This is a genomic window from Ancylobacter defluvii (assembly GCF_018390605.1).
Taxonomy (GTDB): Bacteria; Pseudomonadota; Alphaproteobacteria; order Rhizobiales; family Xanthobacteraceae; genus Ancylobacter; species Ancylobacter defluvii.
Window position 1 is genome coordinate 679,388 of the sequence record NZ_JAHBGD010000024.1, and the last position, 56,490, is coordinate 735,877.

The 56,490-nt window shown below is 67.6% G+C and carries 51 protein-coding genes and 1 riboswitch (2 of these 52 only partly in view); of the genes, 32 read left to right on the top strand and 19 right to left on the bottom strand.

Annotated features, from left to right (window positions below; genetic code table 11):
- The 6 genes from KHC24_RS19375 to folD all read left to right on the top strand — a co-directional run.
- Positions 1 to 21, top strand: the 3' portion of a protein-coding gene (locus tag KHC24_RS19375) for a sarcosine oxidase subunit beta family protein (protein WP_213364934.1). The gene continues 1,230 nt to the left of window position 1, outside the view; 21 of the gene's 1,251 nt are visible here — the last part of the coding sequence; its start codon lies beyond the left edge, outside the window; the stop codon is at positions 19 to 21.
- Positions 21 to 284: a sarcosine oxidase subunit delta gene (locus KHC24_RS19380; protein ID WP_213364935.1), complete on the top strand. Its 264-nt coding sequence runs from the start codon at positions 21 to 23 to the stop codon at positions 282 to 284. Before KHC24_RS19375 ends, KHC24_RS19380 begins: the two co-directional genes overlap by 1 nt.
- Positions 281 to 3,253 (top strand): sarcosine oxidase subunit alpha family protein, encoded by a 2,973-nt coding sequence (locus tag KHC24_RS19385; RefSeq protein ID WP_213364936.1) that lies wholly within the window; start codon positions 281 to 283, stop codon positions 3,251 to 3,253. The genes KHC24_RS19380 and KHC24_RS19385 overlap by 4 nt, the downstream gene beginning before the upstream one ends.
- 51 nt (positions 3,254 to 3,304) lie before the next feature.
- A complete protein-coding gene (locus tag KHC24_RS19390) occupies positions 3,305 to 3,901 on the top strand; it encodes a sarcosine oxidase subunit gamma (protein ID WP_213364937.1) in 597 nt (198 codons plus the stop codon).
- A 124-nt stretch (positions 3,902 to 4,025) separates the two neighbouring features.
- Positions 4,026 to 4,901, top strand: coding sequence for a formyltetrahydrofolate deformylase (gene purU, locus KHC24_RS19395; RefSeq protein ID WP_213364938.1), 876 nt, complete (start codon positions 4,026 to 4,028; stop codon positions 4,899 to 4,901).
- 32 nt (positions 4,902 to 4,933) lie between these two features.
- Positions 4,934 to 5,806 carry a bifunctional methylenetetrahydrofolate dehydrogenase/methenyltetrahydrofolate cyclohydrolase FolD gene (gene folD, locus KHC24_RS19400; protein WP_213364939.1) on the top strand — a complete coding sequence of 291 codons (873 nt, stop codon included), beginning with the start codon at positions 4,934 to 4,936 and terminating at the stop codon, positions 5,804 to 5,806.
- A gap of 278 nt (positions 5,807 to 6,084) precedes the next feature.
- Here folD and KHC24_RS19405 read toward each other — a convergent pair whose 3' ends face one another.
- Positions 6,085 to 7,437 carry an MFS transporter gene (locus KHC24_RS19405; protein ID WP_213364940.1) on the bottom strand — a complete coding sequence of 451 codons (1,353 nt, stop codon included), beginning with the start codon at positions 7,435 to 7,437 and terminating at the stop codon, positions 6,085 to 6,087.
- Positions 7,438 to 7,658: 221 nt separating this feature from the next.
- Complete coding sequence (gene sthA / locus KHC24_RS19410) at positions 7,659 to 9,053, bottom strand: Si-specific NAD(P)(+) transhydrogenase (RefSeq protein WP_213364941.1); 1,395 nt, start codon at positions 9,051 to 9,053, stop codon at positions 7,659 to 7,661.
- Between the two features lie 134 nt (positions 9,054 to 9,187).
- On the opposite strand from sthA, the gene KHC24_RS19415 reads away from it, so the two are divergent.
- The 5 genes from KHC24_RS19415 to glnT all read left to right on the top strand — a co-directional run bounded on the left by KHC24_RS19415 (position 9,188) and on the right by glnT (position 14,366).
- A complete protein-coding gene (locus KHC24_RS19415; protein ID WP_373878582.1) occupies positions 9,188 to 9,874 on the top strand; it encodes a helix-turn-helix domain-containing protein in 687 nt (228 codons plus the stop codon).
- A gap of 132 nt (positions 9,875 to 10,006) precedes the next feature.
- Entirely contained in the window at positions 10,007 to 10,888 is an 882-nt protein-coding gene (locus KHC24_RS19420; RefSeq protein ID WP_213364942.1) for a class II glutamine amidotransferase, read from the top strand.
- The gene (locus KHC24_RS19425) at positions 10,885 to 11,613 is read left to right on the top strand and encodes a GltB/FmdC/FwdC-like GXGXG domain-containing protein (protein ID WP_213364943.1); all 729 of its coding nucleotides are present in this window, start codon (positions 10,885 to 10,887) and stop codon (positions 11,611 to 11,613) included. The genes KHC24_RS19420 and KHC24_RS19425 overlap by 4 nt, the downstream gene beginning before the upstream one ends.
- Before the next feature lie 9 nt (positions 11,614 to 11,622).
- A complete protein-coding gene (locus KHC24_RS19430) occupies positions 11,623 to 12,960 on the top strand; it encodes an FMN-binding glutamate synthase family protein (RefSeq protein WP_213364944.1) in 1,338 nt (445 codons plus the stop codon).
- A gap of 104 nt (positions 12,961 to 13,064) precedes the next feature.
- A complete protein-coding gene (gene glnT / locus KHC24_RS19435; protein ID WP_213364945.1) occupies positions 13,065 to 14,366 on the top strand; it encodes a type III glutamate--ammonia ligase in 1,302 nt (433 codons plus the stop codon).
- A 247-nt stretch (positions 14,367 to 14,613) separates the two neighbouring features.
- On the opposite strand, the gene KHC24_RS19440 is transcribed toward glnT, so the two are convergent.
- A complete protein-coding gene (locus tag KHC24_RS19440) occupies positions 14,614 to 16,053 on the bottom strand; it encodes a helix-turn-helix domain-containing protein (RefSeq protein ID WP_213364946.1) in 1,440 nt (479 codons plus the stop codon).
- Between the two features lie 325 nt (positions 16,054 to 16,378).
- On the opposite strand from KHC24_RS19440, the gene KHC24_RS19445 reads away from it, so the two are divergent.
- From KHC24_RS19445 to KHC24_RS19495, 11 genes are all read left to right on the top strand, one after another.
- Positions 16,379 to 17,911: an acyl-CoA carboxylase subunit beta gene (locus KHC24_RS19445; RefSeq protein ID WP_213364947.1), complete on the top strand. Its 1,533-nt coding sequence runs from the start codon at positions 16,379 to 16,381 to the stop codon at positions 17,909 to 17,911.
- Between the two features lie 9 nt (positions 17,912 to 17,920).
- A complete protein-coding gene (locus tag KHC24_RS19450) occupies positions 17,921 to 19,936 on the top strand; it encodes an acetyl-CoA carboxylase biotin carboxylase subunit (protein ID WP_213364948.1) in 2,016 nt (671 codons plus the stop codon).
- Positions 19,937 to 19,948: 12 nt separating this feature from the next.
- A complete protein-coding gene (locus tag KHC24_RS19455) occupies positions 19,949 to 21,820 on the top strand; it encodes a methylmalonyl-CoA mutase family protein (RefSeq protein ID WP_213364949.1) in 1,872 nt (623 codons plus the stop codon).
- Positions 21,821 to 21,880: 60 nt separating this feature from the next.
- Positions 21,881 to 22,264 (top strand): hypothetical protein, encoded by a 384-nt coding sequence (locus tag KHC24_RS19460; RefSeq protein WP_213364950.1) that lies wholly within the window; start codon positions 21,881 to 21,883, stop codon positions 22,262 to 22,264.
- A 49-nt stretch (positions 22,265 to 22,313) separates the two neighbouring features.
- On the top strand, positions 22,314 to 24,470 hold the full coding sequence (scpA, locus tag KHC24_RS19465) for a methylmalonyl-CoA mutase (protein ID WP_213364951.1): 2,157 nt from the start codon (positions 22,314 to 22,316) through the stop codon (positions 24,468 to 24,470).
- 217 nt (positions 24,471 to 24,687) lie between these two features.
- Complete coding sequence (locus tag KHC24_RS19470) at positions 24,688 to 25,443, top strand: GntR family transcriptional regulator (protein WP_213364952.1); 756 nt, start codon at positions 24,688 to 24,690, stop codon at positions 25,441 to 25,443.
- 3 nt (positions 25,444 to 25,446) lie between these two features.
- Complete coding sequence (locus KHC24_RS19475; RefSeq protein ID WP_213364953.1) at positions 25,447 to 26,244, top strand: transporter substrate-binding domain-containing protein; 798 nt, start codon at positions 25,447 to 25,449, stop codon at positions 26,242 to 26,244.
- 282 nt (positions 26,245 to 26,526) lie between these two features.
- Entirely contained in the window at positions 26,527 to 27,198 is a 672-nt protein-coding gene (locus KHC24_RS19480; protein ID WP_213364954.1) for an amino acid ABC transporter permease, read from the top strand.
- 10 nt (positions 27,199 to 27,208) lie between these two features.
- Entirely contained in the window at positions 27,209 to 27,868 is a 660-nt protein-coding gene (locus tag KHC24_RS19485; protein WP_213364955.1) for an amino acid ABC transporter permease, read from the top strand.
- Positions 27,846 to 28,574: an amino acid ABC transporter ATP-binding protein gene (locus KHC24_RS19490; protein WP_213364956.1), complete on the top strand. Its 729-nt coding sequence runs from the start codon at positions 27,846 to 27,848 to the stop codon at positions 28,572 to 28,574. Before KHC24_RS19485 ends, KHC24_RS19490 begins: the two co-directional genes overlap by 23 nt.
- A gap of 42 nt (positions 28,575 to 28,616) precedes the next feature.
- Positions 28,617 to 28,958: a (2Fe-2S) ferredoxin domain-containing protein gene (locus KHC24_RS19495; RefSeq protein WP_246547162.1), complete on the top strand. Its 342-nt coding sequence runs from the start codon at positions 28,617 to 28,619 to the stop codon at positions 28,956 to 28,958.
- 3 nt (positions 28,959 to 28,961) lie between these two features.
- Here the strand turns inward: KHC24_RS19495 and KHC24_RS19500 are convergent, their stop codons facing one another.
- From KHC24_RS19500 to KHC24_RS19525, 6 genes are all read right to left on the bottom strand, one after another.
- Entirely contained in the window at positions 28,962 to 29,951 is a 990-nt protein-coding gene (locus KHC24_RS19500) for an FUSC family protein (protein ID WP_213364957.1), read from the bottom strand.
- Positions 29,952 to 29,954: 3 nt separating this feature from the next.
- The gene (locus KHC24_RS19505; RefSeq protein ID WP_213364958.1) at positions 29,955 to 30,935 is read right to left on the bottom strand and encodes an HlyD family secretion protein; all 981 of its coding nucleotides are present in this window, start codon (positions 30,933 to 30,935) and stop codon (positions 29,955 to 29,957) included.
- A gap of 93 nt (positions 30,936 to 31,028) precedes the next feature.
- Entirely contained in the window at positions 31,029 to 32,762 is a 1,734-nt protein-coding gene (locus KHC24_RS19510) for a dipeptide ABC transporter ATP-binding protein (RefSeq protein ID WP_246547164.1), read from the bottom strand.
- 11 nt (positions 32,763 to 32,773) lie between these two features.
- A complete protein-coding gene (locus KHC24_RS19515; protein ID WP_213364959.1) occupies positions 32,774 to 33,649 on the bottom strand; it encodes an ABC transporter permease in 876 nt (291 codons plus the stop codon).
- 10 nt (positions 33,650 to 33,659) lie between these two features.
- Entirely contained in the window at positions 33,660 to 34,685 is a 1,026-nt protein-coding gene (locus KHC24_RS19520) for an ABC transporter permease (protein ID WP_373878583.1), read from the bottom strand.
- Positions 34,686 to 34,983: 298 nt separating this feature from the next.
- Positions 34,984 to 36,612, bottom strand: coding sequence for an ABC transporter substrate-binding protein (locus tag KHC24_RS19525; RefSeq protein WP_213364961.1), 1,629 nt, complete (start codon positions 36,610 to 36,612; stop codon positions 34,984 to 34,986).
- Between the two features lie 226 nt (positions 36,613 to 36,838).
- On the opposite strand from KHC24_RS19525, the gene KHC24_RS19530 reads away from it, so the two are divergent.
- Together KHC24_RS19530 and lhpI are read left to right on the top strand one after the other, a co-directional pair.
- Entirely contained in the window at positions 36,839 to 37,510 is a 672-nt protein-coding gene (locus KHC24_RS19530) for a GntR family transcriptional regulator (RefSeq protein WP_213364962.1), read from the top strand.
- 148 nt (positions 37,511 to 37,658) lie between these two features.
- Positions 37,659 to 38,591, top strand: a complete 933-nt coding sequence (lhpI, locus tag KHC24_RS19535) for a bifunctional Delta(1)-pyrroline-2-carboxylate/Delta(1)-piperideine-2-carboxylate reductase (protein WP_213364963.1) — start codon at positions 37,659 to 37,661, stop codon at positions 38,589 to 38,591.
- Between the two features lie 20 nt (positions 38,592 to 38,611).
- Here the strand turns inward: lhpI and KHC24_RS19540 are convergent, their stop codons facing one another.
- The 5 genes from KHC24_RS19540 to KHC24_RS19560 all read right to left on the bottom strand — a co-directional run bounded on the left by KHC24_RS19540 (position 38,612) and on the right by KHC24_RS19560 (position 43,314).
- Positions 38,612 to 38,833 (bottom strand): hypothetical protein, encoded by a 222-nt coding sequence (locus KHC24_RS19540; protein WP_213364964.1) that lies wholly within the window; start codon positions 38,831 to 38,833, stop codon positions 38,612 to 38,614.
- Positions 38,834 to 38,997: 164 nt separating this feature from the next.
- A complete protein-coding gene (locus tag KHC24_RS19545) occupies positions 38,998 to 39,828 on the bottom strand; it encodes an ABC transporter permease (RefSeq protein WP_213364965.1) in 831 nt (276 codons plus the stop codon).
- A gap of 20 nt (positions 39,829 to 39,848) precedes the next feature.
- Entirely contained in the window at positions 39,849 to 40,700 is an 852-nt protein-coding gene (locus tag KHC24_RS19550) for an ABC transporter permease (protein ID WP_213364966.1), read from the bottom strand.
- Between the two features lie 162 nt (positions 40,701 to 40,862).
- A complete protein-coding gene (locus KHC24_RS19555; protein ID WP_213364967.1) occupies positions 40,863 to 42,149 on the bottom strand; it encodes an ABC transporter substrate-binding protein in 1,287 nt (428 codons plus the stop codon).
- 70 nt (positions 42,150 to 42,219) lie between these two features.
- Positions 42,220 to 43,314, bottom strand: coding sequence for an ABC transporter ATP-binding protein (locus KHC24_RS19560; RefSeq protein ID WP_213364968.1), 1,095 nt, complete (start codon positions 43,312 to 43,314; stop codon positions 42,220 to 42,222).
- Positions 43,315 to 43,644: 330 nt separating this feature from the next.
- Here KHC24_RS19560 and KHC24_RS19565 point away from each other — a divergent pair, with 330 nt between their 5' ends.
- Entirely contained in the window at positions 43,645 to 44,661 is a 1,017-nt protein-coding gene (locus KHC24_RS19565; RefSeq protein ID WP_213364969.1) for a Bug family tripartite tricarboxylate transporter substrate binding protein, read from the top strand.
- A 354-nt stretch (positions 44,662 to 45,015) separates the two neighbouring features.
- Here the strand turns inward: KHC24_RS19565 and KHC24_RS19570 are convergent, their stop codons facing one another.
- From KHC24_RS19570 to KHC24_RS19580, 3 genes are all read right to left on the bottom strand, one after another.
- Positions 45,016 to 46,242 carry a URC4/urg3 family protein gene (locus tag KHC24_RS19570; protein WP_213364970.1) on the bottom strand — a complete coding sequence of 409 codons (1,227 nt, stop codon included), beginning with the start codon at positions 46,240 to 46,242 and terminating at the stop codon, positions 45,016 to 45,018.
- 28 nt (positions 46,243 to 46,270) lie between these two features.
- Complete coding sequence (locus tag KHC24_RS19575) at positions 46,271 to 46,570, bottom strand: alkylphosphonate utilization protein (RefSeq protein ID WP_213364971.1); 300 nt, start codon at positions 46,568 to 46,570, stop codon at positions 46,271 to 46,273.
- Positions 46,571 to 46,643: 73 nt separating this feature from the next.
- Positions 46,644 to 47,912: a GTP cyclohydrolase II gene (locus tag KHC24_RS19580; RefSeq protein ID WP_213364972.1), complete on the bottom strand. Its 1,269-nt coding sequence runs from the start codon at positions 47,910 to 47,912 to the stop codon at positions 46,644 to 46,646.
- 220 nt (positions 47,913 to 48,132) lie between these two features.
- On the opposite strand from KHC24_RS19580, the gene upp reads away from it, so the two are divergent.
- From upp to hemA, 6 genes are all read left to right on the top strand, one after another.
- Positions 48,133 to 48,795 (top strand): uracil phosphoribosyltransferase, encoded by a 663-nt coding sequence (upp, locus tag KHC24_RS19585; protein ID WP_213364973.1) that lies wholly within the window; start codon positions 48,133 to 48,135, stop codon positions 48,793 to 48,795.
- A 21-nt stretch (positions 48,796 to 48,816) separates the two neighbouring features.
- Positions 48,817 to 49,290, top strand: a complete 474-nt coding sequence (gene nikR, locus KHC24_RS19590) for a nickel-responsive transcriptional regulator NikR (RefSeq protein ID WP_213364974.1) — start codon at positions 48,817 to 48,819, stop codon at positions 49,288 to 49,290.
- 134 nt (positions 49,291 to 49,424) lie between these two features.
- The gene (locus KHC24_RS19595; protein WP_213364975.1) at positions 49,425 to 50,039 is read left to right on the top strand and encodes a HupE/UreJ family protein; all 615 of its coding nucleotides are present in this window, start codon (positions 49,425 to 49,427) and stop codon (positions 50,037 to 50,039) included.
- Positions 50,040 to 50,124: 85 nt separating this feature from the next.
- A riboswitch (guanidine-I (ykkC/yxkD leader) is annotated at positions 50,125 to 50,259 on the top strand.
- A gap of 92 nt (positions 50,260 to 50,351) precedes the next feature.
- The gene (locus KHC24_RS19600) at positions 50,352 to 51,557 is read left to right on the top strand and encodes an agmatinase family protein (RefSeq protein WP_213364976.1); all 1,206 of its coding nucleotides are present in this window, start codon (positions 50,352 to 50,354) and stop codon (positions 51,555 to 51,557) included.
- A 179-nt stretch (positions 51,558 to 51,736) separates the two neighbouring features.
- The gene (locus tag KHC24_RS19605; RefSeq protein WP_213364977.1) at positions 51,737 to 52,234 is read left to right on the top strand and encodes a hypothetical protein; all 498 of its coding nucleotides are present in this window, start codon (positions 51,737 to 51,739) and stop codon (positions 52,232 to 52,234) included.
- Positions 52,235 to 52,429: 195 nt separating this feature from the next.
- Positions 52,430 to 53,656 (top strand): 5-aminolevulinate synthase, encoded by a 1,227-nt coding sequence (gene hemA, locus KHC24_RS19610; protein ID WP_213364978.1) that lies wholly within the window; start codon positions 52,430 to 52,432, stop codon positions 53,654 to 53,656.
- A gap of 27 nt (positions 53,657 to 53,683) precedes the next feature.
- Here hemA and KHC24_RS19615 read toward each other — a convergent pair whose 3' ends face one another.
- Complete coding sequence (locus KHC24_RS19615) at positions 53,684 to 54,799, bottom strand: AbrB family transcriptional regulator (protein WP_213364979.1); 1,116 nt, start codon at positions 54,797 to 54,799, stop codon at positions 53,684 to 53,686.
- A 63-nt stretch (positions 54,800 to 54,862) separates the two neighbouring features.
- Here KHC24_RS19615 and hemN point away from each other — a divergent pair, with 63 nt between their 5' ends.
- The gene (gene hemN, locus KHC24_RS19620) at positions 54,863 to 56,182 is read left to right on the top strand and encodes an oxygen-independent coproporphyrinogen III oxidase (protein WP_213364980.1); all 1,320 of its coding nucleotides are present in this window, start codon (positions 54,863 to 54,865) and stop codon (positions 56,180 to 56,182) included.
- 191 nt (positions 56,183 to 56,373) lie between these two features.
- Here the strand turns inward: hemN and KHC24_RS19625 are convergent, their stop codons facing one another.
- Positions 56,374 to 56,490, bottom strand: partial view of a Crp/Fnr family transcriptional regulator gene (locus KHC24_RS19625; protein WP_213364981.1) — the end only. Its footprint extends 564 nt past the window's final position; the window shows 117 of its 681 coding nt (coding positions 565-681); its start codon lies beyond the right edge, outside the window; its stop codon occupies positions 56,374 to 56,376.

The window sequence follows — 56,490 nt, forward strand, 5'->3', positions numbered from 1 at the left end:
GCCCAGCCGAACCTGCACTGATGCGCATCCCCTGCCCCTATTGCGGCGCGCGCGACGCCAGCGAGTTCGCCTATCTCGGCGACGCCACGCTCACCCGCCCCGATCCCGCCGCGCCGGACGCTGCCGACGCCTTTCACGATTACGTCTATCTGCGCGACAACCCGGCCGGCGCGCATTCGGAATGGTGGTACCACTCGGGCGGCTGCCGCCGCTGGCTGAAGGTGACGCGCGACACCACCAGCCACGCCATCGCCGGTGCCGAACTGGCGGGAGGCGCGAAATGAGCCGCCTCCCCTCCTCGGGTCTCGTCGACCGCACCCGCCCGCTGAATTTCAGCTTCGACGGCAAGAACTACCGGGGCTTTGCCGGCGATACCCTCGCCTCGGCGCTGCTCGCCAACCAGGTGCGCCTCGTCGGCCGCTCGTTCAAATATCACCGACCGCGCGGCATCCTCACCGCCGGGCCGGAAGAGCCGAACGCGCTGGTCGAGCTGCGCTCCGGCGCCCGCCGCGAACCCAACACCCGCGCCACCGTCGCCGAACTCTATGACGGGCTCGACGCCACCAGCCAGAACCGCTGGCCGTCGCTGGCGCTCGACGCGCTGAGCCTCAACGGCCTCGTGGCGCCGTTCCTCGGCGCCGGCTTCTACTACAAGACCTTCATGTGGCCGGCGAGCTTCTGGGAGAAGCTGTACGAGCCCGTAATCCGCCGCGCCGCCGGCCTCGGCCGCGCCGCCGAGGGCGAGGATCCCGACCATTACGAGAAGGCCAACGCCTTCTGCGACGTGCTCGTCATCGGCGCCGGCCCGGCCGGGCTGATGGCGGCGCTGGCCGCCGGCCGCGCCGGGGCCCGCGTCATTCTCGCCGACGAGGACTTCCTGGCCGGCGGCCGTCTCAATTCGGACGTCGCCCGCATTGGCGACGAGCCCGGTCCTGCTTTCGCGGCGCGGACGGTGGCCGAGCTTGCGAGCCTGCCCAATGTGCGGATCATGACCCGCACCAGCGTGTTCGGCGTCTATGATGGCGAATATGGTGCGGTGGAGCGGGTGTCGGACCACCTGGCTACTCCGGCGCCGTTCCAGCCGCGCCAGCTGCTGTGGAAGATCACCGCCAAGCGCGCCATCCTCTGTGCCGGCGCCACCGAGCGGCCGATCGTGTTCGGCGGTAATGACCGGCCGGGCGTGATGCTCGCCGGCGCCGCCCGCAGCTATGCCAACCGCTACGGCGTCGCCGTCGGCAAGAGCGTCGCTTTTTTTGCCAATAACGATTCCGCCTGGACCTCGGCCTTCGACCTGAAGGCGGCCGGCGTCAACGTCACCACGCTGATCGACATCCGCCGCGAGGTCGCCCCGGTTCTGGCCGCGCGGGCGAAGGCGCTCGGCATCGACGCGCGGACCGACACGCAGGTGACGGGCACCACCGGCCAGCCGATCGGCGGGGGGCTGACCGGCCTCGCCATCCGCACGGCCGGGCACGGCGGGCGCATTGCCGCCGACACGCTCGCCATGTCCGGCGGCTGGTCGCCGAGCGTGCACCTCACCTGCCATCACGGCGGCAAGCCGGTGTGGCGGGACGACATCGCCGCCTTCGTGCCGGGCGGCATCCCGCCGGGGATGACGGTGGCCGGCGCGGCGCGCGGCACCTACGGGCTCGGCGACATCCTCGCGGAGGGCGCGCGCCAGGGTGGCGAGGCGGCAGGCGATCTCGGCTTCGCGGCCTCCCTCCCCGCTTTGCCGCCCACCGAGGAGACCCCGGCCGGCATCACCGCCTTCTGGCATGTGCAGGGCTCGAAGGGGCCGGCCTTCGTCGACCAGCAGAACGACGTCACCGCCAAGGATCTCGGCATCGCCTTCAAGGAAGGCTTCCGCGCGGTGGAGCTGATGAAGCGCTACACCACGCTCGGCATGGCGACCGACCAGGGCCGCACCTCCAACGTCAACGGCCTCGCCATCATGGCCGAGCTGACGGGTGCCAGCATCATGGAGACCGGCACCACCATCTTCCGCCCGCCCTATACGCCGGTGTCGCTCGGCGTGCTCGGCGGCCACCACCGCGGCAAGGACTTCCGCCCGACCCGCCTTACCCCGACCCATGCCTGGGCGGCGGAACGGGGCGCGGTGTTCATCGAGACCGGACCGTGGCTGCGGGCGCAGTATTTCCCCAAGGCCGGCGAGGCCGACTGGCTGACCACCGTCAACCGTGAGGTGAAGGCGGTGCGCGCCTCGGTCGGGCTGATCGACGTCTCCACCTTCGGCAAGATCGACCTGCAGGGACCGGATGTCGGCGCCTTCCTCGACCGGGTCTACATCAACACCTTCTCGACGCTGGCGGTGGGCAAGGCGCGCTACGGGGTAATGCTGCGCGAGGACGGCATCGTCATGGACGACGGTACTACCGCGCGCCTCGGGCCTGAGCACTATGTGATGACCACCACCACGGCGAATGCTGCCAAGGTCTATCAGCATCTCGAATTCTGCCTGCAGGTGCTATGGCCGGAGCTCGACGTGACGCTGGCCTCGGTGTCCGAGCAATGGGCGCAGATCGCCATTGCCGGGCCGCGTTCGCGCGAGGTGCTGGCGCGGGTAGTGGATGCCGGCGTCGATGTCTCGAACGAGGGCCTGCCCTTCATGGGCGCCGTCGAGCGCACGGTGATGGGCGGGGTGAAGGCGCGGCTGTTCCGCCTCTCCTTCTCCGGCGAGCTCGGCTATGAGATCGCGGTGCCGGCACGCCAGGGCGAGGCGCTCGCCCGCGCGCTGATGGCGGCGGGCGAGGAATTCGGCATCACGCCCTATGGCATCGAGGCACTGGGCGTGATGCGCATCGAGAAGGGGCACGTGTCGGGCAACGAGCTTTCGGGCCAGACCAGCGCCGGCGATCTCGGCTTCGGCAAGATGGCCTCGACCAAGAAGGACTATATCGGCCGAGTCCTCGCCGCCCGGCCGGGCATCGCCGATCCCGAGCGCCCGTGCCTCATCGGCTTCAAGCCGGTGGATCCGTCGCAGCGGCTGCGAGCCGGCGCGCACTTCCTGAAGCTCGGCGCGCCGGCCGACATGGCGCATGACGAGGGCTACATGACCTCGGTCGCCCATTCGCCGCATCTCGGCCACTGGATCGGCCTCGGGCTTTTGAAGAACGGGCCGCAGCGCATCGGCGAGCGGGTGCGCGCCTATGACCCGGTGCGCGGCAACGACTTCGAGGTCGAGGTGTGCTCGCCCGGCTTCATCGATCCGAACGGGGAGCGGCTGCGTGGCTGACCTCACCTTCCTCCCGCCCGCCGACTTCCTGCCCGTCCGGAGGCCCTGTCCATGACATCCGCGCTCGACGCTCTCCCGGTCACGCAGATGCCGCCGGACGGCCATTACGGCCCGGCCGGCAAGCATGGCGTGACCGCCCGGATCTTCGATCCGCCGGCGCTCGCCACACTCGCCGCCCGCCACGGTGCCGGCGCGGCGCTCAGCGCGGCGGCGCGGGTGGAACTCGGCCTCGACCTTGCCGACGCGCCACGCCTGTCCCGCGCCAATGGCCTCACCGCCATCGGCACCGGCCCGGGTCGCTGGTTCCTCCTCGCCGAGGCACCGGAGGACCTGCCGGCCCACCTCGCCGCGCTCGCCCCGCATGCGGCGATCACCGAGCAGACCGATGCCATGGTCGGCTTCGAGCTTTCCGGCCCGCATGTGCGCGACCTGCTCGCCAAGGGCGTGACGGTAGATCTCGACCCATCGGTGTTTCCACCCGGCGCGGCGGCGACCAGCAATGTCGCGCATATCAACACCAGCTTCTGGCGCGAGCCGGGCGACGAGCGCTTCGTCTTTCTCGCTGGACGCAGCTACGCCGTGGCCTTTGCACGCTTCCTTGTCGCCTCCGGCGCCGCATTCGGGCTCGAACTCGTCCATCGAGGTTGAGGGCGGCGCGAAGCGCGCTTCCCTCCCGACCGCATCTCCCCTAAAACCCGCGCCGAAACGCCTTCGCCCGAGCCGCCGATACCCGCGGCGCCGGGCGCAGAGCGGCGAGCCGACGAGAACCGCCATGACCGACGCTACCGCTACCGAGAGCTACATCCTCACCCTCTCCTGCCCGGACCGCCCCGGCATCGTCGCCGGCGTCGCCAATTTCCTGTTCGAACATGGCTGCAACATCCTCGAGGCGCAGCAGTTCGACGACACCGAGAGCGGCCGCTTCTTCATGCGCGTCTCCTTCGAACGCGTCGCGGGCGAGAGCACGCTGGACAGCCTGAAGACGGATTTCGCTGCGGTGGCCGACACGTTCAGCCTGAGCTGGCGGCTGCGCCTGCGCTCGCAGAAGCAGAAGGTGATGCTGCTGGTCTCGAAATTCGACCATTGCCTCGCTGACCTGCTCTATCGCTGGCGCATCGGCGAGATCCCGATGGAGATCACCGCCATCGCCGCCAACTACCCGCGCGAGACCTACGCCCATCTCGATTTCGACGGCATCCCGTTCCATTACCTACCGATCACCAAGTCGACCAAGATGGAGCAGGAGGCGCAGCTCTGGGAGCTGTTCCAGAAGACCGGCTCGGAAGTCGCGGTGCTCGCCCGCTACATGCAGGTGCTCTCCGACGGGCTGTCGGCCAAGCTGTCGGGGCGCTGCATCAACATCCACCACTCCTTCCTGCCCGGCTTCAAGGGCGCCAAGCCCTATCACCAGGCGCATGCGCGGGGGGTCAAGCTCATCGGCGCCACCGCACATTACGTGACCTCCGACCTCGACGAGGGCCCGATCATCGAGCAGGACGTCGAGCGCATCACCCATCAGGATTCCGCCGAGGCGCTGGTACGCAAGGGCCGCGACATCGAGCGCCGCGTGCTCGCCCGCGCGCTCGCCTGGCATCTCGACGACCGGGTACTCACCAACGGCCACAAGACCGTGGTCTTCCGCGACTGATCTTTGCGCGACTGACGCTTTACGAGGACGACATGGTCGAGACCCGCATCATCGACGGCAAGGGCTTCGCGGAGGAGCTGCGCAAACGGATCGCCGGCGAGGTCGCCGACTTCAGGGCGGCGACCGGCGTCACACCCGGCCTTGCGGTGGTGCTGGTGGGCGAGGACCCGGCGAGCGCGGTCTATGTCCGCAACAAGGGCAAGCAGACGCTTGAGGCCGGCATGGCGTCCATCGAGCACAAGCTGCCGGAAACGGTCGCCGAGGCGGAACTGCTGGCGCTGGTCAATGCGCTGAACACCGATCCGGCGGTGCACGGCATCCTCGTGCAGTTGCCGCTGCCCGGCCATATCGATGCGCAGAAGGTGCTCGCCACCATCGATCCGGCCAAGGATGTCGACGGCTTCCATGTGGTGAATGCCGGCCGCCTCGCGGTGGGGCTCGACGCGCTGGTGCCCTGCACCCCGCTTGGCTGCGTGATGCTGCTGAAGCACCATCTCGGCAGCCTCGCCGGCGCGCGGGCGGTGGTGGTGGGGCGCTCGAACATCGTGGGGAAACCCCTGGCGCAGCTGCTGCTTCGCGAGGACGCAACCGTCACCATCGCCCATTCGCGCACCCGCGACCTGCCGGAGGAGTGCCGGCGCGCCGATATATTGATCGGCGCGGTCGGGCGGCCGGAGATGATCCGCGGCGCCTGGATCAAGCCGGGCGCGACGGTGATCGATGTCGGCATCAACCGGGTGGAGAAGGCCGGCGGCGGTACGCGGCTGGTCGGCGACGTCGCCTTCGACGAGGCGCAGGGCATTGCCGGGCTGATCACCCCGGTGCCGGGCGGCGTCGGTCCGATGACCATCGCCTGCCTGCTGCAGAACACGCTGACTGCTGCGAAGCGGCTGGTGGCGGGCTGAGGGGAGCAGGGCGGAACGTGCCACTGCCTCTTCCCGTCTGAACCACCTGACCCAGTTGGCAGCTCCCTCTCCCCGTGGGGGAGAGGGGTGGGGTGAGGGGCGGACCGCTCTCATGCTCCGCAGCAGCCCTCACCCTCACCGACCCGCTGCGCGGGCCACCTCTCCCCACCGGGGAGAGGAAATTGAAGAGGTCCATGTCGCGAACCCTTCACTGCAAAACATGGAAACGCCCGCGACGGTCTCCCGTCGCGGGCGTTTTGCTTTCGGGATCGATCCGCTCAACGCTCGATGTCGACGTCCTTGGTCTCCGGGCCGAGCAGCAGCGCGACCAGCGTGATGCAGGCCATCGACGAGAGATAAACGCCAACCCAGAAGGGCGAGCCGCCACCATAGCGCCACAGCATCACCGCGATGAACGGCGCCACCGCCGCGCCGAGGATCGACGACACGTTGTAGGAGATGCCCGAGCCGGTGTAGCGCACATTGGCCGGGAACAGTTCCGGCAGCAGCGCGCCCATCGGGCCGAAGGTCATGCCCATCAGCGTGAAGCCGAGGATCAGCCACGCCATAACCCCGACCGGGCCGGCGGCGAGCATCGGCACCCACAGGAAGCCGAAGGCGATGATGCCGAGCGTGATCCAGATCAGCGTGCGACGGCGGCCCCAGCGGTCGGCCCACGGGCCGGAGAGCAGGGTGAAGATGCCGAAGAACACCACGCCGCCGATCATCATCAGCACAAAGGTGGTGTAGTCATAGCCGAGGCCCGGCACCGGCCCGCCGGGGGCGGCGCGGCCGAAGCTGAGCGAGAAGGTGGTCATCAGATAGAACAGCACATAGGTCGCCAGCATATAGAAGGTGCCGAGCACGATCTCGCGGAAGTGGTTCTTGAAGGCGCTGGCAAGCGGCAGACGGGTGACCTTGCCCTTCTGCACGGTCTTCTCGAAGGCGGCGCTCTCGACGAGGTTGAGCCGCACCCACAGACCGACGATCACCATGACGATCGAGAACAGGAAGGGGATGCGCCAGCCCCATTCCAGGAAGGCCTGCGAGGGCCGCGAGGGATCGTCGGAGGGGAGCAGCGCCGCGATGATCAGGAACAGCCCGTTGGCGACGATGAAGCCGATCGGCGCGCCGAGCTGCGGGAAGGTGCCATAGACGGCGCGCTTGCCGGGCGGGGCGTTCTCGGTGGCGACCAGCGCCGCACCGCTCCATTCGCCACCGAGCGCGAAGCCTTGGGCAAGACGCATGACGACCAGCAGTGCCGGGGCGATCCAGCCGGCCATCTCATAGGTCGGCAGCGCGCCGATGAGGAAGGTGGCAATGCCCATGGTCAGCAGGGCGCCGACCAGCGTCGCCTTGCGGCCGCGCTTGTCGCCGAGATGGCCGAAGAAGATCGCACCGAGCGGACGCGCGACCATCGCCGCGCCGAAGATGCCGAGGGAGGCGAGCAGCGCTGCGGTGTCGTCGCCGGCCGGGAAGAACAGATGCGGGAACACCAGCACCGCCGCGGTGGCGTAGACGTAGAAATCGTAGAACTCGATCGTGGTGCCGATCAGGCTGGCGAGAATGACGCGGGAGCGCGGATTGGCGACGGCCGGATCGGCCCGCTCCGCGGTAGCTGCTAGGGACATGGTCGAAAAGGCTCCGTAGGTGACGCCGCCCATCGGGAGGCACGGCGCCAGACGAAAGCGGGGCGGGACAGACGTCGATCCACGCCCAACGCGATTGACGCCCGTCATATACCCAGCCGCCGGCGGAATGAACCTCCGACACGGCTACACTTATAATTCTATGGTCGCATATGCCGAACGGCACGACATATTCTTGCGCCGGCGCGATGCACCGGCGGCGATCACGCCCGCGACATGCGGTTCCAGGCGTCGAGGCCGGCAATCTTGTAGGCCTCGGCCAGGGTCGGATAGTTGAAGGTGTTCTCGATGAAGTAGTCGATGGTGCCCTTGAGGTTCAGCACCGCCTGGCCGATGTGGATCAGCTCGGTGGCGCCCTCGCCGACAATGTGCACACCGAGCAGCCGGCGGGTCTTCACCGAGAAGATCATCTTCATCATGCCGGTGTTGAGGCCCATGATGTGGCCGCGCGAGGTCTCGCGGAAGCGGGCGATGCCGCATTCATAGGGGATCTCGCGCCGGCGCACCTCTTCCTCGCTCATGCCGACGGTGGACATTTCCGGCACCGAATAGATGCCATAGGGGAAGAATTCCGGCGGCGGCGGCGGCTCCAGCCCGAAGGCGTGGCAGGCGGCGACGCGGCCCTGCTCCATCGAGGTGGAGGCCAGGCTGGGAAAGCCGATGACATCCCCGGCGGCGTAGATGTGCGGCACCGAGGTCTGCAAGGTCTTCGGATCGACCTGGAGCCGGCCGCGATGGTCGACATCGAGCCCCGCGGCACCGAGATTGAGCGTATCGGTGGCGCCGACGCGGCCGGCGGCGAACAGCAGCATCTCGGTGGTGACGGTGCGCCCGTCGCTCAGCCGGCAGATCGGGCGACCATCATTGCCGAGCTCGATGGCGGCGACCTTCGAGCCGAGCCGCAGCGCGACGTTGCGGTCGCGCAACTCGTGGGTGAACTCCTCGATCAGTTCCTTGTCGATGAAGTCGAGGAAGCTGTTGCGCGGCTCGATCAGCGTCACCTGCACGTCGAGCGCGCTGAAGATGGTGGCGTATTCGACGCCGATCACTCCGGCGCCAATCACCGCGAGACTGCGCGGCAGGCGCGGCAATTCGACGATCTCGTCGCTGTCGAAGACGTTGACGCCGTCGAACGGCACGTAATCCGGCCGGAACGGGCGCGTTCCGACGGCGATAAGGAAATTCCCGCCGGAGACGGTGGTATGCTCGCCGGTCTCGCTGGTGATCTCGATATCATAGGGGGACACGAAGCGCGCCGCACCACGCGCGGTCTTCACGCCGTTGCGGCTGAACTGATGTTCCAGCACGTCGACCTCGTGATCGAGGGTCTTGTGCAGCCGGGCCAGCAGGTCGGACGCGCCGATGTCCTGCTTCACCCGGTAGGAGCGGCCATAGAAGCCGCGCTCGCGCCAGCCGGACAGGTTGAGCACGGTCTCGCGCAGCGTCTTGGAGGGGATAGTGCCGGTATGCACCGAGACGCCGCCGACCCGGCGTCCCTTCTCGACCACCAGCACCGATTTGCCCAGCTTGGCAGCCTGCACCGCGGCACGGCGGCCGGAAGGACCGCTGCCGATGACGATCATCTCATAGTCATGCATGGGTCGCCGTCGCTCCTGCAGGCCTCGCCTCTGCCCAATGCACGATGAATGCCAAGCCGGTATGACGTTCCGCGTTTTCGCCCCGACATTTCCCGGCTAGAAACAAGGCAGGACGAGCGTGAGGGAGACGGGCCTTGGCGGGACAGCGGCGGCAGGCGGAAGGCGACGGCACCAAGGAGGCCGCCGGAGCGGAAATCGCCGGCGGGGAGGACCTGCGCACCGGATCGGGGGCGCCGGCCACCAATGAGCGCACGCTGGAACAGGCGCTCGGCTTGCAGGTGCGCGCGATCCGCCGCGAGCTGGACCTCACCGTCTCCGACCTCGCCAGTGCCGCCGGCATCTCGGTCGGCATGCTCTCCAAGATCGAGAACGGTCTGATCTCGCCCTCGCTCGGCACGTTGCAGGCGATTTCCTCGGTGCTGAACGTGCCGATCTCCAGCCTGTTCTCCGGCTTCGAGGAGAAGCGCGACTGCTCCTTCGTGCCCGCCGGACAGGGGGTGCATATCGAGCGGCGCGGCACCAAGGTCGGCCATCAATACGAGCTGCTGGGCCACGCGCTCGGCGGCGAGGTGGCGGTGGAGCCGTATCTCATCACGCTCAGCGAGGAGGCGGTGCCCTATACCGGCTTCCGCCATGCCGGGGTGGAGTTCATCCACATGCTCAGCGGCGAGGTGAACTATCGCCACGGCGACCGCACCTATCACCTGCGGCCAGGCGATTCGCTGATGTTCGACAGCGCCGCCACCCATGGGCCGGAGGAACTGCTGGTGCGGCCGATGACCTATCTGTCGATCATCATCTACCCGCGCGATCCACTCTGAAAGCCGGCACCGGCCCTCCACACCGACATTTCCTCACAGGAAAATTTTATTCTCGATCCATTGACGCCCATCCGACTTCTTCGTACATCTCCGCCACGAACAACCGAGATGGTTTGCGGGGAGACGCGCTTCATGTGCGGGATTGTCGGCCTCTTCATCAAGGATCCGAAGCTGGAGCCGCAGCTTGGCGCCATGCTGGCGGAAATGCTGGACGTCATGTGCGATCGCGGGCCGGATTCGGCCGGTTTCGCCGTCTATGGATCGGGCTCGGACGGCACGGTGAAGCTCACCCTGCGTGGCCCGGCCGGCACCGATTTCGCCGCCATCGGCGCGGCGCTCGGCCATGCGGTGACGGCGCGCGATACTCATGCGGTGCTCACCGTGCCGGCGGCGGACGAGGCCGCGACCCGCGCCGCCATCGCCGGGCGCTTCCCGGAGATCAGCGTGGTCGGCGCCGGCAGCCGGATGGAGCTCTACAAGGAGGTCGGCCTGCCCGCCGATGTCGCCCGGCGCTTCAAGCTGGAGACGATGAGCGGCACCCACGCCATCGGCCACACCCGCATGGCGACCGAAAGCGCGGTGACCACCGACGGCGCCCACCCCTTCTCCACCGGCCCCGACCAGTGCCTGGTGCATAACGGCTCGCTGTCGAACCATGCCGGCCTGCGCCGCCGGCTGGAGCGTGAGGGTCTGACGCTGACCACCGAGAACGACAGCGAAGTGGCCGCCGCCTATCTCACCTACCGCATGCGGCAGGGCGATACGCTCGGGCAGGCGCTGGAGCATTCGCTCGGCGATCTCGACGGCTTCTACACCTTCGTGGTCGGCACCGAGAGCGGCTTCGGCGTGCTGCGCGACCCGATCGCCTGCAAGCCGGCCGTCATGGCCGAGACTGACGAATATGTCGCCTTCGGCTCGGAATACCGCGCGCTCGCCGGCCTGCCCGGCATCGAGAATGCCCGCGTGTGGGAGCCGGAGCCGGCTAAAGTCTATTTCTGGGACCGCGCAGCATGAACCTTTCCCTGAAGCAGGCCGGTGACGTCGCCGGCACCAAGCTGGTCGACCTGTCGACCTCCAGCGTGCGCGAGCTGAACGCCGCGCTGCATGCCCTCGCCGCCGACACCAACGAGACCTTCTGGAAGGTGGCGCATCCCAACGGACGCCACGCCATCGCCGCCGGCCTCGATGCCGCCATCGACATCGAGATCGACGGGCCGGTCGGCTATTACTGCGCCGGCATGAACAAGCGCGGCCGCGTCATAGTGAACGGCAATGCCGGCGTCGGCGTCGGCGAGAACATGATGAGCGGCTTTATCCATGTGAAGGGCGATGCCAGCCAGTCGGCCGGCGCCACCGCGCATGGCGGGCTGCTGGTGATCGACGGCAACGCCTCGGCGCGCTGCGGCATCTCGATGAAAGGCATCGACATCGTGGTGAAGGGCTCGGTCGGCCACCTCTCGGCCTTCATGGGCCAGGCCGGCACCCTCACCGTGCTGGGCGACGCCGGCGAGGCGCTGGGCGACAGCCTCTATGAGGCGAAGCTGTTCGTGCGCGGCAGCGTCGCCGGCCTTGGCGCCGACTGCATCGAGAAAGAGATGCGCGACGAGCACAAGGCGCTGCTGGCGTCGAAGCTCGAAGCCGCCGGCATTCTCGGCGAGGTCGATATAGGCGAGTTCCGCCGCTACGGCTCGGCCCGCACGCTCTACCATTTCCACGTCGACAACGTGTCGAGCTACTGAGGGCGCGCGATGACCGACCACAGCAACACCCCGCGCACCACCCCCCGCGCCTCGGCCACCTTCGACGAATACACCCTGTCGGAGATCCGCCGCGCCGCCGCCACCGGCATTTACGACATCCGTGGCGCCGGGGCGAAGCGCAAGCTGCCGCATTTCGACGACCTGCTGTTCCTCGGCGCCTCAATGTCGCGCTACCCGCTTGAGGGTTACCGCGAGAAGTGCTCGACCGAGGTGCTGCTCGGCACCCGCTTCGCCAAGAAGCCGATTGAGCTGAAGATCCCGATCACCATTGCCGGCATGAGCTTCGGCTCGCTTTCGGCCAACGCTAAGGAAGCGCTCGGGCGCGGCGCCTCGGCGATGGGCACCTCGACCACCACCGGCGACGGCGGCATGACCAATGAGGAGCGCGGGCATTCCACCCAGCTCGTCTACCAGTACCTGCCCTCGCGCTACGGCATGAACCCGGACGATCTCAAGCGCGCCGACGCCATCGAGGTGGTGGTCGGCCAGGGCGCCAAGCCCGGCGGCGGCGGCATGCTGCTCGGCCAGAAGATCACCGAGCGCGTCGCCGGCATGCGCACCCTGCCCGTCGGCATCGACCAGCGCTCGGCCTGCCGCCATCCGGACTGGACCGGGCCGGACGACCTCGAGATCAAGATCGAGGAACTGCGCGAGATCACCGACTGGGAGAAGCCGATCTATGTGAAGGTCGGCGCCGCACGTCCCTATTACGACACCGCGCTCGCCGTGAAGTCGGGCGCCGACGTGGTGGTGGTCGACGGCATGCAGGGCGGCACCGCCGCCACGCAGGAGATCTTCATCGAGCATGTTGGCATCCCGACGCTGGCGGCGGTGCGGCAGGCGGTGAAGGCGTTGCAGGATCTCGGCATGCACCGCAAGGTGCAGCTCGTCGTCTCCGGCGGCATCCGCAACGGCGCCGACGTGGCCAAGGCGCTGGCGCTCGGCGCCGACGCAGTGGCGATCGGCACGGCGGCGCTGGTGGCGCTCGGCGACAACGACCCGCACTGGCAGGGCGAGTACGAGAAGCTCGGCACCCATGCCGGCGCCTATGACGACTGGCACGAGGGCCGTGACCCGGCCGGCATCACCACCCAGGACCCCGAGCTGATGAAGCGGCTCGACCCGGTCGCCGCCGGCCGCCGGCTCGCCAACTACCTCGCGGTGCTGACGCTGGAGTGCCAGACCATCGCCCGCGCCTGCGGCAAGAGCCACGTGCACAACCTCGAGCCGGAGGACCTCGTCGCGCTCACCATCGAGGCCGCCGCCATGGCGAACGTGCCGCTGGCCGGCACCAACTGGATCCCCGGCAGCAACGGGACTTTCTGATCGGATGCCGCGCTTCGGCGCGGCATTTGCATTTTCATCGCTTCAACGAGCCTTCAACGGGCCGGGGAACAGCACGAACACCGATTGCAGCAGGACCGCGACATATGGCCAACGATCTCGCTCACGCCGCCAAAGAACTCGGCATCAAGTATTTCCTGATCTCCTATGTCGACCTGTTCGGGGCGCTGCGCGCCAAGCTGGTGCCGGCACAGGCGATAGGCGGGATGCAGAAGGCCGGCGCGGGCTTTGCCGGCTTCGCCACCTGGCTCGACATGAGCCCGGCCGATGCCGATCTGTTCGCGGTGCCGGATGCCGGCAGCCTGATCCAGCTGCCCTGGAAGCCGGAAGTCGGCTGGCTGGCCTCCGATCTGGTGATGAACGACGAGCTGGTGGCGCAGGCCCCGCGCAACGTGCTGAAGAGCACCATGCTCGGCGCCGAATCCATCGGCTACCAGATGAAGACCGGCGTCGAGTGCGAGTTCTTCCTCACCACGCCGGACGGCGCGAAGATCTCCGACGCTTCCGACAACGCCACCAAGCCCTGCTACGACCAGTCCGCCCTGATGCGCCGCTACGAGGTGATAAAGGAAATCTGCGACTGCATGCTCACCCTCGGCTGGGGGCCATACCAGAACGACCACGAGGACGCCAACGGCCAGTTCGAGATGAACTGGGACTTCGACGACGCCCTCGTCACCGCCGACCGGCACGTGTTCTTCAAGTACATGGCGCGCTCCATCGCCGAGAAGCACGGGCTGCGCGCCACCTTCATGCCCAAGCCGTTCATCGACCTCACCGGCTCAGGCTGCCACATGCACACCTCGCTGTGGCAGGGCGACACCAATTTGTTCGAGGACGAGGATGGCGAGCTCGGCGTCTCCGACCTCTGCTACAATTTCATCGGCGGGTTGATCCACTCGGCCGACGCCATGTGCGCCTTCACCAACCCGACGGTGAACTCCTACAAGCGTATCAACGCGCCGCGCACCGTCTCCGGCGCTACCTGGGCGCCTAACACCGTCACCTATACCGGCAACAACCGCACCCACATGATCCGCATCCCCGATGCGGGCCGGCTGGAATTGCGGCTGCCGGACGGCGCGGCCAACCCCTATCTGGCGCCCGCCGCCATGCTGGCCGCCGGCCTTGACGGCATCCAGAACCAGCGTGATCCGGGCAAGCGCCTCGACATCAACATGTACACCGACGGCCACAAGGTGCGCGGCGCCAAGAAGCTGCCGCTCAACCTGCTTGACGCCCTGCGGGCGCTGGAGAAGTCGAACGTGCTGCGCAACGCGCTGGGCGCGCCGGTGGTCGACGGCTTCCTCAAGCTGAAGCACGAGGAATGGAACGCCTATTCGCGCCACCTCACCCAGTGGGAGCGCGACAACACGCTGGATATCTGAGGCGGGGTCGCCTTTATCGGAACGGCATCATGCCCGGCCTCGTGCCGGGCATTTTGTTTTGGGTAGTAGCAGCCAAGCTATCCCTCTCCCCGTCGGGGAGAGTTGGCCCGCGAAGCGGGTCGGCGAGGGGGGACGACATCGGGAAGCGTTGAGACCCCTCACCCCAGTCCTCTCCCCCACGGGGAGAGGGAAGCTCCTCACCTCCCCATCACGTCCCTCAGGGACGGAGGCTCTGCCCCCCACCCGCTCACTCCCCTACCTCGAACGGCACCACGCCGCGCCGATCCGGGTCGAGCACGATTTCGCGATCGAGCGGCGGGAAGGCCCGGTCCGGGCATTGGGTGCGCGGGCAGATGCGGCAATTGACGCCCAGCGGCGCGATGCCGGCGGCCTTCAGGTCTATCCCGTCGGCATAGACGATCTCCCCGGCATAGGAGAGCTCGCAGCCGATGCCGAGCGCGTAGCGCCGCTCGCGCTGGCCGAAGCGCTGGGCCGGCTTGGCCGTTCCCCGCGCCAGGCAGAGATAGCGCACCCCATCCGGCATCTCGCCGAGCTGCGCCAGCAGCTTCGAGGGTTGCTCGAAGGCCTCGTGCACGTTCCACACCGGGCAGGCTCCGCCATAGCGGGCGAACTGGAAGCGGGTGGCACTGTGACGCTTGATGACGTTGCCGGCGCGATCGACCTTGAGGAAATAGAACGGCACCCCCTTCTCGCCCGGCCGTTGCAGGGTCGAGAGCCGATGACAGACCTGCTCGAGGCTGGCACCGGTGATGGCCGCGAGAAGATCGAGATCGTGCCGCTTCTCGCGCGCCAGCCGAGCGAAGCGGCGATAGGGCAGGATCAGCGCCCCGGCATAATAGTTCTGCAAGGACAGCCGGCACACCTCGCGGGCGGCGGTGCTGCGGAAGCCCGCCTCCGTCACGTGAGCGTCGATCAGCTCGCCCTGTTCGAAGCGGGCGATCAGCGTGGCGAGACGGAAGAGCCGGCTGGCGGGATCGAGCCCGCGCGCGAGCGTCGCCACCCGGCGGTGACGGTCGAAGCGCAAAAGCGGCGCGTCGACCGCATCGGGCGGCGCGGTCTCGACGCCGATATCGTGGCGCTCGCGCAAATGCCGCTCCAGCACCGCACCGGCATCCGGACGGGCGAACAGGTCGAGCGCCGCGCTCATTTCCTCCGCCGCCCGGTCGAGGCCGTCGACATAGTTGTCGATGTAGTGGAAATGGTCGCGCACCTCCTCATAGGGCGCGAGGTTGCGCGCCTCGCCCTCCGCCTCGCCGCCGGCGGCCGCCAAGGTGACCGCATCGTCGAGCGCGGCGCGCCGCTCCACCAGCCGCCGCATCGCGCCGTGCAGGCGCAGGAAGGCGTGGGCGAAGGCCGGGGCGTGGGTGGTGGCGTTCTTCAGATCCTGCAGGCTCGGCTCCAGCCCGCGGAACACCGGATCGGCCAGCGCCTCGCGCAGATCGGCGACGATGCGGTCGAGGTCGTCGGCGCCGAAGCGGGTGATGTCGAGATCGAAGATGCGACCGATGGCGAGCAGCACCGCCGCGGTGAGCGGGCGCTGGTTGCTCTCGATCTGGTTGATGTAGCTCGGCGACAGCGAAAGCCGCCGGGCGAAATCCATCTGGGTAAGGCCGAGCCTTTCGCGCAGATTGCGCACCGCATGGCCGGCGAATACCTTCTTTGACATCGGCGTCTCCCGAGGTGGGCGCCCTGATACAACCTCATCCGGAGGTGCGAGCGCAGCGAGCCTCGAAGGATGCTCGTCCAGGCGCACCCGGTGGACCATCCTTCGAAGCCCGGCCGATGGCCGGGCACCTCAGGATGAGGTTCATCGGGAAATGACGGAGTGCGACTTCGCCTCGCCGCTACCCATCGTCGATCTTGTGAAATTTTTACAAATTTACGATCCGCATTTTCACAGCTTATCGTGCGGGTCACAAGGGCTTAGAAGAAGTGCAACGACCGGGCGCCCATCCGACTTTCCAGTTGGCGCCCCCGAGAAGGTGCCTGCCATGAAGCATATCCTCGACGAACTCGACCAGCGCCGCGCCGATGCCCGCCTGGGGGGCGGCGAGAAGCGCATCGCCGCCCAGCACAAGCGTGGCAAGCTCACCGCCCGCGAGCGCATCGAGCTCCTGCTCGACAGCGGCTCCTTCGAGGAGTTCGACACCTTCGTCGAGCATCGCTGCACCGATTTCGGCATGGAGAAGGTGAAGACCCCCGGCGACGGCGTGGTCACCGGCTGGGGCACGGTCAATGGCCGGCAGGTCTTCGTGTTCGCCAAGGACTTCACGGTGTTCGGCGGCTCGCTATCGGAGGCTCATGCCGCCAAGATCACCAAGATCCAGGACATGGCGCTCAAGACCCGCTCGCCGATCATCGGCCTGTTCGATGCCGGCGGGGCGCGCATCCAGGAAGGCGTCGCCGCGCTCGGCGGCTATGGCGAGGTGTTCAAGCGCAACGTCGTCGCCTCCGGCGTCATCCCGCAGATCTCGGTGATCATGGGTCCGTGCGCCGGCGGCGACGTCTATTCGCCGGCGATGACCGACTTCATCTTCATGGTGCGCGACACCTCCTACATGTTCGTCACCGGCCCGGATGTGGTGAAGACCGTCACCAATGAGACCGTCACCGCCGAGGAGTTGGGCGGCGCCAAGGTGCACACGTCCAAGTCCTCGGTCGCCGATGGTGCCTTCGACAATGATGTCGAATGCCTCCTCCAGATGCGCCGGCTGATCGACTTCCTGCCGGCCAACAACCAGTCCGGCGTGCCGCAATGGCCGAGTTTCGACGATGGCGAGCGGCTCGACGCCTCGCTCGACACGCTGGTGCCGGATAATCCGAACAAGCCCTACGACATCAAGGAGCTGATCGGAAAAGTCGTCGACGAGGGCGACTTCTTCGAGATCCAGGCCACGTTCGCCGGCAACATCGTCACCGGCTTCGGCCGCGTCGAGGGCCGCACGGTCGGCATCGTCGCCAACCAGCCGATGGTGCTGGCCGGCGTGCTCGACTCGGATGCCTCGCGCAAGGCGGCGCGCTTCGTGCGCTTCTGCGACGCCTTCGAGATCCCGATCCTCACCTTCGTCGACGTGCCGGGATTTTTGCCCGGCACGGCGCAGGAATATGGCGGGCTGATCAAGCATGGCGCCAAGCTCTTGTTCGCCTATTCGCAGGCCACCGTGCCGCTGATCACCGTGATTACCCGCAAGGCCTTCGGCGGCGCTTATGACGTGATGGCCTCCAAGCATGTCGGCGGCGACGTCAACTATGCCTGGCCGACGGCGCAGATCGCGGTGATGGGCGCCAAGGGGGCGGTGGAGATCATCTTCCGCGCCGACATCGACGATCCCGCCAAGATCGCCGCGCGCACCAAGGAATATGAGCAGCGTTTCCTCTCGCCCTTCGTGGCGGCCGAGCGCGGCTATATCGACGAGGTGATCGCGCCACGCACCACCCGCAAGCGCATCGCCCGCGCGCTCGCCATGCTGCGCTCCAAGCATGTCGAGGCGCCCATGAAGAAGCACGACAACCTGCCGCTGTGAGGCTCCGTAATGTTCAGTAAGATCCTCATCGCGAACCGTGGCGAGATCGCCTGCCGCGTCATCAAGACCGCCCGCCGCATGGGCATCAAAACCGTCGCGGTCTATTCCGATGCCGACAAGGATGCGCTGCACGTCTCCATGGCGGATGAAGCGGTGCATATCGGCGCCGCGCCGGCCGCGCAGTCCTATCTCTTGATCGACCGCATCATCGCCGCCTGCAAACAGACCGGCGCCGAGGCGGTGCATCCCGGCTACGGCTTCCTGTCCGAGCGCGCTGCCTTCCCGGAAGCGCTCGCGAAGGAAGGCATCGTCTTCATCGGCCCCAACCCCGGCGCCATCGAGGCGATGGGCGACAAGATCGAATCCAAGAAGGCCGCCGCCGCCGCGAATGTCTCCACCGTCCCCGGCTATCTCGGCGTGATCGAGGATGCCACGCAGGCGGCGACCATCGCCGACGAGATCGGCTATCCGGTGATGATCAAGGCTTCGGCCGGCGGTGGCGGCAAGGGCATGCGCATCGCCCATTCCCGCGACGAGGTGCAGGACGGCTTCGACCGTGCCCGCTCGGAGGCCAAGTCCTCCTTCGGCGACGACCGGGTGTTCGTCGAGAAATTCATCGTCGACCCGCGCCACATCGAGATCCAGGTGCTCGGCGACAAGCACGGCAACGTCGTCTATCTCGGCGAGCGCGAATGCTCGATCCAGCGCCGCAACCAGAAGGTCATCGAGGAAGCCCCCTCGCCGCTGCTCGACGAGGCGACTCGCCGGAGGATGGGCGAGCAGGCCGTCGCGCTGGCGAAAGCGGTGAACTATGACAGCGCCGGCACGGTGGAGTTCGTCGCCGGGCAGGACAAGTCGTTTTACTTCCTTGAGATGAACACCCGCCTGCAGGTGGAGCATCCGGTCACCGAACTCATCACCGGCATCGATCTGGTCGAGCAGATGATCCGCGTCGCCGCAGGCGAGCCCCTCGCTTTCACCCAGGCCGATGTGAAGCTGAAGGGCTGGGCGGTGGAGAGCCGCGTCTATGCCGAGGATCCCTATCGCAATTTCCTGCCCTCGATCGGCCGCCTTACCCGCTATCGTCCCCCAGTCGAGGGAGTGAAGGAGGGCGTCACGGTACGCAACGATACCGGCGTCTATGAGGGCGGCGAGATCTCGCTCTATTACGACCCGATGATCGCCAAGCTGATCACCCACGCGCCGACGCGGGCGCAGGCGATCGAGGCGCAGGCTGACGCGCTCGATGCTTTCGCCATTGACGGCATCCAGCACAACATCCCCTTCCTCTCGGCGCTGATGGACCATCCGCGCTGGCGCGAGGGACAGCTGTCCACCGGCTTCATCGCCGAGGAATACAGGGGCGGTTTCGCCGGCGCGGGGCTGACGCCTGCCCTCACCCGCCGCCTCGCCGCGGTGGCGGCGGTGATCGACAATATCGGCAATGCCCGCAAGCGGGCGATCTCCCAGCAATTGCCGGGACGCGTCGTGGAGTTCCAGCATCGCCGGGTGGTGCGGCTGGGCGAAGTGTCGCTGTGCTGCGAAGTCGACCGCGCGGCCGGCGGTTTCATCGTCACCGTCCTCGATCCGCAAGGGCGCCCGGCCGGCACGCATGAGCTGCGCTCGGGCTGGAAGCCGGGAGAGCCGGTCTGGCAGGGGACATTCGACGATGACCGGATCAGCGTGCAGGTGCGCCCGCGGCTGAACGGCGTCGCGCTTGGCCATCGCGGCGTGGCGGTGGCGGCGGTCGTCTATACCGAGCGCGAGGCCGAGCTGGCCGCCCTGATGCCCGAGAAGCTGGAGCCCGGCAGCGGCAAGCAACTGCTCTGCCCGATGCCGGGGCTGGTGGTTTCCATCGCCGTCTCCGAAGGGCAGGAGGTGAAGGCCGGCGAGGCGCTCGCCGTCGTCGAGGCGATGAAGATGGAGAACGTGCTGCGCGCCGAGCGCGACGCCACGGTGAAGAAGGTGCTCGCCAAGGCCGGCGACAGCCTCGCCGTCGATGCCGTCATCCTCGAATTCGCCTGAGGAGCCGGAACCATGGAGCGCGCCCTCGATCTCGACCTCGCCTCGTTTCCGGCCACCACCCGCGAGGATTGGCTGAAGCTGGTCGAGGGCGTGCTGAAGGGCGCGCCGTACGACCGGCGCATGGTGACGCATACTTATGACGGGCTCGCGCTCGATGCGCTGCCGGCGCGAAGGGCCGACACCCAGCTCATTGCCACACGGGCGGGAACGCCGTGGAAGCTGCTCACCCGCATCGACCACACCGATCCGGCCGCCGCCAACGCGCAGGCGCTGGACGACCTCGCCGGCGGCGCCGACGGGCTGTCCCTCGTCTTCGCCGGTGCCCCGGCCGCCTATGGCTTCGGCTTGCCGGTAACGCGAGAGGCCATCGCCGCGACGCTGGAAGGCGTCATGGCCGATCTCGTCACGCTGCGCGTCGAGGCCGGGCGTTTCCAGGGTCGCGACGTGGCGCTGGCGCTGGCCGCGCTTCTGGAAAACCGCGACCCGCATTCGCTCGACCTCCGGTTCGGGCTGGATCCCCTCGGCGACCTCGCCGCCCTCGGCGCGGCGCCGATCGAGTGGCAAGCGCTGAGTGCCCGCCTCGGCCAGACCGTCGCGGCGCTGCGGCTGCGCGGCTTCTCCGCGCCGATGGTGCGCGCCGATGGCCGCCTCCACCACGCGGCCGGTGCCACCGAGGTGCAGGAGCTCGCGGCAGTGCTGGCCACCGCCCTCGCCTATCTGCGGGCGCTGGAGGCTTCCGGCCTGAGCCTCGAGGACTCCGCGCCGCTGATCGAGGTGACGCTCGCCGCCGATGTCGACCAGTTCCTGACACTGTCCAAGCCACGGGCGCTGCGCCTGATCTGGGCGGCGGCGCTGGAAGCCTGCGGCGTCGCGAGCCCGCCGCCGCTCGCCATCCACATGGAGACCGCCTGGCGCAGCCTGACCCGGCTCGACCCGCACACCAATCTGCTGCGCGGCACCCTCGCCGCCTTCGCCGCCGGGGTCGGCGGCGCGGACAGCCTGACCGTGCTGCCCTTCACCCAGGCGCTCGGCCTGCCGGACGGCTTCGCTCGGCGGCTGGCGCGCAACACCCAGCTGATCCTGATCGAGGAATCCAACATTCATCGCGTCGCCGACCCGGCCGCCGGCGCCGGCGCGGTGGAAGAGCGCACCGAGAAACTGGCCGCCGCGGCGTGGGCGCTGTTCCGCGACATCGAGAAGGAAGGCGGCCTGGTCGAGGCGCTGCAATCGGGCAGCTGGCAGCGGCGGATCGGCGAGGCCCGCACCGCCCGCGCCAGGAACATCGCCACCCGCAGAACGCCGATCACAGGCACCTCGGAGTTCCCGCTGCTCGGTGCCGCCACGCCCTCGGTGCTGGCGCCGCTGCCGCGCATGCACACCCCCGCCCCCGCCGAGGGTGCGCTGCTGGTCGAGCCGCTCGCCCCGCACCGTCTCGCCGAGCCGTTCGAGGCGCTGCGCGCCATCGCCGAACGCGCCGAACCGCGCCCGGCAGTGTTCCTGGCCAGTCTCGGCACGCCGGCCGACTTCACCGTCCGGGCCGGCTTCGCCCGGAACCTGTTCGAGGCCGGCGGCATCGCCGCGCCCGGCCATGACGGCTTCAACGATGAGGCTGACCTCGTGGCCGGCTTCCGCGCCTCCGGTGCCCGGCTCGCCTGCCTGTGCAGCTCGGATGCGCTGTATCTGGAGCGCGCGGAGGTCGCCGCGCAGGCGCTCAAGCAGGCCGGTGCGGCGGCGGTTTATCTCGCCGGACGCCTCCCCGAACAGGAAGCCGCGCTACGCGCCGCCGGGGTCGCCGGCTTCGCCTTCGCCGGCGGCGATGCGCTGGAACTGCTGCGCTCGGCACATGCGGCGCTCGGGCTCGCGCCACGCGCGGAGGAACCATGATGCGCGCAATCCATTTCCCTATCGGCGGCCAGCGAGCCGTCGCAACAAAGGGAAAAGGCCATGAGGACGTTGAGGCACGTCCCGGCCGTCGCCGCGATCTGCATGGCGTTCGCGGTGCCGCCGGCCACGGCGCAGAGCGGCAGTGCACCGGATGCGACGATGCACGACGGCATCTGGCGGGTGGCGACCGAGCCGGTCACCGGCCCTTGCTCGAAGCGGATGGAATTCAAGCTCGCGGTCGAGGACGGCCAGATCAGCTATGCCGGGATCTGGCCGGTGGATGCCAGCGGCACGGTCAATCCGGTCGGGCTGATCACCATCCGCCTGGTGCGCGGCGAGGAGACGGTCTCCGCCAAGGGGCTGGTGCGCGGCGACACCGCTTCCGGCGACTGGGTATCGCCGGCCAAGAATTGCACCGGATCCTGGATCGCCCGCAGGGCCTGATCCCCGCGACGGTCGCGGCGGGACGTGTCGCTCGTGAGGAGGCCGCCCGATGAGCCGGATCCCGAATTTCGCCGGCCTCGACTGGCGCACGCCCGGCCTGCCGGGCGTCGCGGCGGACGCGCAGCCTTGGATGACGCCGGAAGGTATCGCGGTGAAGAGCGCCTACGGCCCGGCCGACATCGACGGGCTCGCCTTCGTCGACAGCTATCCCGGCACGGCGCCATTCCTGCGCGGGCCGTACCCGACCATGTACGCCACCCAGCCCTGGACGATCCGGCAATATGCCGGCTTCTCCACGGCGGAGGATTCCAACGCCTTCTATCGGCGCAACCTCGCGGCCGGGCAGAAGGGACTGTCGGTCGCCTTCGACCTCGCCACCCATCGCGGCTATGACAGCGACCACCCGCGCGTCGCCGGCGATGTCGGCATGGCGGGGGTCGCCATCGATTCCATCCTCGACATGCGCACACTGTTCTCGGGCATCCCGCTCGACCAGATGAGCGTATCGATGACCATGAACGGCGCGGTGATCCCGGTGCTGGCGCTCTATGTGGTGGCGGCGGAGGAGCAGGGAGTGAAGCCGGCCCAGCTCTCCGGCACCATCCAGAACGACATCCTCAAGGAGTTTATGGTCCGCAACACCTATATCTACCCGCCCGGCCCCTCAATGCGGATCATTTCCGACATCTTCGCCTTTACGTCCAAGGAGATGCCGCGCTTCAACTCGATCTCGATCTCCGGCTACCACATGCAGGAAGCGGGAGCGACGCAGGACCTCGAACTCGCCTATACGCTGGCGGATGGCCTCGAATATGCGCGGGCGGGCGTGAAGGCCGGGCTGCCGATCGACGCTTTCGCGCCGCGGCTGTCGTTCTTCTGGGCGATCGGCATGAACTTCTTCATGGAGGTCGCCAAGCTACGCGCCGCCCGGCTGATCTGGGCGAAGCTGATGGCCGATCTCGGCGCCTCGAGCCCGAAGTCGCTGCCACTGCGCACCCATTCGCAGACCTCCGGCTGGAGCCTGACCGCACAGGACGTGTTCAACAACGTCATGCGCACCATGATCGAGGCGATGGCGGCGACGCAGGGACACACCCAATCGCTGCACACCAATGCGCTCGACGAGGCGCTGGCACTGCCCACCGACTTCTCCGCCCGCATCGCCCGCAACACCCAGATCCTGCTGCAGCAGGAGAGCGGCACCATCCGCGCCATCGATCCGTGGGGCGGCTCCTACTATGTCGAGCGGCTCACCGCCGATCTCGCGGCGCGGGCGAGCGCGCACATCGCCGAGGTCGAGGCGTTGGGCGGCATGGCCAAGGCGATCGAGGCCGGCATCCCCAAGCTGCGCATCGAGGAAGCGGCGGCGACCACGCAGGCGCATATCGATGCCGGCGCGCAGATCGTGGTCGGCGTCAACAAATACAAGCCCGACCGCGAGACGCCGATCGACGTGCTCAAGGTCGACAATTCGGCGGTGCGCGCGGCACAGCTCGAAAAGCTGACGCGCCTCAAGGCCGAGCGCGACCCGCAGGCGCTCGACGCAGCGCTCGCCGCGCTGCGCAACGGTGCCGCCGGCAACGGCAACCTGCTGGCGCTCGCCATCGACGCCGCGCGGGCGCGGGCGACGGTGGGCGAGATTTCCGATACGCTGGAAAACGTCTTCGGCCGGCACCGGGCGGATATCCGTGCCGTGTCGGGCATTTATCGGCGGGAGGCCGGTGCCATGGGCGACAGGGTCGCAGCGGTGCGCAGAAGGGTCGAAGCCTTCGAGACCGAGGAAGGCCGGCGCCCGCGCATCCTGGTCGCCAAGCTCGGGCAGGACGGCCACGACCGCGGCCAGAAGGTGATTGCCTCCGCCTTCGCCGATCTCGGCTTCGACGTTGATATCGGCCCCCTGTTCGCGACGCCGGAAGAGGCGGCGCGGCAGGCGGTGGAGAACGATGTGCACGTGATCGGCATCTCCTCGCTGGCCGCCGGGCATCTCACCCTGGTGCCGCAGGTGAAGGCGGCGCTGGCCGCGGAAGGCCGGGGCGACATCATGATCGTGGTTGGCGGCGTGGTGCCGCCGCAGGACTACGAGGCGGTGCGCGCCGCCGGGGCCGAGGCGATCTACCCGCCCGGCACGGTGATCGCCGAGGCGGCGGAGCAATTGGTCGAGGCAATCGCCCGCAGGCTCGGCCATGGGCGGGCGGCGGCCGAATAGGCGGCGGCCGGGCGCCTCACGACGCCCATCCCCTCGCCATGATGGTCGCAAAAGCGGCAGCCTCCTCTCGCTTGAGCGAAAACCGAGCGCGTGAGTTCATCCTTTAGCGGCCGATTCCGACGAGTTCGCCTGTAGCGCGGCACCGGCGCCGGCGCGGCCGGTGCTTGGCACAGCGCTTGCTTGACAGTCTTGTATACAAGATTGTGAGCCCAGCGTGATGAACCCGTCCACCGCCAATATCGAGGAAGCCATTCTCTCGGCCATCCTTGCCGGCCGCATCCCGCCCGGCACGCGGCTCGGCGAGCAGAAGCTCGCCGACCTGTTCGGCGTCTCCCGCACCCGCGTGCGCGAGGCGATGATGCGGCTGGAGACGCGCGGCATCGTGCAGGTGAGCGCCCGGCGCGGCTGGTTCGTGGTCGAGCCCTCCGCGGAGGAAGCGCGTGAGGCCTTCCAGACCCGCCGCGTCATCGAGACCGGGCTGCTGCAGACCGTGCGCGAGGTGCCCCCGGAGGTGCTTGCTAGCCTCAAGGAGCATGTCGCCATCGAGCGGCAGGCGATCGAGACCGGCGACGTCTCCTCTCGCGCCTGCCTGCTCGGCGATTTTCACATCCATCTTGCCGACGCGCTCGGCAATCGGCTGCTCACCGAGATCATCCGCGACCTCACGGCCCGCACGACGCTGATCTCCATGCTCTACCAGCCGACCGAGAAGGCGGAAGAGTCGAGCCACGATCATGAGGACATCGTCGCGGCGATGGCGGCGGGCGATCTCGCCGCCGCCGCCCGGCTGATGGACGAGCATATCGGCAAGGTAGAGGCCGGGCTCGACCTCTCATCCAAACCCGATCCGCTCGCCAGCCTGCGCGAACTGCTCGTGCCCTCCACCTTCACCGACGTCGCCCCCTCCATGCCGCATCCTCACGGAACCGCGGCCCCGCATGCGCATCATCACCCATCGACGAAAGAGGACTGACCGATGAACCGCCGCACCCTGCTCGCCCTCCTGACCGGCGCCGTGGTCGCCGCGCAGACGCTGCCCGCCGCCATCCAGCCTGCCCATGCCGATGCGCTCGCCACCATCGAGGCGGGCAAGCTCATCCGCATTGCGGTGCCGCAGGACTTTCCGCCGTTCGGCAGCGTCGGCGCCGACATGGCGCCGAAAGGCTATGACGTCGACGTGGCGAAGCTGATCGCCGACAAGCTCGGCGTGAAGCTGGAACTGGTGCCGGTGACCAGCGCCAACCGCATCCCCTACCTCCAGACCAACAAGGTCGATCTCGTCATCTCCTCGCTCGGCAAGAATCCGGAGCGGGAAAAGGTGATCGACTTCTCCGTCGCCTATGCACCGTTCTTCAACGGCGTGTTCGGGCCGGCCGACATCGCGGTGAAGGATGCCAAGGACCTCTCCGGCAAGACCATCGGCGTCACCCGCGGCGCGGTGGAGGACCTCGAGCTGACGAAGATCGCGCCGGCGGACGCCTCGATCAAGCGCTACGAGGACAATAACGGCACCATCTCCTCCTTCCTCTCCGGCCAGGTGGACGTCATCGCCACCGGCAACGTGGTCGCCGCCGCCATTCTCGCGCGCAACCCGCCGAAGAAGCCGGAGATCAAGTTCCTGATCAAGAACTCGCCCTGCTTCATCGGCCTCAACAAGAACGAGCCGGCGCTGCTGGCGAAGGTGGACGCCATCATCACCGAGGCGAAGAAGGGCGGCGCGCTGGACGCCATTTCCGAGAAGTGGCTGGGCACCAAGCTGCCCGCCGATCTCTGAGCGGTTTCGGCGGCACGCCCGGTTCCCTCGCTTTTCTTCCCTCTCCCCGCCGAACCCGGCTGTTGCCGGGTTCGGTTCCGGCAAAGCCGAAACCGGAAACATCCGGCTTCGGTGGAGAGGTGGCCCGCGAAGCGGGTCGGTGAGGGGGGCGACACCATTGCGGAGCGTCGAAGCCCCCTCGCCCCATCCCTCTCCCCATCGGGGAGAGGGAGCATCCCGTCTCTGGGGCCGAGCGGGAAACATCTCCTTCCACCCATCACCTCACCTGCGGGAGTTCATCGCATGAACTACGCGTTCGATTTCGGATGGCTGGCCGATTATTGGCCGGTCCTCCTCAAGGGCATCGGAATTACCGTCGAATTGACGCTGGTGGGCGGCGTGCTCGGGGTCAGCCTCGGCATCGCCTGCGCCTGGGCACGAGCGCTCGGGCCGGCGTGGCTCAAGCCGGTAGTGGCGGCCTATGTGGAGATGATCCGCAACACGCCTTTCCTTATCCAGCTGTTCTTCGTCTTCTTCGGCCTGCCGGCGCTTGGGCTGCGCATGGGCGAACTTCAGGCCGCCAATCTCGCCATGGTGATCAATCTCGGCGCCTATGGCTGCGAGATCATCCGCGCCGGCATCCAGGCGACGCCGAAGGGCCAGTTCGAGGCCGGCGCCAGCCTCGGCATGAGCCGCATCCAGACCTTCTGGTACGTGGTGCTGATCCCGGCGCTGCAACGCATCTGGCCGGCGCTGTCGTCGCAGATCGTCATCGTCATGCTCGGCTCGGCGGCGGTGTCGCAGATCGCGGCGGAGGACCTCACCTTCGCGGCGAACTTCATCCAGTCGCGCACCTTCCGCGCCTTCGAGACCTATTTCGCGGCGACGCTGATCTATCTGGCGCTGGCCATCGTGCTGCGCCAGCTGCTGCGCGGGCTTGGATGGACGATCTTCCCCAAGCGCGCGGCACGGTGAGGAAGGCCCCATGAACGATTTCACCACCTGGGACATCCTGCGCAACCTGCTGCTGGCGGCGCGCTGGACCGTGCTGCTCTCCCTCGTCTCCTTCGTCGGCGGCAGCCTTGCCGGCCTGGCGCTCCTGTTCGCCCGCATCGGCAAGGGGCGGCTAGGGCCGGCCTTCGCCAAGACCTATATCGAGCTGTTCCAGGGCACGCCGCTGCTGATGCAGCTGTTCCTGGCCTTTTTCGGCCTCGGCCTGTTCGGCATCGACGTGCCGGCCTGGCTCGCCGCCGGGCTGGCGCTGATCCTGTGGACCGCCGCCTTCCTCGCCGAAATCTGGCGCGGCTGCGTCGAATCCGTCGCCAAGGGCCAGTGGGAGGCGTCCTCCAGCCTCGGCATGGGCTATTTGCAGCAGATGCGCTGGGTAATCCTGCCGCAGGCGCTGCGGGTCGCGGTGCCGCCCACCGTCGGCTTCTCGGTGCAGGTGGTGAAGGGCACGGCGCTGACCTCGATCATCGGCTTCGTGGAGCTTTCCAAGGCCGGAACCATGGTGACCAACGCCACCTTCGAGCCCTTCACCGTCTACGGCTTCGTGGCGCTGATCTATTTCTGCCTGTGCTGGCCGCTGTCCAAGTCTTCCCAGATCCTCGAGAGGAAGCTCAATGTCGCTCATCGAAATCACTGAGGTGAAGAAGCGCTTCGGCGACAACGAAGTGCTGAAAGGCATCAATATCGACGTCGAGCCCGGCGAGGTGATCGCCATCATCGGCAAGTCGGGTTCCGGCAAGTCGACGCTGCTGCGCTGCATCAACGGGCTGGAGACCATCGACGAGGGTTCGATCTCGGTGGCCGGTGCCCAGTTGCTGCCGGACGAGCTGCACCTCAAGGCGCTGCGCCTCAAGGTCGGGATGATCTTCCAGGGGTTCAACCTGTTCCCGCACCTCACCGCCGGCCGCAACGTCATGCTCTCGCAGATGGTGGTGCGCAAGACGCCGAAGGCCGAGGCCGAGGCGATGGCGAAGAAGATGCTGGAGCGCGTCGGCCTCGGCCACAAGTTCGATGCCTACCCGGACCAGCTCTCCGGCGGCCAGCAGCAGCGCGTCGCCATCGCCCGCGCGCTGGCCATGCAGCCAATCGCCCTGCTGTGCGACGAAATCACCTCCGCCCTCGACCCGGAACTGGTCAACGAGGTGCTGGCGGTGGTGAAGGAGCTGGCCTCGGAAGGCATGACGCTGCTCATGGTCACCCACGAGATGCGCTTCGCCCGCGATGTCTGCTCGCGCGTGGTGTTCATGCATCAGGGCCGGGTGCATGAGATCGGGCCGCCCGGCGAGGTGTTCGCCAATCCGAAGACAGCGGAGCTCAAGCAGTTCCTCGGCGTGGTGCACTGACAGGCGCTTCCCATCCGGCGTCGGTCATGGCAGATCGGCGCGATGAAACCGATGAAGCCGATCGCCTCCGACTGGACCGACGTCGTGCTGGTCTGCCGCAAATGCGCGAAGAAGCTCAAAGGCGGCTTCGGCGAGGACGGCGGCGATCGGCTCGCTCCGGCACTGCGCGGTGCGATCGCCCGGCGCGAAGGCGGCAAGCCGATGCGCAAACCGAAGCGGCGGGGCGCCGGCGTCGCGGTGGTCGAGGTCGATTGCCTCGGCGTCTGTCCCAAGGGCGCGGCGGTGGTGATCCCGGCGGGCGCACCGGAACGCTGGCGGCTGGTGCGGCGCGGCGAGGACCTCGCCGTGCTGCTCAACGAGATCGCTCCCCCGCGCGGGGCGTGACGCTCAGTTCCCGGCCAGCTGCTCGGGCGGCGCCTTCACGTTCAGCGCCCAGACCAGCACCGTCATGATGCTGACGCCGATGATGATCCCCACCAGCCGCTCCACCGGCGGGTCCAGCGTCGTCGGCGGCCCGGTGCCCACCATGGTGACCAGATAGGCAATCGCCGACTGGGTGCCGATATAGGACTGCGCCGACTTGTTGAGGTGGATGCGCGCGAAGGCGAACACGCCGAGAAACAGCGACACCGTCCACCACCATTGCTCGGTGGCGTTGAACGCGATCACCGCCAGCCCCGCCGAGCCGCCGATGATGCAGCCGAAGATGCGCTGGGCACCGCGATGGCGGCTGGCGGCCGGATCGGCGTCGATGATGATCAAGCTGGAGATCAGCACCTGCGGCAGCTGCGGCAGATCGAAGGTCGTCCAGGCGAGGATGATCACCAGCGTGCCGAGCGCGGCGATATAGGACTGCTTCAGCGCGCTTTCCGGTGTGGTGGCGGTAGGCGTCGGGACGATATGGCCGAGGGCTCCCGTCCGCGGGCCGAACGCCCAATTGGCCAGCGTCCCGCACACCACGCCGATGACGATCTCGTAGCAGCGATAGCGGGCGAAGGAATAGAGGTCCTGCGGCTGCACCATCGTGTAGAGCATCACCAGCGCGAAGGTGAGCGCGCCGTAGAACCAGGCATAGCCATAGGCGCTGCGCTGGCGGCCATAGGTGCCGATGCCAGCGGCGATCATCACCAGCGCCGCCTGCGGCAGTTGCAGCCCTTCCATCCACTGGCCGACATTGTAGCCCAGCGCGACGCCGGCGAAGGTGCCGGCGATCCGCAGCACCCCCTTGGTAAACAGCGCGTCGCGGTCGACATTGGCGATGATCATCACCGACAGCGCCGCCCAATAGGGATCGGCCAACCCCATGGCGAGCGAGATGTAGACCGCGGCAAGGACACCCGAGGCGGTGGCGAGGGCCTGTCGGGTGACGTCGTCCATCGCTCAGAACCAGATGAGGGCGCGCGCATCGGCGCCGTTGAACAGGCCGAGGCCGGCCGGCCAGTCATCGAGGGTGATCTCGATGGGAAAACGCCGCGGCAACCTTACCCAATCGGTGGTCGGCTCGACATAGGGCACCACCTGCGGGTTGTCCGGCGAGCGCGACACGCCGGCGGCAATCCCGCTCACCCGGCCGTAATGAACCACCCATGGATCGGAGCCGAGCGTGAGCCACACGCGCTGGCCGCTGCGGATGCGGGCAAGGTGGCGCTCGGGAATGTTCGCCACCACCCGTGGCCGACGATCCGTTACCACCGCCAGCACCTCGGTGCCCGGGCGTAGATAATCACCCTGGCGAATGGTGAAGGGCGCGATGCGGCCGGGCTCGGGCGCCGCCACCGTGGTCTTGGAGAAATCGTACTGCGCCTTGGCGAGATCGGCCTGCGCCGCAGTGATGGTCGCGCCGACCACCGCCACCCGCCGGCTCGATACGTCGAGCGCCGCCTGTGCCGTCAGCACATTGGCGGTGGCGGTGGCGACGTCGCGGGTGGCGACGTCGAGCGCCGCCTCGGGGGAGAACCCCTCGGTCGACAGCGACTTCACCCGGCCGAGCTGTGCCTGCGCATTGGTGAGCACCGCCTGCGCCGAGGAGACCCCGGCGCGGGCGGATTTGACCTCGTCCTTCGCCAGCTCCAGATCGGCCTGCGCCTGTTGCACCGCCGCCTGCGTCTGCTCCACCTTGAGCTGATACGGAGTCTTCTCGATCTCGAACAGCAATTGCCCGGCGGGGACCGCCTGGTTGTTCTGCACCGCCAGCCGTGAGACCGGGCCTTCGACCTCCGCGGAGATGACGATGATGTCGCTCATCACATAGGCGTCGGCGGTGTAGGCGAAGAAGCGGACGCTGATCTCGTAGGCGACGAACAGCGCCACGACGACGCCGATGATGAGCTTCACCGGATGGCGCAGCAGGGCACTGAACATGTAGGACGAATCTCCGCCGCCCCCGCCACAGGGACCCGCGGCATCATTACGGCTTTGGCGGCCAAGCTCAATCCGCCGGCCATCCTGTGCGGATCAGAGCGGCGGGTGCGGGATCGAGGACAGCAGTTCGCGGGTATATTCCGCCTTCGGGGCGGCCATGACTGCCTCGGTCGCGCCCTCCTCGACGATGCGGCCCGAGCGCATCACGATCACCCGATCGCAGAGCATCCGCACCACCTCCAGATCATGGCTGACGAAGATGTAGCTCATGCCGAGCCGCTGCTTCAGCTCCTGCAGCAGGTTCAGCACCACCGCCTGCACCGAGACATCGAGCGCCGCCGTCGGCTCGTCTAGGATGACCAGCTCCGGGTCGGGCGCGATGGCGCGGGCGATGCCGACGCGCGCCTTCTGTCCGCCGGACAGCTGGTGCGGGAAACGGTCGAGCAGATTCACCGGCAGACCGACCAGCCGGGCGAGATCCTCGACCTTTGCTCGCAGCGCGGCGCCGGCCAGACCGGAGCCCATGCGCAGCAGCGGATCGGCGATGGCGCGGGCGGCGGTGTAGCGCGGGTTGAGGCTATCGGTCGGGTCCTGGAACACCAGCTGGATGCGCGAGCGCCATGGCGAGCCGGCGAAGCGCTTGGCCGGAATGGCGGAAAGCTCCTCGCCCTTGAACTCGATGCGTCCGGAGGTCGGATCGAGCAGGCGCATCAGCATCATCGAGGTGGTGGACTTGCCGCAGCCGGATTCGCCCACCAGTCCGAGGCTTTCGCCACGCGCCACCGAGAAGCTGATGCCGTCCACGGCGCGAAACGGATCGGCCACAGCGCCCTTGATGCCGAACAGGCCGGCAAGACCGCCGGTCGGCGCCTGGCGGGGATATTCCTTCACCAGATTCTCGACGACGAGCAGCGGTTCGCCGGCCCCCTTCACCGGCGCGGTGGGCGCGGCAGCGGCCGGCGCCGCATCCTCCGGCAGCAGGTCGCGCAGGCTGACGCCCTTGCGCGGTGTCGCCCGCATCAGCTTGCGGGTGTAGGGGTGCTGCGGCGCGCGGAAGATCGCCTCGGCATTGGCGGTTTCCACCACCTTGCCCTTTTCCATCACCATAACCCGGTCGCAATAGGCGGCGGCCAGGCCGAGATCATGGGTGATGAGGATGGTGGACATGTTGCGCTCGCGGGTGAGCTCGACCACCAGGTCCATCACCGCCTTCTGCGTGGTGACGTCGAGGCCGGTGGTCGGCTCGTCGGCGATCAGCAATTGCGGCCGGCAGGCCAGTGCCAGCGCGATGACGATGCGCTGGCACATGCCGCCGGACAGTTCGAACGGATAAGCGTGGTAGCGCTCCTCCGGCCGGGCGATGCGCACCGCCTTCAGCACCTCGATGGCCTTTTCCTTCGCATCGCTCGGCTGCGCCTGCACATGCTCGATCAGCACGTCCTCGATCTGCTTGCCGACCTTGCGGATCGGATTCAGCGCCGCGCGCGGGTTCTGGAAGATCATCGACATTTCCCGTCCGCGCAGGGCGCGCACGTCGCTTTCCGAGGCTTTGCCGATGTCGATGCCGGCGAAGCCGATCGATCCTTCGGCGATGCGGCCGGCACGGTCGAGGATGCGCATCACCGCGTAGGAAGTGACCGACTTGCCCGAGCCGGACTCGCCGACAATGCCCAGCGTCTCGCCCTTGGCGAGGGTAAGGTCGACTTTCTCCACCGCCCGCACTGTGCCCCGCCGCGTGGCGAATTCCACGGTGAGGTCCCGCACATCGAGGAGAGGCGGCTGCATATGGTTGGCACCCGCGTGGTCGGCTGTCGTGTGCATGTTCATGGCCGGATTCCTCAGGTGCGCCGCTGCGGATCGACGAGATCGCGCAGGCCGTCGCCAAGCAGGTTGAAGCAGAACACCGCCAGCATCAGCGTCACGCCGGGGAAGAAGGCGATCCACCATTCGCCGGAGATGATGAAGGAGGCCCCCTCCGCCACCATGATCCCCCATTCCGGGGTCGGCGGCCGCACGCCGAGGCCGATGAAGGACAGCCCCGCCGCATTCAGGATGGCGTAGCCCATGGTGAGCGACACCTGCACCATCATGATCGGCAATATGTTCGGCGCGATATGACCGAGCAGGATGCGCATCTCCGAATTGCCGGAGAGCCGGGCCGCCTGTACGAAGCCGGCCTCGCGGCGGATATTGGCCTCGGCGCGGGCGACGCGGACATAGAGCGGGAAATTGATGATGGCGGTGGCGATGACAATATTGGTCACCGTGTTGCCCAGCGCCGCGACGATGCCCATGGCCAGCACGAACAGCGGGAAGGCCATGATGGTATCGGACACCCGCCCGACGATGCGGTCGGTCCAGCCACCGAAATAGCCGGAGGCGATGCCGGCGAAGCCGCCCGCCACAAAGACCAACGCCACCGACGCGACGGCGATGATCATGTCGAGCCGCGCCGCCACCACCACGCGCGAGAAGATATCGCGCCCCAGCTGGTCGGTGCCGAACCAGTGGGCGGCGCTAGGCGGCTGCAGCGCCGCGGCAGTGTCGCTCGCCAGCGGATCGACCGGCACCACATAGGGCCCGATCAGCGCGGCGAGCGCAAACAGCGCGAACAGGCCGAAGGCAATGCCGGTAACCGGGTTCTCCGCCACGATATGTCGGGCATGGGAGAAGAGGCTGTCCTTCGGCGCGGTCTCGGTGACGGCGAGGCTCATGGCTTCCTCCTCAGGCTTCGAGGCGTACGCGCGGGTCGACCAATCCGTAGAGGATGTCGATCGCGAGGTTCAGCAGCACGTAGAGAATGGCCATGGCGAGCACGAAGCCCTGCACCGGCGCGTAGTCGGAGGTGATCAGCGCCTCGATGGCGTAGGAGCCGATGCCCGGCCAGGCGAACACCTTCTCCACCAGCACATTGGCGCCGAGCAGAAAGGAGAACACCATGCCGAGCGTGGTGATCACCGGCAGCAGCGCGTTGCGGAAGGCATAGCCCATCACGACCTTGGATGGCTTCAGCCCGCTGGCCCGCGCCGTGCGCACGAAATCGGAGGCCAGCACGGCGAGCATTGAGGCGCGGGTCATGCGGGCGATCGGCGCCAGCGAGAAGATGGCGAGCGTCACCGCCGGCAGCCAGATCTGCGACCAGGCGGCGCGAAACACCTCGATATCGCCGGCAAGCAGGCTGTCGATCAAATATAAGCCGGTCACGGTATCGGGCGCGGAGTAGATGAAGTCGAGCCGCCCCATCGGCGCGGGCGCCCAGCCGAGCTTGTAGTAGAACACATAGACCAGCAGCAGCCCGGTGAAGAACACTGGCAACGACACGCCGGCGGTGGCGACGATGCGGCACAGATGATCGATCCACGACCCCTGCTTCACCGCCGCCAGAATGCCGAGCGGCACTGACACCAGCACCGAGATCAGCAGGCCGAGCAGCGTGAGTTCCGCCGACGCCGGCAGGCGGGCGGTGATATCCTCGAACACCGGCTGGCCGGTGGTGAGCGACATGCCGAGATTGCCGGTGGCCAGATCCTTCACATAGGCGAGGAACTGCACCGGCAGCGGCTGATCGAGGCCGAGCGTCGCCTTGATCTCGGCGATGGCCTGCGGGGTGGCCGCGGGACCTGCGAAATAGGCGGCGGTGTCGCCGGGCAGCACCCGCGTCAGCAGGAAGGTGACGATGATGACGCCGATGATACTCGGTATGGCGGTGCCGAGACGACGGACGATCTGCTTGAGCACGCGCACCTCCATGAGACGGACCAGACGGATAGGCAACACGAAGGCACGGAAGGTCGCGTTGAAGGACGAAAAAGCGCAAAGCTCGATGCAGGAGCGACGCGCTCCCTCTCCCCGATGGGGAGAGGGCTGGGGTGAGGGGTCGTCGACGCTTACCGATGCCGCCTCCCTCACCGACCTGCCACACGGGCCACCTCTCCCCAATGGGGAGAGGGAAGTTAAGGGGCCGGTTCCAAGTCTGAGTGCCGCACTTTGGTCACGACGGACTTGGAATGCACCGGACTGAGCATGAACCAGTCCTCCGCCCCGGCCCTCACGCCTTGCGCAGCGTGCGGTAGTCGAGTTGGCGATGGAACCAGTACTGATAGCCGGCAATCGACTTCTGCATGGCCACGCTGAGATAGGGCTGGAACAGCGGCACGCGCGGCATGTCGGCAAAAGCAAGGTCGATGAAGCCGGTGACGTCCTTGTCGTAGACCGGCCAGTCGGATACTGCCGCGGCGGTGCGGGCGCCGTCGATCAGCTTGTCCATCTCGGCGCTCTTGTAGCCCATGGTGTTGAACACCGCGTTCTGGCCGTGATAGGCCCAGAAGAAGAAGTATTCCGGATAATCCAGCCAGCCGGAGAAGAAGTTGGCGATCAGCGGCATCTCCTTCTTGGTGATCTCGCCGCGCCAGTTGGCGCCCGGTATCTTGTTCAGCGTCACCTTGATGCCGATCTGGCCGAGGCTCTCCTGCACCAGCGTGCAGAGCGGCTCGTTCACCACCGCCGCGCCGAGATCGAAGGACAGCGTGGTCTCGAAGCCTTCCGGATAGCCGGCCTTGGCCAGCAGTTCCTTGGCCTTGGCGATGTCGGTGTTGTAGCCATGCGCCTGCGGCCAGACCGGCTCGCTCACCTTGTTCGACGCTGCGCCAAACAGCGGCTTGCCGAGGCCGAACATCACCGCGTCCATGATCTTCTGGTAGGGGATGGCATAGGCTACCGCCTGCCGCACCTCCAGCTTGTCGAAGGGCGGCTTGGTGACGTTCATGCCGATATACTGCACGCCGTTGCTGACCGGGTTCGACACCACCTTGACCTTGCCGGCCTTGTCGAGCTCGACGAAGTCCTTGGCCGGCAAATCGAAGGAGATGTCGGCGTCGCCGCGCTCGATCAGCGCCCGGCGGTTGCCAGCGGACGGCACCATGCGCCACACCACCCGCTTGATCGACGGCATGGGACCGCAAGCCCAGCTGTCGTTGCGCTCGAAGATCACCTCGGTGCCGGACGTCCACTTCGCCACCTTGTAGGCACCGCCGCCGGCGGTGTTCTGCTTGGTGAACTCCATGCCCCATTTGTCCTGTTCGGTGGCCTTGGATTGCACCAGCTTGGAATTGAACACTGAGGGCACGATCACCGCGAGGTCCGGCATGGTCAGCCGGTCCGGGCGCAGGAAGTCGACGCGGAAGGTGTGGTCGTCCACCACCACGAACTGCTCCGGTTTCTCCAGCGAGCCGGCCTTCATCTGGAAGGTCGGGAAGCCGCCGACCGACACCGAACGGTCGAACGACCATTTCACGTCCTGCGCCGTCACCGGCGAACCGTCATGGAAGGTGGCGTTCTTGCGCAGCTTGAAAGTGGCGGAATTGGCGGAGACGTCCCAGCTTTCGGCGAGTTCGGGCACCAGCTTGCTCTGGTCGTAGCTCACCGAACCGTCGGGCAGCGTCTTGGTGCCATAGCTCATCAGCCGGTCGTAGCAGTTCCAAGCCACCTCATAGCCGGGACGGTTGGTGCCGACGCCATGGATGTCGAGATTGTTCGGGCCGGCCTCGCTGACCAGCAGCAATGTTTCGGCCCGTGCCGACTGGGCACTCGCCGACGACCACACCGCCGGCGCCGCGACGCCGGTAGCGGCCACCGAGGAGAGGACGGATGCGGATTTCAGGAATTCGCGACGGTTCATAAGGCGAAGCTCCGAGGATGGCGCCGGGCGCGGGCAACGACAAGCCGGCGGCGGGAACGGACAATGGCTGCTGGGCTCTCGGGAAAATATTGTGCATGCAATTTTGAGATCTTGCGTGCTCAAATTGCTGTCACGCGCGCTGAAATTCTGTGCTGTATGCGAAATACGATTCATGCGATGACATCGGGAGATAGGTGAGCAACCCTTTCGAGCAGGCGCATTCCGCATGGCCGATGAACGGCAGACGCGCACCGAAAAGCTGGCCGGCGAGATTGCCGACGCGATCATCGACGGCTCGCTGGAGCCCGGCACCCGCCTCGACGAGCACATGCTCGCCGCCCGCTACGGCACCTCGCGCACGCCAGTCCGCGAGGCACTGCGCAAGCTGGCCACCACCGGGCTGATCGAGCTGCGCCCGCGCCGCGGCGCCATCGTCACCGAAGTCACCTCGCAGCAGCTGGAGACGCTGTTCGTCGCAATGGGCGAGCTGGAGGCGACCTGCGCCCGCCTCTCGGCGCTGAGCATGACGCCGATCGAGCGACGGCGGCTCGGCGCGCTCTATGACGGCATGGCCGACATGGTGGCCCGCGATGATGTCGAGGCCTATGCCGCCGCCAATACCCACTTCCACACGCTGTTCTATGCCGGCTCGCACAATCCGGTGCTGGCGGACATGACCGCCACGCTGCGGCGGCGGCTGGCGCCGTTCCGCCACGCCCAGTTCCGCGCGCCCGGCCGGCTGGCGCTCTCCCATTCCGAGCATGGGGCGGTGCTGCGGGCGGTGCTGGCCGGCGATGCCGCGAGCGCCCATGCCGCCATGCTGCACCATGTGAGCCTGGTGGAAGACGCCTTCGAGCAACTCGCCGCGCCGTCCTCCTCCAGACGCCGGGCCAACTGACGGCCGGCGGAGAGTCTCTCAAGCCATCCCCCGAAAAAGCTCTCGATTTCAACAGGCTGGAGCCCCGCCACACCCAAAGGCCCATTCCGCTGGCGCGGAACATGCTCTAGTTTCGCGCCCGTTTTGCTATTGTTCAGGAGACCCGCCAATGCGCTTCTATGCTACCGAGGAGATCGAGGCCGCCCTCGACTATCCCCGCCTGGTAGCGGCGCTGCGCGAGGCCTTCGCCAGCCATGACGAGCCGATGCCGGTGCGTGGCGCCTTCGACGTCGGCACGCCGACCGCGCCCGGCCATCTGCTCACCATGCCGGCCTGGAAGCGCGGCGAGGCCATCGGCACCAAGCTGGTCACGGTGTTTCCGAACAATTCCGCCCATGGGCTCGGCGCGGTAGGCTCGCTCTATGCCCTGTTCGACGGCATCACCGGCCAGCCGCGCGCGGTGATGGAGGGTGACGCCCTGACCAACCGCCGCACCGCCGCCGCCTCGGCGCTCGCCGCCTCCTGGCTAGCGCGCCCGGACAGCCACACCCTGCTGCTCGTCGGCACCGGCCATGTCGCGGCACAGCTCGCGCAGGCGCATCGCGCGGTGCGGCCGATCGAACGGGTGCTGGTGTGGGGACGCCGCGGCGACAAGGCCGAGGCGCTCGCCGCGGCGATCGGCACCAGCGGCGTGGAAGCGCGGGCGGTAAGCGATCTCGCCACCGCGGTGGGCGAGGCGGACATCGTCAGCTGCGCCACCACCTCGACCGCGCCACTGGTGAAGGGCGCAGATGTGCGGCCAGGCACCCATATCGATCTGGTCGGCGCCTTCAATCCGGCGATGCGCGAGAGTGACGACGCCTTGGTGCAGCGCGCCGAGGTGTTCGTCGACACCCGTGCCGGGGCGCTGGCCGAGGCGGGCGACCTGCTGCAGCCGATGCGGGCCGGCCTGTGGTCGGCCGAGGCGCTCCGGGCCGATCTGCACGACCTCGCGCGCGGCCGGCATCCCGGCCGACGCACGACGGAAGAGATAACGCTGTTCAAATCGGTAGGCGCGGCGCTGGAGGACCTCGCCGCCGCACGTCTGGTGGTCGGGGACTGATTCGCGTCAGCGACAGCCGTTCAGCGGATGAACTCGATGGTGTCGAGCGCGATCAGCTGGTTGCCCTGGTAGTTGTTGTCATGCAGGCGGCACAGCATGAAACGGTCCGCCACCTCGATCGGCCCATAGGCGGTGACGGTGTCGCCGCTGCGCAGCTTGATGATCAAAGCATGCTTGCGGTCGTCCTTGGCCACTTCCCTGAGCAGATCGCAGATGCTGCGGTCCGTGGTGCAGATGTTCATGGCGTCTCTCCCATAACGTCCACGCCGCTTCGGCCCGGTGGGTTCCAGCCGCACGACTTATTCTGGACATCAACCCGCCACGAACTATCCGGTTCCTTGCCCGCCCCGGCAAGCAGTTTCTGCGCAAGCCTCTGTGAGGTCGAATATTTCCGCAGCGTCAGGAGTCAGCCGGCTACCTTGCGTGCCCGGCGCTTCCGCAATACGGCGATGGCGACAAGCGCCACCACGATGATGCCCATGGAGAACAGCGTCGTCACCGTGCCGAGCGCGTAGAGCACCGGCGTGGTGACGTTGGTGGTCATGCCGTAGATCTCCAGCGGCAGCGTGTTGAAGGTACCCGCCGTCATCAGCGTGCGGGCGAACTCGTCATAGGAGAGGGTGAAGCCGAACAGGCCGACGCCGACGAGGCTCGGCAGGATGATCGGCAGCACCACATGCGCGAAGGTCTGCCAAGAGGTGGCGCCGAGGTCGCGCGCCGCTTCCTCATAGGCCGGGTTGAAGCGATTGAACACCGCGAACATGATCAGGAGGCCGAACGGCAGCGTCCAGGTGAGGTGCGCGCCGAAGGCCGAGGAATACCAGGCCGGGCTCAGCCCGAACACCTGGAAGGCGAGGCCGATGCCGAGCGAGATCAGGATCGAGGGCACGATCAGGCTGGCGATGGTGAGGTAGAACAGCGGGCCCGAACCGAGGAAGCGCCGGCGGAAGGCGAGGCCGGCGAGCAGCGACACCACCACCGTCGCCATCATGGTCATCAGCCCGAGGATGAGCGAGCGGGAGAAGGCACCGCCGAAATCGCCCACCGCCTGCTGCTCGAACAAAAGGTTCTTGAACCAGTGCACCGAGCTGCCGTTCATCGGGAAGGTGAGGCCGCCATTCGGCCCCTGGAACGACAGGATGAAGATCGTCGTCAGCGGGCCGTAGAGGAACAGCACGAACAGCGCGAAGAAGGCGGTAAGGATGTAGAAGCCGAGGCCCCGCTTTTCCGAGTTCATCGCAGATTGTCTCCCTCGCCTCACAGTTCCTTGCGGATATTGACGATGCGCAGGATGCCGCCGACCAGCAGCAGCACGATGATCAGCAGGATCACCGCATTCGCCGCCGCGGCGGGGTATTGAAGCAGCGCGATCTGGTTGGCCATCATCAGGCCCACCGAGGCCGACTGGCCGCCGGACATGAAGCGCACGGTGATGAAGTCGCCCATCACCAGCGTCACCACGAAGATCGAGCCGATGGCGATGCCGGGCTTCGCCAGCGGGATGATGACGTTGGTGAGGATCTGCCAGCCATTGGCCCCGGCGTCGCGCGCGGCCTCGACCAGCGCCCGGTCGATACGCATCAGCGTGTTGAAGATCGGGGTGACCATGAACAGCGTGTAGAGATGCACCATGGCGAGTACCACCGCGAAATCCGAGAACAGCAGGAATTCCAGCGGCTGGTTGATGACGCCCATGCCCATCAGCGTCTGGTTCAGCAACCCGTTGCGGCCGAGGAACGGGATCCACGAGATCATGCGGATGATGTTCGAGGTAAGGAACGGAATGGTGCAGACAAGGAACAGCACCATCTGCATGGTCGTCGAGCGGATATGGAAGGCGAGGTAGTAAGCCACCCAGAAGCCGACGAACAGCGTCACCGCCCACACGATCACCGTGTATTTGAAGGTGTTGATGTAGGTGTTCCAGGTCACCGGCGAGGTGATCGTCTCCTCGTAGTTTGTGAAGACGAAGGCCGGGAAGATCTGGATGGAATCATAATCCCAGAAGCTCACCATCACGATGGTGGCGATGGGCAGCACCAGAAAGGCCGCCAGGATCAGCGTCAGCGGCGTCGCCTGAAGATAGGGCGCGAGGCGTGAGAGCGTCATGCGGGCAATCCGGTGAGCGGGCGATAACCCCCTCCTTGTCAAGGAGAGGGCTGGATGAAGGGCAAGGTGGCTTCCCGTCAAGAAGACCCCTCACCCCATCCCTCTCCCCGACGGGGAGAGGGAGAGGAAGGCGCACTCTCGGAGACCTTGCTCCGCCACAGATCAGGCGGCGATGAACTCGTTCCAGCGGCGAACCATGTAGCGGTCCTCGTCCATCACCGAGTTCCAGCAGGCGACCGCGCCCATGCGCTCCTTGAAGGAGCCGCCGTCGCGCACCGCGCCCACCGTGTACATCACCTTGCCCTCCGGCGAGAGGATGTCGGCCTTGGCCGGCTGGCCGAGCATCCAGAACGCCCATTCGTCCGGCGTCATGTTCTTCTCGGCGGTGGAAAGCACGGCCGAATAGTAGCCCTGGCGGTTCAGATAGGCGCCGACCCAGCCGGACATGTACCAGTTGATGTATTCATAGGCGGCGTCGAGTTGCGCGCCCTTGAGGTGCTTGGCGATGCCGAGGCCGCCGCCCCAGGCGCGGTAGCCCTCTTCCAGCGGCTGGTAGACGCAGGGAATGCCCTTGGAGCGCACCGCCGCCACCGCCGGCGACCACATGGACTGGATCACTACTTCGCCCGAGGCCATCAGGTTGACGCTCTCGTCGAAGGTCTTCCAGAAAGCGCGGAACTGGCCGGCCTTCTTGGTCTTGATCAGGAAATCGATGGTGCCGTCGATCTCCGCCTTGGTCATGTTGCCCTTGTCGCCATACTTCATGATGCCGGCGCTCTCGCAGATCATCGCCGCGTCCATGATGCCGATGGACGGGATGTTCAGGATCGAGGTCTTGCCCTTGAAGGCCGGGTCGAGAATGTCCTTCCAGTTCTTGATCGGCCGGCCGACGAGATCGGGACGGATGCCGAGCGTGTCGGCGTTGTAGATGGTGGGGATCAGCGTCATCCACTGGGTGGGCGCCTTGGCGAACACCTTGGATTCCGGCCCCTCGACGAAGCCGACGGTGTTCGGCGCGGTGCCCTGGGCGATCTTGCTCTCCGGCGTCAGCTTGCCGGTGGTGAAGATCGGCACGATGTCGTCGTAATACTTGATCTTCTTCACATCCATCGGCTGCAGCGTGCCGGCCGGGAACACCTTCTTGCAGATCCAGTATTCGATGTCGGCGATGTCGAAGCTGCTGGCCTGGGTCACCACGCGCTGCGAAACCGCGTCGGAATCGAGCGCGGTCATCTGCAGGGTGATGCCGAGATCGGCCTTGCACTTCTCGGCGATGGCGTTGAGGTTCGACACACCGGTGCCGAACTGGCGCAGGGTGATCGGGTTCTGCGCCCAGATGGTCGGGAAGCCGGTGACGACGCCGGCGCCGGCGGCGAGGCCGCCCGCCGCGGCCGCCCCCTTGAGCAACTGGCGGCGGCTGACGCCCTTCGAGGTGGTCTTCTTCGTCATGTCTGTCTCCCGATATGTCGTTTGGCTGGGATTTCGCGTCGCGCGGCCGTGTCTGTCTGCCGTGTCGTTGTCAGGCGGAAGGCGAAGGCTTGAGGAGGTGGATGTCGTCGGGCGTCCAGGCGAGCGGCACCGCCTCGCCAATGGACAGGGGCTTGGCGAAAAAGGCGGATTCCGGCACCTGCACTGCGAAGTCGTCGACCCCGGGCGCGGCGAGCGCCACCTGCACCTTCTGGCCGTGATATTCGATGTTCTGCACCAGGCCGGTCAGCCCGCAGCCGGGAATGACGGCATCGGCGATGCGGATGCGGTCGGTGCGCACGGCGATCTCCACCGGCGCGCCGGGCTCCAGCCCCGCCTCGTCCGGTGCGGTGAAGGAGACCCCGCCCGGCACCTCGAAGGTCACAGCGCCATCGGCCCTGCCGGCGACGCGGCCGGAGAGGACGTTGTGATCGCCCATGAAGCGGGCGACGAAGGCGGTGGCGGGGCGGTTGAACACCTCGCGCGGCTCGGCTGCCTGCTCGATCCGCCCGCCATTCATCACCACCACCAGGTCGGAAAGCGCCATCGCCTCCTCCTGGCTATGGGTGACGTGGATGAACGAGATGCCGAGCTGCAATTGCAGCTTCTTGAGCTCCTGCCGCACCTTGATCTTGAGGAACGGATCGAGCGCCGACAGCGGCTCGTCGAGCAGCAGCGCCTGTGGATCGGTGATCAGCGCGCGGGCCAGCGCCACACGCTGCTGCTGGCCGCCGGAGAGTTGCGCCGGCCGCCGCTCGGCGAGATGGTCGAGCTGCACCAGCTTCAGCATCTCCATCGCCTTGGCGCGGCGGGTCGACTTGTCGACGCCCTTCATCTTCAGGCTGAAGGCGACATTGTCCACGGTGTCGAGATGGGGAAACAGCGCGTAGCTCTGGAACATCATCGCCGTGCCGCGCCGGGCGGGCGGCAGGTCGGTCACCACCGTCGGGCCGAGGCGGACATCGCCCTGGGTGATGCTTTCATGCCCGGCGATCATCCGCAGCGTGGTGGTCTTGCCGCAGCCGGAAGGGCCGAGCAGGCAGCAATAGGTGCCCTTGGGGATCTTGAGCGACACCGCATCGACCGCCAGCGCCGCCCCATAGCGCTTGGTCACCTGGATCAGCTCGATGTCGGCGCCTTTGCTCATCTGGCCTGTCACCCTCGCTCCTCCGCTCGATGATGATCTTCGCAAAGCCTATGCCAATTGTCGCCGGGGATATCGGATGCCGGAATCGGCGTCGACCCGACGGGTCGAGACGGGAAAGCCGCCAATCGGACGCCCAGCTTTTGGGCATAGTGCGCGAGCCGTGTTCAAATCGGATACAATTTTCCGACTAATCGAATCCAATTCTGAAAAACCCGTGGTCCATTGGTCGAACTTTGCGGCGAAGGCGTTGAGCGCGGCCAGCAAATCGGGGAACGTGACCAAAAGGCACTCCGACAAGATGCCGCCACCCGCCCCAATGGGAGATACGCCATGTTCCGCGTTACGCCTCGTGCCGTCTTCGGCGCCAAGTTCGGTACCACGTTCCGCACCCTGCTCGCTGCGGCCAGCGCCGCCGCCTTCGCCTTCGCTGCCGGCCCCTCGGCGGCGCAGGGCTTTCCCGATCGCCCCATCACCCTCGTCATCCCCTTCTCCGCCGGCGGCTCGACCGATCTCGTCGGCCGGCTGGTTGCCCAGCGCATGAGCCAGGAGCTCGGCCAGTCGGTGGTGGTGGAGAACAAGGGTGGAGCGGGCGGCAATCTCGGCGCCGCGCAGGTCGCAAAGGCCAATCCGGACGGCTACACCATCCTCATGGGCACGGTGGCGACGCACGCGCTCAATCCGGCCCTCTACAAGAAGATGCCCTATGACCCGGTGACGAGCTTCGCGCCGATCTCGCTGCTGGCCGTGATTCCCAACGTGCTGGTGGTGAACCCCGAGTTCCCGGCCAAGACCGTCTCCGAGCTGATCGAGCTGCTCAAGAAGGATCCCGACAAATACAGCTACGCCTCTTCGGGCAACGGCACGCCGCTCCACCTCTCCGGCGAGCTATTCAAGAGCATGGCCGGGGTGCAGATGCAGCACATCCCCTATCAGGGCGCCGGTCCGGCACTGAACGACGTGCTGGCCAACCAGGTGCCGATCATGTTCGACAACCTTCCCTCCTCGGCCGGCCACATCAAGAGCGGCAAGCTCCGGGCGCTGGGCGTCACCACCGCCAAGCGCGCGCCGTCCTTCCCCGACGTGCCGGCCATCGCCGAGACGCTGCCGGGCTACGAGACCTATACGTGGAACGCGCTGTTCGCCCCGGCCGGCACGCCGCCGGAGGCGGTGGCCAAGCTGAACGCCGCCGCCAACAAGGCGATCGCCGATCCGGCGGTGCAGGCGCGGCTCGCCGATTTCAGCGCCATCGTGGTCGGCTCGACCCCGGCGGAGCTGGAGGCGCATGTGAAGGCCGAGATCGCCAAATGGGCGCCGATCGTCAAGGCGTCCGGCGCGCAGCTGGATTGAGCGGCGGCAGCTAGCTTCCTTCTCCCGGAGAGACGGGAGGCGCGCCACACTCGGTGCCGCCCCGACCGAAGGCTGCGATGGTCGGGCCAAGCCCGGCCATCCACGCGGTGTTTGCGGAAGTATCCCGTACAGAACAACGTCATGCCCGGACTTGGCCCGGGCATTCACACCTTCCGGTCGGTACAGGTCCAATCGTCCAGAAGCGCCACCAGTGCGGCGCCCCTTCCCTCTCGCCGTAGAGGAGAGGTGGCCCGCGCAGCGGGGTGGGGCAACCCCATCGGGGAGCCGGCAAGGGCCCTCACCCCTCCCTCTCCCCGATGGCGAGAGGGAGTAGCCCCCGGATCATCGGTTCATTCAGAACACCGTCCCGTCGGCATCGATGGCGATGGGAGGCGGCCCGCCGGGGCGCTTCTGCGCGGCGATCTGCCGTCCCGCCGTCCAGGTGCCGCCCTGCAGCAGTTTGGCGAGCGGGAACTGCGCGGCGTCGAGCCCCAGCCGCTCGCGCACCGCTGCGGCGAGCCGGTCCATCAGCGCCACGGTGAGCGCCCGCCATTCGACGATCATCTCCGAACTCACCGGGTGCTTCTGCGCCGGGTCGATCGGCTCGCGCGGCACGATCAGCCCGAGATCCACCAGCAGGCCGCCATTGCGGTATTCCGGCAGCGCGGTCAACTCGTCGAGGTCGGTCACCACCACGCCGGTCGCCTCGAACGGCTCCAGCAGCGAATAGGTCAGCCACTGCGACAGCTTGTGGAACGGCACCAGCCCGGCCGAGCGGTCCGGCACCGTGATCGCCGGATGCCGGCCGACATCGCCCAGCACCACGCCGTCGACCACCAGCCCCGCCGGCCAGATCGACGACAGCCCGTCGAGCAACGCCTCGAGGATGCGCGCCGCCGGCAGCCGGCCGACCCGTGCCTGCGGCAACAGCGCATCGATCAGCCCGCCCGGCCGCGTGACCCCGTCGCCGAACAGGTCCAGGCGGGCCGCCATCGCTTCGCCGAGCCGGTTGAGCAATGTCACCCGCCCCTCCAGCCCCACCAGCGGATTGCCGGGACCGAGCTGGAAATGCCGGGCCAGCGTCGCGGCATCGAGCCGGATCAGCGCCACGGCATCGACGCGCAGCGGCACCGCCGGATCGGAAGAGAACGCCCCGGCCTCGAACATGCGCAGGCTGGCCACGGCAAGCCCCTCCGAGCGCGTCACCGTAAGCCCGGTGGCGTCCTCGTGGTAGCGCCAGGCATCGCCCGCCCCGGCGTCGAGCAGCACGCTGACCACCGCAAGGTCGACCATGATCCGCGCCGCTTCCTGCGCATCGAGGGTGCCGAGCGTGCCGGCGAGCGCATCCCAGCGGGCCACCCCGCCGGCGTCGAAGTGCCGCCAGCGGCTATGATAGGGGATGTCGAGCGTCGGATAGGCATGGCGCGTCACCTCCGCCACATAATCCGCCACCGCACCGAGCCGCGCCTCGTCGACGGTGAAATGCGACGAGCGTCCCGCCAGCACATGGTCGAGCACCATATGGCTGCGGGCGCGCACGGCGTGGGGCGAGCGCAGGGCGGCGAGTTCGGGGGGGATCATGCGACGTCCTTCTCGGAAGTGGCCGGCGTCAGCGCTTGCGCACGAATTCGGTACGCAGCACCAGGCCCTTGATGCTGTCGTGGCGGCAATCGATCTCGTCCGGATCGTCGGTCAGGCGGATCGAACGGATCACCGTGCCCTGCTTCAGCGTCTGGCCGGCACCCTTCACCTTCAGATCCTTGACGAGCACCACGGAATCGCCGTCGGCGAGGATGTTGCCGGAGGCGTCGCGCACCGCCGTGGCCGCGGCAGTCGCCGCCTTCATCTCCGAGGCCGGACGCCATTCGCCCGTCGCCTCGTCATACACATAATCGTCGTCGCCGGTCATGACCGCCCCTGTCGTCGTGAAAACGCGCGCCGCCGGCATCCATGCACCGTGCGGCAAGCGACGACCCGCCGCGCTACTCCTTCAAGCCGCGCCCCTGCGTCTCGTCATACTGACTCTGGAAGCCGACGCCGTAATAGCCGGCCGACACCTTCGCTTCCATCTCGACTCGCGCATCCTGCGGAATAAGCTCATCGGGGATCGGCACCCGCTCCCCCACCTGGATGCCGGCGCGGTCGAGCGCGTTGAACTTCATGTCGCTCATCGAGGCGAAGCGGTCGATCCGGGTGATGCCCAGCCAGTGGAACACGTCCGGCATCAGCTCCTGGAAGCGCATGTCCTGCACGCCGGCGACGCATTCGGTGCGCTTGAAATAGGTCTCCGGCAGGTCGCCGCCCTCCTGCCGCTTGCGGGCGTTGTAGACGAGGAACTTGGTCACCTCGCCCAGCGCCCGGCCTTCCTTGCGGTTGTAGACCACCAGGCCGGTGCCGCCCTGCTGCGCCATCTCCACGCAGATCTCGATGCCGTGGGCGAGATAGGGCCGGCAGGTGCAGATGTCGGAGGAGAACACGTCGGAGCCGTTGCATTCGTCATGCACGCGGCAGGCGATGGGGGTGACGCCATCGCCGATCTTCGAGGGATCGCCGAACATGTAGAGCGTCATGCCGCCGATCGGTGGCAAAAACACCTTGAGGTCGCCGCGCGTCACCAGTTCGGGGAACATGCCACCGGTATATTCGAACAGCGCCCGGCGCAGTTGCCCCTCGCCCATGCCGAAGCGGGCGGCGATGCCGGGCAGGTACCACACCGGATCGATCGCCGCCTTGGTGACGCGCACATCGCCCTTGGGGCCGATGATGTCGCCGTCGATCTTCAGCCGCCCGGCGCGGATGGCGTCGCGGATTTCCGGCATGTCGATATGGGCGCGGGTGATGGCGATGGTCGGGCGCACGTCGACGCCCTCGGCGATGAAATCGGCGAACGCCTCGCCGATCATGTGGCCATAGGGGTCGATGGAGACGATCTTGGCCGGGTCCGCCCATTGCGGGTGCGGCCCGATCAGGTCGGACGGCGCGGTATTGGTGAGGTCGGCCTTGAAGTCGGCCGGCAGCGCCCCGGCGGCAATGGCGAGCGCGCGATACACCGCATAGCCGCCGCCATGGGTGCCAATGGCGTTGCGTCGCTTGGGATCGGTGAGGGTGGCGACGACCGGGCCGCGCTGGAGCGGCGTCGGCGCGCCCCAGTCGAGCGCTGGCGCGCTGGCGGAGACGCCGGTCGGGGCGCCGTGGGACGTGAGGACGATGTGATTGCGGGAACGACCGCCGGAACCGGTAGTGACGGACATGTTTGGCTCGCTTCTCGCCCGGCCTTGGCGGCCGGTCCTCGGGAAGCACTGAATGTGAGCGCGTTCTGTGACGTTCTGCAAGAGGGTGTCGGGCGGAACATCGAAATTTTCGGACGAACTGGTCCGAAAATTGTATTGCCGGAATGTATCGCCCTTCGCGTTTCCGCTAGCTTGTGGAACTCTGTACCGCCTCACACCCCGCCTTCAGCGAGCGCCTCTCATGACCACGACCGACACCGCGTCCGTCACCGCCCTGCCCCCCACCGTCGTGGTCGATCACCCGCTGATCCAGCACAAGCTGACGCTGATGCGCCGCTCGCGCACCCCGGCCAACGAGTTCCGGCTGCTGCTGCGCGAGATCAGCATGCTGCTGGCCTATGAGGTCACGCGCGACATGCCGCTGGAGCTGACCGAGATCGAGACGCCGCTCGTCACCATGCAGGCGCCGATCCTGTCGGGGAAGAAGCTCTGCCTCGTCTCGGTGCTGCGCGCCGGCGGCGGCATTCTCGAAGGCATGCTGGAGATCCTGCCGGCCGCCCGCGTCGGCCATGTCGGGCTGTACCGCGACCCAGTGTCGCTGCAGGCGGTGGAATATTATCTCAAGCTGCCGCGCGACATTTCCGAGCGCACCGCCATCGTGCTCGACCCGATGCTGGCCACCGGCAATTCGGCGGCGGCGGCGGTCGACCAGGTGAAGGCGGCGGGCTGCCAGTCGATCAAGTTCGTCTGCCTGATCGCCGCGCCGGAAGGGCTGAAGGTGTTCCACGAGGCACACCCGGACGTGCCGGTCTACACCGCCGCGGTTGACAGCCACCTCAACGACCACGGCTATATCGTGCCCGGCATCGGCGATGCCGGCGACCGCATCTTCGGCACCAAGTGAGCGATCCAGAGCGAGGCTTGCATGCAGCGCGTGACCCTGACCATCGACGACGCGCTGCTCGCCGCCCTTGACGCCCATGCCGCGCGGCGCGGCTATGACAACCGCTCGGAAGCGATCCGCGACGCGCTGCGCACCGCGCTCGGCATGGCGGAGGCGCCGACGGCCGACGACGCGCCCTGCATCGCCACGCTGAGCTATGTCTACGATCATGAGAAGCGCGAACTGGCGCGGCGCCTCACCCAGGTGCAGCACGGCCATCACGACCTCACGGTGGCCTCGCTGCATGTCCATCTCGACCATGGCACCTGCCTGGAAGTGACGGTGCTGCGAGGGGCAACCGACGAGGTGAAGCATCTCGCCGACACCGTCGTCACCCAGCGCGGCGTGCGCTACGGGCATCTGCATCTGGTGCCGGCCGGCGAGGACGCTTCAGCGCACGAACATGGGCACAACCATGGGCAAGATCACGGGGACGAGCACGTTCACTCCCGGTGAAAAGCCTTCGCAGCTGCGAAAACCCGATTGACCCGACCTGCCTCCGACGTATGCTGATTTCGTCAAATCATCATACGCAGACGTACGCACCGGGTGCTTCCCGAAGGCGGCCTGCCTGTTCCACAGGGGTTGTCATGTCGAACGCCGTTTCGTCCCACCTGCGCCGCGCCGCGCTTGCCGCTGGCTTTGCGCTTATGCCCGCCCTCGCCTTCGCCCATACCGGCGCCGGCGATGCCCACGGTTTCTCGCACGGTTTCATGCACCCCATCGGCGGTGTCGATCATGTGCTTGCCATGGTGGCGGTCGGCATCTTCGCCGCCCAGCTGGGCGGCCGGGCCATCTGGGCAGTGCCGGCCAGCTTCGTGGCACTGATGGCGGTCGGCGGCTTCCTGGGCATTGCGGGCGTCGGTCTGCCCTTCGTCGAGCTCGGCATCGTCGGCTCCATCGTGGTGCTCGGCCTCGTCGTCGCGCTGGGCTGGAAGAATGCGCCGCTCGGTGCCGCCATGGCGCTGGTCGGCTTCTTTGCCGTGTTCCACGGCCATGCCCACGGTACGGAAATGCCGGCCGACGCCTCCGGCCTCGCCTATGCCGCCGGCTTCATGCTCGCCACGGCGGCGCTGCACATCGCCGGTGTCGGCATCGGCCTCGCGCTCGGCAAGCTCGGCGAAACGCGCGCGCCGCGCCTCACCCAGGCCCTCGGCGCCGTGGTGGCGGTGACCGGCCTCGGCCTGTTGTCGGGCGTCATCTGATCGCCTGCGCGCCGAAACTTTCGGCGCCTCTGTTTGCACGTGCCGCTATTCCGGGCTTCCGATCCGTCGGAAGCCCGGCTACGTTCATCGGCGTCCCTAGGGTTCCGGCATCGGCGATCTCGTATCTCCGCGTGCGTCTGGGCCGAGAGGGACAGCCCGGCGGCGGAGCCTCGCTCCACCACATTCGCCGGGTCCACGGCGGGATAAAAGCCCGGGAGGCTCGCGCGAGCGGTTCGCGGCGTGACCCTCCGGTTCGTCCGAAGGGTTCTCCAAAGACCGGTCGCTAGGACTGATCGCAAGGAGAGAACCTTGATGCGTTCCCATCCCACCCGTTCGACCCGTTTCGCCGGCCTTGCCCCGGCACCCGCCCGCCAGCGCCGCCATCATCCCAATTTCGAGATCCGGGGGATGCAGGGCTGGAAGGCACTGGAATCCGAGGAAAAGCTCTCCGAGGATGGCTGGCGCAAGGAGCAGCAATGGGCGCTCGACATGGGCCTGCCCGGCGCCGATTCCATCAACGACAAGTCGATCCCCACCTTCGCGCGCGGCGAGCTGCCGCATTTCGCCGGCATCAACACCTTCATGAAGGCGCCCTATGTCGAGAACGTCCGCGACGTCGGCAAATATGACGCCGCCGTGGTCGGCATTCCCTTCGACAGCGGCACCACCTACCGCCCCGGCACCCGCTTCGGGCCGCAGGGCATCCGCCGCATCTCGGCGCTCTACACGCCCTACAACTACGAGCTCGGCGTCGATTTGCGCGAGCAGATGACGCTGTGCGACGTCGGCGACGTATTCACCATTCCCGCGAACCTCGAAAAGAGCTTCGACCAGATCTCCAAGGGCGTCAGCCACGTCTTCTCCTCCGGCGCGCTGCCGGTGATGCTGGGCGGCGACCACTCCATCGGCTTTCCCTGCGTGCGCGGCATCGCCGAATGCACCTCGAAGCGCATCGGCATCATCCATTTCGACCGCCATATCGATATCCAGGAGAAGGATCTCGACGAGCGCATGCACACCACGCCGTGGTACTGGGCGACCAACCTGCCGAACGTCTCGCCGAAGAACCTGGTGCAGCTCGGCATCGGCGGCTGGCAGGTTCCCCGCTACGGCGTGCAGGAGGCCCGCAAGCGCGGCACCAACGTGCTAACCATCGACGACATCGAGAAGATCGGGCTGGAAAAGGCCGCCGAGATCGCTCTGGAGCTGGCGTGGAAAGACGCGGATGCCGTCTACATCTCCTTCGATGTCGACAGCATCGACTGCGGCTTCGTGCCGGGCACCGGCTGGCCGGAGCCGGGCGGCTTCCTGCCGCGCGAGGCGCTGAAGATTCTCGGGCTGGTGGCCGCCGAAGGCCTGTGCGGGCTGGAAGTGGTGGAGGTCTCCCCGCCCTACGACACCTCGGACATCACCGCCCTGTTCGGCACCCGCGTGGTGGTTGAGGCGCTCGGCTCCATGCTCGCCCATGGCAAGCTCGGCTCGCACAAGCACATCATCGACAAGCCGGTGAGTTTCTGAGGAAACCGGATCGCCCGCTGTGAAGGCGGCACGCGGACCGGAAACTCCCCTCTCCCCGTGGGGGAGAGGGGTGGGGTGAGGGGGCTCGACGCCTCCCAATCGTTAGAGCCCCTCACCGACCCGCTGCGCGGGCCACCTCTCCCCCAGCGGGGAGAGGAAAAGGATAAGGATATCAATCCATGCATCGCGGACACGACCACGATCATTCCCACGACCACGGCGCGGGCGGCCATTCCCACGCCCATGCGCACTCCCACCCCGGCCACAACCACGGCCACGGCCCCGCGCGCGTGGCGCAGTGGCAGACGCCGCATCTGCCCGAGCAGCCGCCGGCAGCCGAGCACCATCACGACGAACCCGACCTCGATTTGGTCGAGCAGGCCTTCGTCGAGGGCTTCTCGGCGGCATCCGACCCGACCAGCTTCCTGCGTCTGGCCCGTGTGCCCTTCGACGCCATCACCGAGGACGGCACCCGCGTCAGCCTGCTGCGCGTCGAGAGCAACGCCACCACCGATATCGGCGCGGTGATGCCGCATCTCGGCGGCGGCAGCTTCCGCTACGATCCGTTGCCGAAAGCCATGGTGTCGCGCCGCCAGCAGCTGCGCTTCGTCTATTTCGACGGCAAGGGCCTGCGCCCGCTGCCGCTGGCGGAAGTGCGCAGGCTGACCGAGGCTTGACGCCGGCACACGGCGTCGCGCTCGCGCAGTCGTGAGCCGCGCGTGTCGCAATGCCACGCGTTCGATCGCCGCGTGGGCATTTTGACCGGTTGATCGGAACCGATCCAAAGTTCATGGTGCCCACGACGCCCGCTTGGCAGCTGGCAGCCGGAAACCCCGGCCGCCAGCTGCCGGCGAAGCAGAGTGGATGCACTGATGGATTACACCGGGATTTTCCAGGCCGCCGTCGACACGCTGAAGAGCGAGCGGCGCTACCGCACCTTCGCCGAGATCGAGCGCGACGCCGCCCGCTTCCCGCGCGCAACGTGGCATTCGCCGGAAGGCCCGCGCGAGATCGTCATCTGGTGCTCGAACGACTATCTCGGCATGGGCTGCCATGAAAGCGTGGTCGAGGCGATGTGCGCCTCCGCTCGCACCGTGGGTGCCGGCGCCGGTGGCACCCGCAATATTTCCGGCAACAGCCACGCCATCGTCGAGCTGGAGCGCGAACTCGCCGACCTGCATGGCAAGCAGGCCGGCCTGGTCTTCACCTCCGGCTACATCTCCAACGAGACCGGCATCTCCACCCTCGCCCGGCTGATCCCGGACTGCCTGATCCTCTCCGACGCGCTCAACCACAATTCGATGATCGAGGGCGTGCGCCACGCCGGGCGCGACAAGGCGGTGTTCCGCCACAACGACCTTGCGCATCTGGAAGAGCTGCTCGCGGCGGCCGGCGACCGGCCGAAGCTCGTCGTGTTCGAGAGCGTCTATTCGATGGACGGCGACGTGGCGCCGATCGGCGCCATCTGCGACCTCGCCGAGAAATACGGCGCCATGACCTATCTCGACGAGGTGCACGCGGTGGGCATGTACGGCCCGCGCGGCGCCGGCCTTGCCGAGCGCGACGGGGTGATGCACCGTGTCGACGTCATCGAGGGCACGCTCGGCAAGGCGTTCGGCGTGGTCGGCGGCTATATCACCGGCAAGACGGCGGTGATCGACGCCGTGCGCTCCTATGCACCGGGCTTCATCTTCACCACCGCGCTGCCGCCGGCGGTCGCCGCCGCTGCCGCCGCCTCGGTCCGCCACCTCAAGGCGTCGAGCGCGGAGCGCGACCGGCAGCAGGAGCAGGTCGCCAAGGTGAAGAACGCCTTCGAGGCCGCCGGCCTGCCGCAGCTGCTCACCGACACCCATATCGTGCCGGTGATGGTCGGCGACGCGGAGGCCTGCAAGGCGGCCAGCGACATGCTGCTCGCCGAGCACGGCATCTACATCCAGCCGATCAACTACCCGACGGTGCCGCGCGGCACCGAGCGGCTGCGCATCACCCCCGGCCCGCTGCATGACGATGCCCTCGTCGCCCAGCTCACCGCCGCCATGGTCGATGTGTGGACGCGGCTCGGCCTCGACTTCGTCGCCCAGGCGGAGGCCGCCGAGTAAGACGGCGGCGCAGCGGGGCGAAGTCGGTCAGTCCTTGGTTTCGGCCTCGGGATCGGCGGTACCGGCCTTCGGCACCGCCGACGGCCCGAACACGAAGCGCACCACCAGCGGCAAGGCCAGCGACAGTCCGACGAAGCGCGCCAGATGGTGCGCGGCGACGAAGGCCGGATCGACGCCGAGCACGAAGGCCATGATGGTCATCGCCTCCAGCGCGCCCGGCACATAGGCGAGGAAGACCTTGGAGAGCGGCTCGCCGGCGAGCCAAGCCGCCGCCACCGCGAAGAGGAAGGCGACGCTCACCGCCAGCGTCAGCGCCACCAACCCGTCGAGGAAGAAGCGCCGCAGCGTCGCCAACGAGGTGCCGGCGAAGCGGCCGCCGGAATTGGCGCCGAGAATCCCGAAGCCGGCGATCAGCAGCAGGTCCGGCAGCCGCCCCTGCACGATGCCGGTGCCATGCAGCACGCCGCTGGTCAGCATCGCCCCGACCATGGCGCCGCCGGGAAACCGCACCCGCTCGAACAGGAAGGCGCCCACCGCTCCCGCCCCCAGCGACAGCAGCAGATTATACAGGTCCGGCACCACCGGGTTGATCGGCAGCGTCCCGGCGGGCTGGTGGCCGAGCCCGCCCATCGCCGCCGGCAGCAGCGCCACCAGCACGAACAGCCGCAGCGACTGGCCGAACACCACCCGGCGCACATCGGCGCCGGAGGTTTCCGCCATGATCAGCACCGCGGACAGCGCCCCGGGCGCGGCGGCGAAGAAGGCGCTGCGCCGGTCCCATTTGGCGACCTTCTCCAGATACAGCCCCACCACGATCATCATCGCCGGCAGCGAGACCATCAGCACCACCATGGTCACCGGCCAGGTGGTGATGCCCTTCAGCGTTTCCGGCGACACCGCCGCGCCGATCGAGGTGCCGAGAACCACGAAGGTGACGTCGCGCACCCGTCGTCCGACCCGCACCGGCGCGCCGGCCAATGCGGCGATGGCGCAGGCGACCAGCGCGCCCGACAGCCAGCCCGCCGGCATGCCGAGAAAGGCGAACAGCCCGCCGCCGGCGAAGGCCAGCGCCAGTGTGGCGAGCGCCCAGCCCTGTCGACGCAACCAGGCACGGCGAGATTCGGAAGTTTGCGGATTCGGCATCAACGGCGATTTCGTTTGCTGCGGATCAATGCGCCACCCGTCCACGAAGGTCAATTTCGACGCATGACCAGTTCCGCTCTTTTTCACGCCGAGCGCGCCGTGCCGCGCTACACCTCCTATCCCACCGCGCCGCATTTCAGCGCGGAGGTCGATGCCGCCCGGCACGCGCAATGGCTCGCCGCGCTGCTGGCCGGGGCCAGCCTGTCGCTGTATCTGCACGTGCCGTTCTGCTCGTCGATCTGCTTCTATTGCGGCTGCACCACCAAGGCGACCCGGCGGGCCAGTCCGGTCGCCGCCTATGCCGCCCGGCTGGAGCGCGAGATCGAGAGGGTGGCGGCGCAGGCTGGCGGCCGGCCGGTCACGCATATCGCCTGGGGCGGCGGCACGCCGAGCCTGATCGGCCCGGAGGCGCTGCGCCGGCTCCATGCCCGCATCGCCGGCTGGTTCGACCTCGAGCCGCTGGCCGAGCACGCCATCGAGCTCGACCCGCGGGAGACCGATGGGCCGCTGGCCGACGCCCTCGCCGCCATCGGCGTCGACCGGGTCAGCTTCGGCGTGCAGGACTTCAGCGCCCATGTGCAGAGCGCCATCGGCCGGGTGCAGCCCTTCGGAACCGTCGAGCGGGCGGTGAGGCTGATGCGCGAGAACGGGGTCGGCGCGATCAATCTCGACCTGATGTACGGCCTGCCGCACCAGACCGCGCGCGACGTGCGCCGCACCGCCCATATAGCGGCGCAGCTTAAGCCCGAGCGCCTCGCTTTGTTCGGCTATGCCCATGTGCCGTGGGTGCGGCCGAATCAGCGGCTGATCGACCAGACCGCCCTGCCCGGTGCCGCCGAGCGGCTGGAGCAGGCGGAAGCGGCGCGCGAGACGCTGGTGGCGCTCGGCTATGTCGCCATCGGCCTCGACCATTTCGCCCGGCCGGACGACCCGATGGCAGTGGCGGCCCGCGAGGGGCGGCTGCACCGCAATTTCCAGGGCTACACCGTCGATCGGGCCGAGGCGCTGATCGGCTTCGGCACCTCGGCCATCAGCCGCTTTCCGCAGGGCTTCACCCAGAACGCGGCGGATACGCCTTCCTATATCCGCGCCATCGATGCCGGCGGCCTGGCTACGGTGCGCGGCGTCGCCTTCACCGGCGACGACCTGCGCCGCGGCGCGCTGATCGAACGGCTGATGTGCGATTTCGCGGTGGATCTCGACGAGGAGATCCTCATCGAGGCCACCCCGCGTCTGGCGCCGCTGGCGGCGGATGGGCTCATCCGAATCGAGGGCCGGCACGTGGAGGTCACGCCGAGCGGGCGGCCCTTCGTGCGGCTCGCCGCCGCCGCGCTCGATGCCCGGCTGCAACAGGGCGCTGCCCGGCACTCGGTCGCGGTGTGAGCGTTGCCCAAGGCCGGGTTGCCCTGGCACCGACGTTGCCCCGGCACCGACCGGCAAAACAAAACGCCCCGCGGCAAGCCACGGGGCGCGTGAAGGAGCGGCGCCGAGAGCGCCAAGGGGTTGAACGCCTCATGCCGCACGACCGGATGAACTTGTTCTTGTTTGTCCCCCTCCGGCGTATTTCGTGTGTCTCAGGCGGCGCCGGCGAGGCGCTGCATGCTGCCGCGATCGCGGATGCGCACCTCGTCGGCGCGCAGCAGCGCGACGAGGCCGCGGCGCTTCAGCTCGGAAAACGCCCGGCTCACCGT

What these genes read in the sequence shown, in the direction of transcription:
- KHC24_RS19380 (WP_213364935.1), top strand. Translation starts at nt 21, where the DNA reads ATGCGCATCCCCTGCCCCTATTGCGGCGCGCGCGACGCCAGCGAGTTC.
- KHC24_RS19385 (WP_213364936.1), top strand. Translation starts at nt 281, where the DNA reads ATGAGCCGCCTCCCCTCCTCGGGTCTCGTCGACCGCACCCGCCCGCTG.
- KHC24_RS19390 (WP_213364937.1), top strand. Translation starts at nt 3,305, where the DNA reads ATGACATCCGCGCTCGACGCTCTCCCGGTCACGCAGATGCCGCCGGAC.
- purU (WP_213364938.1), top strand. Translation starts at nt 4,026, where the DNA reads ATGACCGACGCTACCGCTACCGAGAGCTACATCCTCACCCTCTCCTGC.
- folD (WP_213364939.1), top strand. Translation starts at nt 4,934, where the DNA reads ATGGTCGAGACCCGCATCATCGACGGCAAGGGCTTCGCGGAGGAGCTG.
- KHC24_RS19405 (WP_213364940.1), bottom strand. Translation starts at nt 7,437, where the DNA reads ATGTCCCTAGCAGCTACCGCGGAGCGGGCCGATCCGGCCGTCGCCAAT.
- sthA (WP_213364941.1), bottom strand. Translation starts at nt 9,053, where the DNA reads ATGCATGACTATGAGATGATCGTCATCGGCAGCGGTCCTTCCGGCCGC.
- KHC24_RS19420 (WP_213364942.1), top strand. Translation starts at nt 10,007, where the DNA reads ATGTGCGGGATTGTCGGCCTCTTCATCAAGGATCCGAAGCTGGAGCCG.
- KHC24_RS19425 (WP_213364943.1), top strand. Translation starts at nt 10,885, where the DNA reads ATGAACCTTTCCCTGAAGCAGGCCGGTGACGTCGCCGGCACCAAGCTG.
- KHC24_RS19430 (WP_213364944.1), top strand. Translation starts at nt 11,623, where the DNA reads ATGACCGACCACAGCAACACCCCGCGCACCACCCCCCGCGCCTCGGCC.
- glnT (WP_213364945.1), top strand. Translation starts at nt 13,065, where the DNA reads ATGGCCAACGATCTCGCTCACGCCGCCAAAGAACTCGGCATCAAGTAT.
- KHC24_RS19440 (WP_213364946.1), bottom strand. Translation starts at nt 16,053, where the DNA reads ATGTCAAAGAAGGTATTCGCCGGCCATGCGGTGCGCAATCTGCGCGAA.
- KHC24_RS19445 (WP_213364947.1), top strand. Translation starts at nt 16,379, where the DNA reads ATGAAGCATATCCTCGACGAACTCGACCAGCGCCGCGCCGATGCCCGC.
- KHC24_RS19450 (WP_213364948.1), top strand. Translation starts at nt 17,921, where the DNA reads ATGTTCAGTAAGATCCTCATCGCGAACCGTGGCGAGATCGCCTGCCGC.
- KHC24_RS19455 (WP_213364949.1), top strand. Translation starts at nt 19,949, where the DNA reads ATGGAGCGCGCCCTCGATCTCGACCTCGCCTCGTTTCCGGCCACCACC.
- KHC24_RS19460 (WP_213364950.1), top strand. Translation starts at nt 21,881, where the DNA reads ATGAGGACGTTGAGGCACGTCCCGGCCGTCGCCGCGATCTGCATGGCG.
- scpA (WP_213364951.1), top strand. Translation starts at nt 22,314, where the DNA reads ATGAGCCGGATCCCGAATTTCGCCGGCCTCGACTGGCGCACGCCCGGC.
- KHC24_RS19470 (WP_213364952.1), top strand. Translation starts at nt 24,688, where the DNA reads ATGAACCCGTCCACCGCCAATATCGAGGAAGCCATTCTCTCGGCCATC.
- KHC24_RS19475 (WP_213364953.1), top strand. Translation starts at nt 25,447, where the DNA reads ATGAACCGCCGCACCCTGCTCGCCCTCCTGACCGGCGCCGTGGTCGCC.
- KHC24_RS19480 (WP_213364954.1), top strand. Translation starts at nt 26,527, where the DNA reads ATGAACTACGCGTTCGATTTCGGATGGCTGGCCGATTATTGGCCGGTC.
- KHC24_RS19485 (WP_213364955.1), top strand. Translation starts at nt 27,209, where the DNA reads ATGAACGATTTCACCACCTGGGACATCCTGCGCAACCTGCTGCTGGCG.
- KHC24_RS19490 (WP_213364956.1), top strand. Translation starts at nt 27,846, where the DNA reads ATGTCGCTCATCGAAATCACTGAGGTGAAGAAGCGCTTCGGCGACAAC.
- KHC24_RS19495 (WP_246547162.1), top strand. Translation starts at nt 28,617, where the DNA reads ATGAAACCGATGAAGCCGATCGCCTCCGACTGGACCGACGTCGTGCTG.
- KHC24_RS19500 (WP_213364957.1), bottom strand. Translation starts at nt 29,951, where the DNA reads ATGGACGACGTCACCCGACAGGCCCTCGCCACCGCCTCGGGTGTCCTT.
- KHC24_RS19505 (WP_213364958.1), bottom strand. Translation starts at nt 30,935, where the DNA reads ATGTTCAGTGCCCTGCTGCGCCATCCGGTGAAGCTCATCATCGGCGTC.
- KHC24_RS19510 (WP_246547164.1), bottom strand. Translation starts at nt 32,762, where the DNA reads ATGAACATGCACACGACAGCCGACCACGCGGGTGCCAACCATATGCAG.
- KHC24_RS19515 (WP_213364959.1), bottom strand. Translation starts at nt 33,649, where the DNA reads ATGAGCCTCGCCGTCACCGAGACCGCGCCGAAGGACAGCCTCTTCTCC.
- KHC24_RS19520 (WP_373878583.1), bottom strand. Translation starts at nt 34,685, where the DNA reads ATGGAGGTGCGCGTGCTCAAGCAGATCGTCCGTCGTCTCGGCACCGCC.
- KHC24_RS19525 (WP_213364961.1), bottom strand. Translation starts at nt 36,612, where the DNA reads ATGAACCGTCGCGAATTCCTGAAATCCGCATCCGTCCTCTCCTCGGTG.
- KHC24_RS19530 (WP_213364962.1), top strand. Translation starts at nt 36,839, where the DNA reads ATGGCCGATGAACGGCAGACGCGCACCGAAAAGCTGGCCGGCGAGATT.
- lhpI (WP_213364963.1), top strand. Translation starts at nt 37,659, where the DNA reads ATGCGCTTCTATGCTACCGAGGAGATCGAGGCCGCCCTCGACTATCCC.
- KHC24_RS19540 (WP_213364964.1), bottom strand. Translation starts at nt 38,833, where the DNA reads ATGAACATCTGCACCACGGACCGCAGCATCTGCGATCTGCTCAGGGAA.
- KHC24_RS19545 (WP_213364965.1), bottom strand. Translation starts at nt 39,828, where the DNA reads ATGAACTCGGAAAAGCGGGGCCTCGGCTTCTACATCCTTACCGCCTTC.
- KHC24_RS19550 (WP_213364966.1), bottom strand. Translation starts at nt 40,700, where the DNA reads ATGACGCTCTCACGCCTCGCGCCCTATCTTCAGGCGACGCCGCTGACG.
- KHC24_RS19555 (WP_213364967.1), bottom strand. Translation starts at nt 42,149, where the DNA reads ATGACGAAGAAGACCACCTCGAAGGGCGTCAGCCGCCGCCAGTTGCTC.
- KHC24_RS19560 (WP_213364968.1), bottom strand. Translation starts at nt 43,314, where the DNA reads ATGAGCAAAGGCGCCGACATCGAGCTGATCCAGGTGACCAAGCGCTAT.
- KHC24_RS19565 (WP_213364969.1), top strand. Translation starts at nt 43,645, where the DNA reads ATGTTCCGCGTTACGCCTCGTGCCGTCTTCGGCGCCAAGTTCGGTACC.
- KHC24_RS19570 (WP_213364970.1), bottom strand. Translation starts at nt 46,242, where the DNA reads ATGATCCCCCCCGAACTCGCCGCCCTGCGCTCGCCCCACGCCGTGCGC.
- KHC24_RS19575 (WP_213364971.1), bottom strand. Translation starts at nt 46,570, where the DNA reads ATGACCGGCGACGACGATTATGTGTATGACGAGGCGACGGGCGAATGG.
- KHC24_RS19580 (WP_213364972.1), bottom strand. Translation starts at nt 47,912, where the DNA reads ATGTCCGTCACTACCGGTTCCGGCGGTCGTTCCCGCAATCACATCGTC.
- upp (WP_213364973.1), top strand. Translation starts at nt 48,133, where the DNA reads ATGACCACGACCGACACCGCGTCCGTCACCGCCCTGCCCCCCACCGTC.
- nikR (WP_213364974.1), top strand. Translation starts at nt 48,817, where the DNA reads ATGCAGCGCGTGACCCTGACCATCGACGACGCGCTGCTCGCCGCCCTT.
- KHC24_RS19595 (WP_213364975.1), top strand. Translation starts at nt 49,425, where the DNA reads ATGTCGAACGCCGTTTCGTCCCACCTGCGCCGCGCCGCGCTTGCCGCT.
- KHC24_RS19600 (WP_213364976.1), top strand. Translation starts at nt 50,352, where the DNA reads ATGCGTTCCCATCCCACCCGTTCGACCCGTTTCGCCGGCCTTGCCCCG.
- KHC24_RS19605 (WP_213364977.1), top strand. Translation starts at nt 51,737, where the DNA reads ATGCATCGCGGACACGACCACGATCATTCCCACGACCACGGCGCGGGC.
- hemA (WP_213364978.1), top strand. Translation starts at nt 52,430, where the DNA reads ATGGATTACACCGGGATTTTCCAGGCCGCCGTCGACACGCTGAAGAGC.
- KHC24_RS19615 (WP_213364979.1), bottom strand. Translation starts at nt 54,799, where the DNA reads ATGCCGAATCCGCAAACTTCCGAATCTCGCCGTGCCTGGTTGCGTCGA.
- hemN (WP_213364980.1), top strand. Translation starts at nt 54,863, where the DNA reads ATGACCAGTTCCGCTCTTTTTCACGCCGAGCGCGCCGTGCCGCGCTAC.